41 protein-coding genes and 8 pseudogenes are annotated in these 42,807 nt (G+C 67.0%); 29 read left to right on the top strand and 20 right to left on the bottom strand.

All coding sequences use genetic code 11. From position 1 onward, the window contains the following. Positions 1 to 217: hypothetical protein (locus ACNPQM_RS33540; protein WP_418086917.1), on the bottom strand; the 217-nt coding region annotated here is incomplete at its 3' end. Here ACNPQM_RS33540 and ACNPQM_RS33535 point away from each other — a divergent pair. Continuing rightward, the gene (locus ACNPQM_RS33535; RefSeq protein ID WP_418086916.1) at positions 189 to 485 is read left to right on the top strand and encodes a hypothetical protein; all 297 of its coding nucleotides are present in this window, start codon (positions 189 to 191) and stop codon (positions 483 to 485) included. The two genes, ACNPQM_RS33540 and ACNPQM_RS33535, sit on opposite strands and share 29 nt — an antisense overlap. A 66-nt stretch (positions 486 to 551) precedes the next feature. On the opposite strand, the gene ACNPQM_RS33530 is transcribed toward ACNPQM_RS33535, so the two are convergent. Further along, the gene (locus tag ACNPQM_RS33530; protein ID WP_020578017.1) at positions 552 to 953 is read right to left on the bottom strand and encodes a RidA family protein; all 402 of its coding nucleotides are present in this window, start codon (positions 951 to 953) and stop codon (positions 552 to 554) included. A gap of 110 nt (positions 954 to 1,063) precedes the next feature. Between ACNPQM_RS33530 and ACNPQM_RS33525 the strand changes: the two are divergent. Together ACNPQM_RS33525 and ACNPQM_RS33520 are read left to right on the top strand one after the other, a co-directional pair. After that, a pseudogene (locus ACNPQM_RS33525) lies at positions 1,064 to 1,504 on the top strand (IS1380 family transposase); the annotation flags it as partial. A gap of 322 nt (positions 1,505 to 1,826) precedes the next feature. Then, complete coding sequence (locus ACNPQM_RS33520) at positions 1,827 to 3,278, top strand: FAD-dependent oxidoreductase (protein WP_418086915.1); 1,452 nt, start codon at positions 1,827 to 1,829, stop codon at positions 3,276 to 3,278. A gap of 48 nt (positions 3,279 to 3,326) precedes the next feature. On the opposite strand, the gene ACNPQM_RS33515 is transcribed toward ACNPQM_RS33520, so the two are convergent. Next, positions 3,327 to 4,922, bottom strand: a complete 1,596-nt coding sequence (locus ACNPQM_RS33515; protein ID WP_418086914.1) for an ISKra4 family transposase — start codon at positions 4,920 to 4,922, stop codon at positions 3,327 to 3,329. Next, positions 4,919 to 5,377: a hypothetical protein gene (locus ACNPQM_RS33510; RefSeq protein ID WP_418086913.1), complete on the bottom strand. Its 459-nt coding sequence runs from the start codon at positions 5,375 to 5,377 to the stop codon at positions 4,919 to 4,921. Before ACNPQM_RS33510 ends, ACNPQM_RS33515 begins: the two co-directional genes overlap by 4 nt. Positions 5,378 to 5,881: 504 nt before the next feature. Here ACNPQM_RS33510 and ACNPQM_RS33505 point away from each other — a divergent pair. The 3 genes and pseudogenes from ACNPQM_RS33505 to ACNPQM_RS33495 all read left to right on the top strand — a co-directional run. Beyond that, positions 5,882 to 7,213: pseudogene (locus ACNPQM_RS33505) on the top strand (reverse transcriptase domain-containing protein); the annotation flags it as partial. After that, entirely contained in the window at positions 7,190 to 7,657 is a 468-nt protein-coding gene (locus ACNPQM_RS33500; protein WP_418086920.1) for a group II intron maturase-specific domain-containing protein, read from the top strand. The pseudogene ACNPQM_RS33505 and the gene ACNPQM_RS33500, both read left to right, overlap by 24 nt. Positions 7,658 to 7,877: 220 nt before the next feature. Then, the gene (locus tag ACNPQM_RS33495) at positions 7,878 to 8,039 is read left to right on the top strand and encodes a hypothetical protein (RefSeq protein ID WP_358862145.1); all 162 of its coding nucleotides are present in this window, start codon (positions 7,878 to 7,880) and stop codon (positions 8,037 to 8,039) included. 56 nt (positions 8,040 to 8,095) lie between these two features. On the opposite strand, the gene ACNPQM_RS33490 is transcribed toward ACNPQM_RS33495, so the two are convergent. Next, entirely contained in the window at positions 8,096 to 8,791 is a 696-nt protein-coding gene (locus ACNPQM_RS33490; RefSeq protein WP_418086912.1) for a DUF899 domain-containing protein, read from the bottom strand. Between the two features lie 291 nt (positions 8,792 to 9,082). Beyond that, positions 9,083 to 9,628 carry an erythromycin esterase family protein gene (locus ACNPQM_RS33485; RefSeq protein WP_418086911.1) on the bottom strand — a complete coding sequence of 182 codons (546 nt, stop codon included), beginning with the start codon at positions 9,626 to 9,628 and terminating at the stop codon, positions 9,083 to 9,085. Here ACNPQM_RS33485 and ACNPQM_RS33480 point away from each other — a divergent pair. From ACNPQM_RS33480 to ACNPQM_RS33470, 3 genes are all read left to right on the top strand, one after another. Beyond that, positions 9,621 to 11,129: a hypothetical protein gene (locus ACNPQM_RS33480; RefSeq protein WP_418086910.1), complete on the top strand. Its 1,509-nt coding sequence runs from the start codon at positions 9,621 to 9,623 to the stop codon at positions 11,127 to 11,129. The genes ACNPQM_RS33485 and ACNPQM_RS33480 overlap by 8 nt on opposite strands. A gap of 50 nt (positions 11,130 to 11,179) precedes the next feature. After that, complete coding sequence (locus tag ACNPQM_RS33475) at positions 11,180 to 12,835, top strand: RHS repeat-associated core domain-containing protein (RefSeq protein WP_418086909.1); 1,656 nt, start codon at positions 11,180 to 11,182, stop codon at positions 12,833 to 12,835. A 128-nt stretch (positions 12,836 to 12,963) separates the two neighbouring features. Next, positions 12,964 to 13,494 carry a hypothetical protein gene (locus ACNPQM_RS33470; protein ID WP_418086908.1) on the top strand — a complete coding sequence of 177 codons (531 nt, stop codon included), beginning with the start codon at positions 12,964 to 12,966 and terminating at the stop codon, positions 13,492 to 13,494. Between the two features lie 428 nt (positions 13,495 to 13,922). Here the strand turns inward: ACNPQM_RS33470 and ACNPQM_RS33465 are convergent, their stop codons facing one another. Continuing rightward, on the bottom strand, positions 13,923 to 14,840 hold the full coding sequence (locus ACNPQM_RS33465) for an IS3 family transposase (protein ID WP_418086907.1): 918 nt from the start codon (positions 14,838 to 14,840) through the stop codon (positions 13,923 to 13,925). Continuing rightward, entirely contained in the window at positions 14,837 to 15,145 is a 309-nt protein-coding gene (locus ACNPQM_RS33460) for a transposase (RefSeq protein WP_418086906.1), read from the bottom strand. The genes ACNPQM_RS33465 and ACNPQM_RS33460 overlap by 4 nt, the downstream gene beginning before the upstream one ends. A gap of 413 nt (positions 15,146 to 15,558) precedes the next feature. Between ACNPQM_RS33460 and ACNPQM_RS33455 the strand changes: the two genes are divergently transcribed. Then, entirely contained in the window at positions 15,559 to 16,056 is a 498-nt protein-coding gene (locus tag ACNPQM_RS33455; RefSeq protein ID WP_418086905.1) for an ISL3 family transposase, read from the top strand. Between the two features lie 8 nt (positions 16,057 to 16,064). Here the strand turns inward: ACNPQM_RS33455 and ACNPQM_RS33450 are convergent, their stop codons facing one another. Next, complete coding sequence (locus ACNPQM_RS33450) at positions 16,065 to 16,340, bottom strand: hypothetical protein (protein WP_418086904.1); 276 nt, start codon at positions 16,338 to 16,340, stop codon at positions 16,065 to 16,067. 340 nt (positions 16,341 to 16,680) lie between these two features. On the opposite strand from ACNPQM_RS33450, the gene ACNPQM_RS33445 reads away from it, so the two are divergent. Both ACNPQM_RS33445 and ACNPQM_RS33440 read left to right on the top strand, forming a co-directional pair. Further along, positions 16,681 to 17,271: an ALF repeat-containing protein gene (locus ACNPQM_RS33445; RefSeq protein ID WP_418086903.1), complete on the top strand. Its 591-nt coding sequence runs from the start codon at positions 16,681 to 16,683 to the stop codon at positions 17,269 to 17,271. A gap of 214 nt (positions 17,272 to 17,485) precedes the next feature. Further along, positions 17,486 to 17,818, top strand: coding sequence for a hypothetical protein (locus ACNPQM_RS33440; RefSeq protein ID WP_418086902.1), 333 nt, complete (start codon positions 17,486 to 17,488; stop codon positions 17,816 to 17,818). A 189-nt stretch (positions 17,819 to 18,007) separates the two neighbouring features. Here the strand turns inward: ACNPQM_RS33440 and ACNPQM_RS33435 are convergent, their stop codons facing one another. Next, on the bottom strand, positions 18,008 to 19,036 hold the full coding sequence (locus ACNPQM_RS33435; protein WP_418086901.1) for a hypothetical protein: 1,029 nt from the start codon (positions 19,034 to 19,036) through the stop codon (positions 18,008 to 18,010). 225 nt (positions 19,037 to 19,261) lie between these two features. Between ACNPQM_RS33435 and ACNPQM_RS33430 the strand changes: the two genes are divergently transcribed. The 5 genes and pseudogenes from ACNPQM_RS33430 to ACNPQM_RS33410 all read left to right on the top strand — a co-directional run bounded on the left by ACNPQM_RS33430 (position 19,262) and on the right by ACNPQM_RS33410 (position 23,198). Next, positions 19,262 to 19,801, top strand: a complete 540-nt coding sequence (locus ACNPQM_RS33430; protein ID WP_418086900.1) for a hypothetical protein — start codon at positions 19,262 to 19,264, stop codon at positions 19,799 to 19,801. A 68-nt stretch (positions 19,802 to 19,869) separates the two neighbouring features. Then, a pseudogene (locus ACNPQM_RS33425) lies at positions 19,870 to 20,745 on the top strand (ISAzo13-like element transposase-related protein); the annotation flags it as partial. Between the two features lie 1,126 nt (positions 20,746 to 21,871). Further along, the gene (locus ACNPQM_RS33420; RefSeq protein ID WP_418086899.1) at positions 21,872 to 22,012 is read left to right on the top strand and encodes a hypothetical protein; all 141 of its coding nucleotides are present in this window, start codon (positions 21,872 to 21,874) and stop codon (positions 22,010 to 22,012) included. Positions 22,013 to 22,158: 146 nt separating this feature from the next. Then, positions 22,159 to 22,713 carry a hypothetical protein gene (locus ACNPQM_RS33415; protein ID WP_418086898.1) on the top strand — a complete coding sequence of 185 codons (555 nt, stop codon included), beginning with the start codon at positions 22,159 to 22,161 and terminating at the stop codon, positions 22,711 to 22,713. Continuing rightward, positions 22,713 to 23,198: a hypothetical protein gene (locus ACNPQM_RS33410; RefSeq protein WP_418086897.1), complete on the top strand. Its 486-nt coding sequence runs from the start codon at positions 22,713 to 22,715 to the stop codon at positions 23,196 to 23,198. The genes ACNPQM_RS33415 and ACNPQM_RS33410 overlap by 1 nt, the downstream gene beginning before the upstream one ends. 266 nt (positions 23,199 to 23,464) lie before the next feature. Here ACNPQM_RS33410 and ACNPQM_RS33405 read toward each other — a convergent pair. Next, positions 23,465 to 24,388 (bottom strand): annotated as a pseudogene (locus ACNPQM_RS33405) (transposase); the annotation flags it as partial. 254 nt (positions 24,389 to 24,642) lie between these two features. On the opposite strand from ACNPQM_RS33405, the gene ACNPQM_RS33400 reads away from it, so the two are divergent. Further along, positions 24,643 to 25,224 carry a hypothetical protein gene (locus ACNPQM_RS33400; protein ID WP_418086896.1) on the top strand — a complete coding sequence of 194 codons (582 nt, stop codon included), beginning with the start codon at positions 24,643 to 24,645 and terminating at the stop codon, positions 25,222 to 25,224. Positions 25,225 to 25,276: 52 nt separating this feature from the next. Here ACNPQM_RS33400 and ACNPQM_RS33395 read toward each other — a convergent pair. Next, a pseudogene (locus ACNPQM_RS33395) lies at positions 25,277 to 26,409 on the bottom strand (IS630 family transposase). Between the two features lie 715 nt (positions 26,410 to 27,124). Between ACNPQM_RS33395 and ACNPQM_RS33390 the strand changes: the two are divergent. From ACNPQM_RS33390 to ACNPQM_RS33360, 7 genes and pseudogenes are all read left to right on the top strand, one after another. After that, positions 27,125 to 27,865 (top strand): IS6 family transposase, encoded by a 741-nt coding sequence (locus ACNPQM_RS33390; RefSeq protein ID WP_418086895.1) that lies wholly within the window; start codon positions 27,125 to 27,127, stop codon positions 27,863 to 27,865. A gap of 78 nt (positions 27,866 to 27,943) precedes the next feature. Beyond that, positions 27,944 to 28,273: pseudogene (locus ACNPQM_RS33385) on the top strand (hypothetical protein); the annotation flags it as partial. A gap of 100 nt (positions 28,274 to 28,373) precedes the next feature. Beyond that, positions 28,374 to 29,381, top strand: a complete 1,008-nt coding sequence (locus ACNPQM_RS33380) for a LacI family DNA-binding transcriptional regulator (RefSeq protein WP_418086894.1) — start codon at positions 28,374 to 28,376, stop codon at positions 29,379 to 29,381. Positions 29,382 to 29,655: 274 nt separating this feature from the next. Then, on the top strand, positions 29,656 to 31,071 hold the full coding sequence (locus ACNPQM_RS33375) for an extracellular solute-binding protein (RefSeq protein ID WP_418086893.1): 1,416 nt from the start codon (positions 29,656 to 29,658) through the stop codon (positions 31,069 to 31,071). Positions 31,072 to 31,157: 86 nt separating this feature from the next. Further along, entirely contained in the window at positions 31,158 to 32,120 is a 963-nt protein-coding gene (locus ACNPQM_RS33370; RefSeq protein ID WP_418086892.1) for a carbohydrate ABC transporter permease, read from the top strand. 18 nt (positions 32,121 to 32,138) lie between these two features. Continuing rightward, positions 32,139 to 33,014 carry a carbohydrate ABC transporter permease gene (locus ACNPQM_RS33365; RefSeq protein ID WP_358863048.1) on the top strand — a complete coding sequence of 292 codons (876 nt, stop codon included), beginning with the start codon at positions 32,139 to 32,141 and terminating at the stop codon, positions 33,012 to 33,014. A gap of 148 nt (positions 33,015 to 33,162) precedes the next feature. Then, positions 33,163 to 34,767 (top strand): glycoside hydrolase family 13 protein, encoded by a 1,605-nt coding sequence (locus ACNPQM_RS33360; RefSeq protein ID WP_418086891.1) that lies wholly within the window; start codon positions 33,163 to 33,165, stop codon positions 34,765 to 34,767. Positions 34,768 to 34,994: 227 nt separating this feature from the next. Here ACNPQM_RS33360 and ACNPQM_RS33355 read toward each other — a convergent pair whose 3' ends face one another. Continuing rightward, positions 34,995 to 35,231, bottom strand: a complete 237-nt coding sequence (locus tag ACNPQM_RS33355) for a hypothetical protein (protein WP_418086921.1) — start codon at positions 35,229 to 35,231, stop codon at positions 34,995 to 34,997. 513 nt (positions 35,232 to 35,744) lie between these two features. Between ACNPQM_RS33355 and ACNPQM_RS33350 the strand changes: the two are divergent. Next, a pseudogene (locus ACNPQM_RS33350) lies at positions 35,745 to 36,116 on the top strand (transposase); the annotation flags it as partial. Here ACNPQM_RS33350 and ACNPQM_RS33345 read toward each other — a convergent pair. From ACNPQM_RS33345 to ACNPQM_RS33330, 4 genes and pseudogenes are all read right to left on the bottom strand, one after another. Then, positions 36,108 to 36,440, bottom strand: a complete 333-nt coding sequence (locus ACNPQM_RS33345) for an IS3 family transposase (protein ID WP_418086919.1) — start codon at positions 36,438 to 36,440, stop codon at positions 36,108 to 36,110. The pseudogene ACNPQM_RS33350 and the gene ACNPQM_RS33345 overlap by 9 nt on opposite strands. A gap of 57 nt (positions 36,441 to 36,497) precedes the next feature. After that, a pseudogene (locus ACNPQM_RS33340) lies at positions 36,498 to 36,641 on the bottom strand (IS110 family transposase); the annotation flags it as partial. 47 nt (positions 36,642 to 36,688) lie between these two features. Next, a complete protein-coding gene (locus ACNPQM_RS33335) occupies positions 36,689 to 37,888 on the bottom strand; it encodes an RNA-guided endonuclease InsQ/TnpB family protein (protein WP_418086890.1) in 1,200 nt (399 codons plus the stop codon). 135 nt (positions 37,889 to 38,023) lie between these two features. After that, complete coding sequence (locus tag ACNPQM_RS33330; protein WP_418086918.1) at positions 38,024 to 38,260, bottom strand: IS110 family transposase; 237 nt, start codon at positions 38,258 to 38,260, stop codon at positions 38,024 to 38,026. A 231-nt stretch (positions 38,261 to 38,491) separates the two neighbouring features. Here ACNPQM_RS33330 and ACNPQM_RS33325 point away from each other — a divergent pair, with 231 nt between their 5' ends. Further along, positions 38,492 to 38,662: a hypothetical protein gene (locus ACNPQM_RS33325; RefSeq protein ID WP_418086889.1), complete on the top strand. Its 171-nt coding sequence runs from the start codon at positions 38,492 to 38,494 to the stop codon at positions 38,660 to 38,662. 76 nt (positions 38,663 to 38,738) lie between these two features. On the opposite strand, the gene ACNPQM_RS33320 is transcribed toward ACNPQM_RS33325, so the two are convergent. The 3 genes from ACNPQM_RS33320 to ACNPQM_RS33310 all read right to left on the bottom strand — a co-directional run bounded on the left by ACNPQM_RS33320 (position 38,739) and on the right by ACNPQM_RS33310 (position 41,840). After that, a complete protein-coding gene (locus tag ACNPQM_RS33320) occupies positions 38,739 to 40,517 on the bottom strand; it encodes a S8 family serine peptidase (protein ID WP_418086888.1) in 1,779 nt (592 codons plus the stop codon). Between the two features lie 206 nt (positions 40,518 to 40,723). Then, a complete protein-coding gene (locus ACNPQM_RS33315) occupies positions 40,724 to 41,278 on the bottom strand; it encodes a hypothetical protein (protein ID WP_418086887.1) in 555 nt (184 codons plus the stop codon). A gap of 391 nt (positions 41,279 to 41,669) precedes the next feature. After that, positions 41,670 to 41,840, bottom strand: a complete 171-nt coding sequence (locus tag ACNPQM_RS33310; protein ID WP_418086886.1) for a hypothetical protein — start codon at positions 41,838 to 41,840, stop codon at positions 41,670 to 41,672. A 155-nt stretch (positions 41,841 to 41,995) separates the two neighbouring features. On the opposite strand from ACNPQM_RS33310, the gene ACNPQM_RS33305 reads away from it, so the two are divergent. Next, positions 41,996 to 42,172, top strand: a complete 177-nt coding sequence (locus ACNPQM_RS33305; RefSeq protein ID WP_418086885.1) for a hypothetical protein — start codon at positions 41,996 to 41,998, stop codon at positions 42,170 to 42,172. 300 nt (positions 42,173 to 42,472) lie between these two features. Next, positions 42,473 to 42,694, top strand: coding sequence for a hypothetical protein (locus ACNPQM_RS33300; RefSeq protein ID WP_418086884.1), 222 nt, complete (start codon positions 42,473 to 42,475; stop codon positions 42,692 to 42,694). Positions 42,695 to 42,807: the final 113 nt, after the last annotated feature.

The following is a 42,807-nucleotide window of genomic DNA, read 5'->3' as shown; positions in this document are numbered from 1 at the left end:
CAGGCGAAGCAGCACGACGACCGATCCTGCCGCAGACGGCGATCACCGCCGTCGGCGGGGTGACCTGCACGGACGTAATAATCGGCACACTCAGGCTTTTGCTCTCCAGATAGCCGCAGACCGCCTCGATGGTCTTGAGCTTGTCCTCGCCGAGGACGGCCGTCTTGGCGGCGGTACGGATGTCGGCGATGACCCGTTCGCTGTCGCCGGCCAGCACACTGCGGGCTTGGGCGGCGACCCAGCTCTCGGCGGCGGGGGCCAGGCCCTGCTCGCGCAGCTTCCTGGTCCGGCGCAGGATCTGGGTGCTGTGGCAGGATCTGGGTGCTGTGTATGTGTGGGGCGAGCATGTGCTGCAGATGGGTGGTGGCGACCTGCCGGTGCTGGTAGAGCGCGGCGGCGATCTGGTAGGTCAGGGCACCAGGCTCGGTGTGCTGTCCATGGCGAGGGGGCGTCGGGCCGGCCCGCCCGCACCGCGGCGGCGTTGACGGGGACCAGGGCCTGCACCGTCTGGTTCATGATCGTCGCGCGGCGCGGTCATGTTGTCCCAGCCCTCAGTCCTTCGTGACGGCGATACAGTCGACCTCGATGTCGAACGGGCCCGTCCACTCCGGCACGCAGAAGAAGATGCGGGCAGGCGGGTTGTTCGGAAAAAAGCGCTTGTAGACCTCGTTGAAAGCGTTGAAGTGGTCGGCCGAGATGCACATTGCGTTGCACTTCAGCACATGGTCGAGGTCCGAGCCGGCGGCCTCGAGCGCCTTCTTAATCTGGGTGAGGATGAGCTCGACCTGGCGTTCGAACGGCGCGTTCGGGACGAGTTCCCCGGTGTCGGGGTCGAAAGGCGGCATGCCCGAGATGAACACCATGTTGCCGGCCCGGGTACAGGTCGACACCGGCGCGCCCCACTTCTCGAAATTGCTGTCGATGGGTTCGACCCGGATGATTTCCCGTTCCATGCGTTCGCTCCTTGTCTGTATGGCGTCAGTCAAGCCTGGATTTTTCGCGAAAGTCCGCCGATGAGTGCGTGCGAAATGCGAAAGTGTCTGTCCTGCAAGACAGAAGTAGGATTTCTGAAGGGCTCCACACGCCAGGCTGGGTACGAATCTCTGCTGACGGCCTGGGTGTCGTGTCGCATGCCGGGATGGGAATGGTGCGCGAACTCGCCGACCTGACCACACTTTCGGTGCAGGTCGCGGCCGTGCTCGCGGACACGTACAAGGGTCCGTGGGTGTACGAGCCGGGCGGTGTTCGCCGATCTGGTCGCCACGGCCGCGCGGGCATAGGCGTGGGCGGCCGGTGCCGCACCCGCCGCGGGTGGGTGGCTGCACATTGATGTCGATGCCACCATCACCATGGACCACTCCAACAGAACGCGGCAGCGACCTGGAAGAAAACCTACGGCTACCACCCACTACCGGTGTTCCTGGACCGCCCCGACATCGCCGACAGCGAAGCCCTCGCCAGGCTGCTCTGTGTGGGGAACGCGGGCTTGAATACCGCCACCGACCGACCACATTACCGGGCTCGGGTGGGCGTTGCACGCGCACGTCGAAGGCTCGGCAAGCGATATCGCACGCCGCGGCGCGGATGCACTCTGGCGGAACCTGATCGACAATCGTCGTGGGACGACGGTGCGACAGCCCGCCTGACACGTGTGCGCCACGGCAGCTCTCGGCGACGGACCCACTCTTCAGCGTGGCGTCGACGATCACCGCCACGTGGCGAAACTGCCCGTATCACGGCAATTTGCACCATGTGGTCGACATTTTGGACCTGTGCGCCCGTGATCGCTCGGGAACTCGTCCAACCTGGCCCACGAAGGGTGCGCCATGACGACTATCGAGCTCTACCCCGATGACGTTCACAACCAGCGGACGATCCGCCAGGGGCACCCACCTGACTGGGTCAACCGCGAAGGTGGTGACTACGACCTGGTGGTGCTCGGCGGCGGACCGGGCGGCCTCACCGCCGCCATAACTGCTGCCGCAGGCGGGCACCGCGTCGCTATGACCGAGCAGCGACTGACCGGGGGCACCTGTGTCAACTTCGGCTGCACGCCGAGCAAAGCGCTGATTCGCTGCGCACGCGCGGTGCACGATGCGAGCCGCGGGGCCGAGTTCGGCTTTCGGCTCGACGCCCCACCCCAAACTGATTTCGGCTCGGTCATGGATCGGGTCCGCAAGATGCGTTCCCTCAGCAGCGCAGGCGATGCGGTCGAGGTGGCCGAGCAAGCGGGGGCGGAGGTCTACCTCGGGCACACGCGCTTCACCGCGCCGAATGCCATGGAGGTCGAGGGCAGGCTACTGCGATTTCGGACGGCCGTGATCGCCACCGGATCGGACCCCGTGGTGCCCCCCATCGAGGGACTGCGGACAGGCGAGTACCTGACCAACGAGACCGTCTTCTCACTGACCGAGCTGCCAGCCAGGCTGGTCGTCATCGGCAGCGGTCCGATGGGATGCGAGCTGGCCCAGGCCTTCCGCCGTCTCGGCAGCGAGGTGGACCTGGTCAGCCACTCCAGGACCCTGCTGCCCAATGATGAGCAGGAGGTCAGTGAGCTGATCCGTCGCCGGTTCGAGCAGGAGGGGCTAAGGCTCCATCTGGGGTTCAAGGCAGTACGGGCGGGCGCCGGCCGTTTGCTGGCGCAGGGCACCGGCGAGACGCGCGAGCTGCCCTATGATGCGCTGCTGTTCGGCACCGGCCGCAAGGCGCACGTGGAGCACCTGGGCCTGGGCGCGGCAGGGGTGCACGCCGACGGGGATGGCGTGGAGGTAGATGAATACCTGTGCACCAGCAACCCCAACATCTATGCCATTGGCGATGCAACCTTCCCGCAGAAGTTCACGCACGCGGCCAATGCGACAGCGCGGCTCTGTATCGCGAACGCGCTGGACGGAGCACATCGCCCGGCACGAGAGCTCGTCATTCCCCACTGCACCTACACCGATCCCGAGGTGGCCGAGGTGGGCCTAACTCCGCGCCGAGCCCGCAACGAAGGTGTCGCCATCGACGCTTACCGGCTCGACCTGGACAAGGTGGCGCGGGCGTTCATCGACGGCGAGGAGGAGGGATTCGGGGCGATATACACGCGCAGCGGCAGCAGCGAGATCGCAGGAGCGACGCTTGTGGCGGCGCACGCCGGTGAGATGATCACCGAGCTTACGCTGGCAATCATGAACCAGGTGCCGCTGGAGGTACTGGCCGAAACGGTTCACTGCTACCCGACGCAGGCCCAGGTCTTCCAGGAGATCGCACTGCGGTACGCCAGAGCCCAGATGTAGCTCTTCAGCTTGGGTAGCGGCCTGTTGGACGACGAACGTTCAAGATCGCTAGGCTGCTTGATGTTGAGTCCGAGAGTGAGCCGACGCGCGAGGGGCTGCGAGGCGGAGTCTGTCCTGGTAGCGGGCTTGGTGGACACGACGGTGTTCCTGTTTGAGGTGCCAGGCGTAGTAGGGGTCGAAGTCGCCGTTGCTGATCAGGGCTCGCAGTTTCAGGACGGCTTCGGCTCCGGCGAGTGACCAGCGGGCCCCGGTGATGTCGAGGCGGTCCTTGACCAGGTGGCGGCAGGCGCCCTCGATGATGCCGGTGGCGATCGGCCAGCCACGGGTCAGCGCGGTGTCGTACCGCAGGTAGGGGCTTTTGCTCTCCAGATAGCCGCAGACCGCCTCGATGGTCTTGAGCTTGTCCTCGCCGAGGACGGCCGTCTTGGCGGCGGTACGGATGTCGGCGATGACCTGTTCGCTGTCGCCGGCCAGCACACTGCGGGCTTGGGCGGCGACCCAGCTCTCGGCGGCGGGGTCGTTCGCGGCATGGAAGCACCAGGCGGCTTTCCACAGGTATTCGAGGACGTGGACGAAGTCCACGACGATGTGCACGCTGACGCCGCGCAGTTCGGCCTCGGTGTGGATCTGGTCGATCTGTGCCTTCGCGCCGTCGACCAGGACGATCCAGGTGCGGGCGTGGATCGGGTCGCGCTGCTCGGCCTGGTCGAACACCGCCGAGATCACGCTCTGGGTGTTGTCGGTGACGCTGCCGGTCAGCCACTTGTTGAACGCCTCGGGTCCGCGATTGCGCCCGGCCGGGCCGTCGCTGTCGGGGTCCGGGGGTGGAGTGATGACGTCGTCGACGGCCCGAGGCGCGGGGCCGACGTCGTAGACGGCGCCGAGCATGGCCATGCGCTTGCGGCCGTTCTTCTCCCCGCCTGACAGCCGGGTGCGCATCTTGTTGCCGCCCTTGGCCTCAGCCGCCTTGCGCGTGGCGTCGGTCAGCGCTTCGGGGCGCATGACGACGCCCTTGCCGTCGACCGAGAGCACCAGCAGCGTGTCCGCCGTGCACGGCTCTGGGGCCCGGGCGCGGTAGAACGCCTCGACATCGACGGCGGCCCGCACCGTGAGCTGTTCGATCTGCCGTTTGCCGATCCTGGTGCCGCAGCCGCGCTCGATCGCCCGCTGGGCATCGTCGAAGCTGCCGCGCACCGCCTCCAGGGCGGCCAGCTGCCGTAGTCCGTGGCTGGACCGCTCGGCGGGCAGGTTCAAGACGGCGTCCATCGGATGGAGGTTGGAGGCACCCAGCGCGCGGTAGGCGGTCCGGGCCACGGTCACCGTGCCGAACACCGTGGCCAGCAGCCGCTCATGCCCCGGCTCGATCCTGCGGCGCGTCACCTGGTCCGTGCCCGTCACTCGAGTCAGTCGCGGCTCGCACGTGAACCGCAGGTCCAGATGGTCCTGCAGCAGTCGTCGCATCACCTCCCGCCCGCGCGAAGCGATCAGGCCCTCCAACTGCGCGTGCGTCAGCCGGTCCGCGGACTCGTCGTGCAAGTCCTCCACCAGCGCACCGAACAGGTTCCACGATGCCGCGAAGGACCTGATCACCTGCTCCAGGCCGGCCGCCGAGTCCGACTCGTCCCCACCACGGCCCGCGTTCACGCGGCGGTCTCCACGGTGGTGCGAGCGAACAGCCCCGGCTCCACCTCGACCAGCGTCCCGTCGGCCACCAGACGCTTGAGCTTGGAACGCATCGCCTCGGTGTACCGCGCCTCCACCCCGATGCCCAGGGCATCGCACACGTCCCGCGACCGCAACGGCCCCGAGGCCGTCACGAACACGGATACGATCCGCTGATAGACCGTCACATCGCGCAGTGACCCGCGCGCTCCGAGCGCAGGACCACTCGGCGGCGCGACGTCCTCACCGGCAGCCTCCCCGCCCGGTTCACCGGCCAGTACCTCGGCCACCGTCCGTCGCGCGATCTCCAGCCTCGACAGCTCATCGCGGGCCGCATCCAGCCGATTGGCCACGTCCTGCGCCTTCGCCCGCAGCTCCTCCACCCGAGCCAGCGCCGCCGCCTCCCGGCGCTTCAACTGTTCCAACACTGATCCCACCCAAGGCTCCTTCGCACCCATACCCGGGCCGCCACCCCGACGGCCCCGACACCAGCACGCTAGGAACCCAACCCGCCCGAGACGGCAGATACCTATGCCAAACCACCCAAAAGGTCACTCATTCCGAACCGCACCCAACCCCGAACCCACAGCATCACAATCGCCACATGACCACCCCAAACAGCCTCAAACCCCGCACCACGTCCTTGACGAAGGACATAGGTGCGCCGTGAAGCGCGAGTTGTTCGAGTGGCGATGAAAGGACGCCACCGCCGTCCTGTCGCAGCAGGGCGGTTGAAGCTGAGGGCAGCCTGACCCGGGAGGTGCCGGGGAGGGTGGCAAGCGGCCCTGACAAAGCCGGGACGTATCAGCACTGCCAGATGGTGCGGGTCCGGCAAGCGAGACGGAAAGGAGTACGCGAGGAACCGGCGTTGACGCCTCCTTACTCGTCACCAGCTCGAACCTGGCGGATCTGGGCTGGATGCGGTGCGTCCCTGCCTTGCTATGGGGGCGGGGAACTTCTCGGGCGATTGCTATGTGTCGTCCGGGGAGGCCACGACGAAGTGCTGCGGGGTAGTCGTGGCGATGCCGCGGGGGTATAGCCGGGCTCCTAATCCATCGATCGAACAACACGTGAACACGGGAACCGTTCCGGTCCTGACCTGCGGCAACGCTGCCAGCGCGGTCACAGGCTGGGCCCACCGTCGGCCGACCGGGCCGGAACGGGGCGGAGCCGCCGTAGTACTCCGAGCCGGGGAGAGCCCGGCACATGGGGAAGGGCGGCAGCGGAATCGAGAAGGAAGGGAGACTGCAATGCCGAAAGACGCACCGCTGAACAGCGGTGCACCGGATGCCCCGATGGGGTCTCACCAGCGGGTATCGGGGATGCAGGCCAAACTTCGCCGTTGGGCGGCGGCCGACGAAGGCCGCAGGTTCGACGATCTGTTCAACCTCGTGTGCGACCCGGCGACGCTCCTGGCAGCGTTCGAACGGGTCGCGGGAAACAAGGGGGCCAAAACGCCCGGAGTGGACGGCATAACCGCCGTCAATGTCCAGCGAGAGATTGGCCCTTACGGGTTCCTGGAGGACCTTCGGAACGTACTTAAATCGGGTGAGTTCCGCCCGCTGCCGGTGCGCGAACGGAAGATCCCCAAGCCGGGCGGCTCGGGCAAGGTCAGAAGCCTAGGCATTCCGACCATCACCGACCGCGTGGTCCAGGCAGCCCTCAAGCTGGTGCTGGAGCCGATCTTCGAGGCCGACTTCAAGCCGGTCTCCTACGGGTTCCGGCCCCTGCGACGGGCACACGACGCGATCGCCGAGATCCACTTCTACGGCACCCACGGCTACCGATGGGTCCTGGACGCGGACATCGAGGCGTGCTTCGACTCGATCGACCACGCGGCCCTGATGGACCGAGTGCGAGGCCGGGTCAAGGACAAGCGCGTGCTGCGGCTGGTCAAGGCGTTCCTCAAGGCCGGCGTCCTCACCGAGGACAACAACCGCGAGGACACCATCACCGGCACCCCGCAGGGCGGCATCCTCTCCCCACTCCTGGCGAACATCGCCCTGTCAGCGCTCGACAAGCACCTGACCTGACCGTGGGAGCCCGGCGGGGAGATGGCCACCAGCCACCTGCGCAGGCGCCGCCGTGCCACCGGACGTCCGAACTATCGAGTCGTCCGCTACGCGGACGACTTCGTCGTCCTGACCGACGGTGGACGCGACGATGTCGAGGCGTTGCGCGAGGACATTGCCGATGTGCTGCAACCGCTCGGTCTTCGTCTCTCCGAAGCGAAGACGCAGGTGGTGCACATGTCGGAAGGGTTCGACTTCCTTGGGTTCCGCATCCAGTGGCGACGCAAGCGAGGAACGGACAAGTGGCACGTCTACACCTTCATCGCCGACCGGCCCATCCGGCAGTTGAAGGACAAGATCCGTGCCCTGACGAACAGAACATCGCAGCAGAACCCCAGGGACGTGCTGATCAGGCTCAACCAGATCATGCGCGGCTGGGCCAACTACTTCAAGCACGCGGTCTGCAAAGCCGCCCTGAGCTCCCTGGCCAGCTTCACATGGCACCGGGTGATCAGCTGGTGGATGGCGCTGCATCGCTGGAAGTGGAAGGACGTCCGTCGGCGCCTCACCGACCACAACGGACGGTGGCAAAGGCCCTCGGCAGACGGGATCGAACTGTTCGACCTCCAAGCGGTGACGGTCACCCGCTACCGCTATAGAGGCAACACGATCCCCACCCCCTGGACCCACCTCAACCACGCCTGAACGGCAGAGTCCGTGGAGAGCCCGGTACTCGGAAACGGGTACGCCGGGTTCGGCGAGCGGCACGGAGAAACGGACGGTGGCAACACCGGCACCGCGCTCCGTGCCGACTCAACAGACACCCCCCCACTGCCGTCGCTGCCACCCACCACATCTCGCTGCGCGCCTCGCACTACCCGTTCCGGACCGCACGGCGAGCACGCGCCCGTCCAGGCCCTGGGACGTGCCCCACGCAAGTTTCCACTGCTTCGTCACGGTTGACGGGCCGGCGGCGTTCGCCGGTGCTGTAGGAGTCGCCGGCGTGGACCTGGACGGACGGGCCGTCGTTTCCGACGCCGAGTTCGACGAGATGCGGTGGGGTGCCACCATGCGCTTCAGCGACTGAAGCGCATGGTGCGTCTGCTCCGAGTTCAACGTTCGTCGGTCGTGATGCAAGTTCGTTCAGTCGCCGCCAGAGCCCGAGCCATAGAGCCCAGCGATGTCTTTGGACGTCGTCCACCGGCTGTAGGTGGGCGACTGAGGCCAGCCCTCGGGCGAGTCCTGCCATTCCTCCTGCCGTCCGTACGGCAGGACATCGATCAGCGCGAAGGTGTGACTGAGTTGCTCGGCCCCCCGCCCGTTGGTCTGCCAGGTGCGATAGACGGTGTCGCCGTCGCGCAGGAACACGTTGACCGCGAATCCTCCGTCGGGCGGTGCACCGACGTCGGCCCCGAATGAACTGTTGGCAGTCGAGTACCACGCCATCTGGTTGCCGACCCGCTGCTTGTAGGCGAGTGCCTCTTTGATCGGGCCTTGGGTGACGACGACGAATCGAGCATCGTAGTTGTCCAGGAACTCCAGGCGGGTGTATTGCGAGGTGAACCCCGTGCAGCCCGGGCACTGCCATTCCTTGCCCGCGAACCACATGTGGTTGTAGACGATTAGTTGCCTCTTGCCTTCGAAGACGTCCACCAGTCGAACAAGGCCGTCCTCCCCTTCGAGGGTGTAATCGGGCATCTCGACCATCGGCAGACGACGGCGCTCGGCCGCGATCGCGTCAAGTTCCCGCGTCGCGGCCTTCTCCCTGGCACGCAGTGCCTCGAGTTGGCGCTCCCAAGTCGCGGCGTCGACGACGGGTGGTAGTGCGTGCGTGGTCATGGTTCCCTCACAGAGCTCGTGTGCGGCTTTCGCCTGTGCAGAGGCAGACTCCACCAGCCCCCGGAACTCGTCGGTGGCCGGCGTTGCCGACTATGGTGCCGACGGCATTTGGGCGGGCAAGCCGAGGCGGTCGAGTAGTCGGGTCGGAGCGCCAGCCCAGGGCAGGTCCGCGCGCCGCAGCAGCGCGCGTAGCAATTGGCACACAGATCCGCGGACACCCCGCTGTGCCCTCCGGTTCGTGCAAGGGCGTGCGCCACGGCATTCTGCCGGACCGCAAGGACGGTTCGACCTTCAGAGAAGGTCAGCAGCGGTGATGCGGTGGAGGTGGAAGAGCACGTCGAATGAAGGTGCGAGGCGCACGGGCAGGGGTTCTGTGGGCCAGGCGGTTCCGATGAACCGGGTCGGCCGCGGCTCGGCCAGCCAGGCGCGGGCGGGCGCGGGTGTCGTACGCAGGTCGAGGTAGTAGTCGCCGGGGGACACCGCGTTCAGTGTGTGCTCGTTGCTTCCCGGTTCCAACGGTCCCACCGAGAAGACCCGGACCGGCTCGGCGGGGTCGGTCATGTCGTTCGCGTTGAACGAGCCCTGCCCGAAGGTGAAGCCGGCGGTGAGGTAGTCGTCGCCGACCATGTCGCGCAGGAACGCGCCCTGTGAGGTGGGGTAGTTCGCCGGATCGCCGGACTCGTAGGCGACATGTCCGTCGTGGGCGGAGAGCAGCATCCGGTGACCGGTCTGCCGCTGCCACCACACGGTGTTCTCGGCCATGACCCGGTCGCGGTAGCGCATGGCCTGGGGGATCTCAGCCGGGTCGAAGAGGTCGTAGCCGAACTCGGTGCCCACCTGGGCGATGACCCGGGAGTGCTGGAGGACCCAGGCGTGCTCCTCCCGGTCGCAGCGGGTCCCCTACTCGGGCAGCACCCTTCGCATCACGAAGTTCGAGTACGACCACATGGGCAACCCCACCAAGGTGATCAGCCCGCGCGGCACCGCCACCGCGACCGTGGACGACTTCACCAGCCGCACCGAGTACGACAAGCTCAACCGCCCGGTCAAGCAGTTCCAGCCCTACGACCCGGCGGACGCGCGCTACAACGACCCCAACGTCTACACCCAGACGACCTACGACGCGGTCGGCCACACCTCGCGGGTCTCCGCGCCGCCGTCGGCGGGTCAGACGGTCCGCAACGACACCGACTACACCTACTTCGACAACGGTTGGACCAAGACGTCCACCGACCCGTGGGACATCGTCACCTCCTACGGCTACAACCAAACCGGCCAGCAGGTCTCGCGCACCCTCACCTCCGCCGGCGGCTCCAGCTCGCGGACCCAGGGCTGGGCGTACTACCCCGACGGCAGCCTCCAGGCCCGCTCCGACGACGGCGTGCCGGTCGGCGCCCACGTGGTGGTGGCCGACAACTCCGACACCCAGACCACCTCGGCGACCGGCACCTGGGCCACGGCATCGGCCACCGGCCAGCAGGCCTACGACCACCGCACCCACGCGGCGGGGACGTCGACGGACACGTTCACCTGGACCCTGAACGTCCCGCAGGACGGCAGCTACACCGCCTACGCGAAGTACCCGACAACCTCGGGCGCCTCCACGGCGGCGAAGTACACCGTCACCCACGACGCCGGCACCACCGCCAAGACGGTCAACCAGACCACCGGCGGCGGCACCTGGGTCTCGCTGGGCGCGTTCACCTTCAAGCAGGGGAACACGTCCAAGATCACCCTGGCGACCGACGCCTCCGGCAAGGTCGTCGCCGACGCGGTGAAGATCGTCCGCACTGCCACCGAGACGGACAACGAGAAGAAGAACTTCACCTACTCGTACGACCTCAACGGCAACCTCACCACGATCGCGGACACCTCCTCGGGCGCCAAGATCGACACGTACTCGATGACCTACACCGGGCTGAACCAGGTCCAGAAGGTCAGCGAGTCGCTGTCCGGCATCGAGAAGAAGGCCACGTCGTTCACCTACGACGCCAACGGCCAGAAGGAGACGACGACCCACCCGGACCAGTACGCGCAGTACATCTACGACCTGCGTGAGCTGGTCAAGACGGTGAAGGTCGGCAAGTCCGCCTCGGACGCCTCGCCGAAGACCACCGAATACACCTACACCGACCGCGGCCTGCGGCTGAAGGAGACCAAGGCCAACAGCAACACGGTCGACTACACCTACTACCTGAACGCGGCGCTGAAGACCCAGACCGAGAAGAAGCCCAACGGCACCCTGGTCTCCTCGCACACCTACGCCTACGACGCCAACGGCAACCAGGCGCAGGACGTCGCGTCCAAGATGAACGCCGACAACACGGCGCGTACCTGAATTCCACCACGGACTACACCTACGACCCGGTCAACCGGCTCGCCCAGTCCGTGAAGACGGGAACCGGCGCGGGCACCGAGACCTACGTCCACGACAACAACGCCAACGTCGTCACCCAGACGATCAAGAACGTCACGACCAACTACACCTACGACCGCAACCGGCTCCTCAGCTCGAGCATCGGCGCCGCGAGCAACAGCTACAACTACGACCCGTACGGCCGACTGGACACGGTCGTCGCGGCCGGCAAGGTGGTCGAGGACCGGGACTACGACGGCTTCGACCATGTGGTCAAGAACGCCAAGCTGCAGACCGACGGGATCACGACGAAGACCACCACCTACCTCTTCGACCCCCTGGACCGCACGGCGTCCAAGACGGAGGCCGGCAAAACCACCGACTTCAACTACCTCGGTACCTCCAGCGAGGTTCTCAACGAGGCCGTTGCCGGCGAGGTCACCAAGTCCTACCAGTACAGCCCCTGGGGCGAACGCCTGACGCAGCTGAAGCGCAACACCGACGGCACCGAGGAACTCGGCGTCTACGGCTACAACGGCCACACCGACGTCGAAACCCTCACCGACACGAGCGGTGACACCAAGTCCACCTACGGCTACACCGCCTACGGCACCAACAACGACGCCGAGTTCACCGGCATCGACAAGCCCGACACCGTCCAGCCCGACAAGGAGGCCTACAACCCCTACCGCTTCAACGCCAAGCGCTGGGACGCCTCCAGCGGCACCTACGACATGGGCTTCCGTGACTACAGCCCCGGCCTGAACCGCTTCACCAGCCGGGACATGTACAACGGCGCCCTGTCCGACATGCGGCTGGGATCGGATCCCTTCACAGGGAACCGCTACGCCTTCACCGGCGGCAACCCGATCAGCGGCGTCGAGATCGACGGGCACAACTGGTGCGAAGGAGGCTCCTTCTGCCCCTGGGACGACAACTTCGCCTCTGCTTGGGTCGGCACCGTCACGACTGCCGCGGACGCGCTTGCGAGCCCCGTGATGTCCGCGGAGCCGATCCTTCGGGACCAGTGCCCTGGATGCTTCGGAACTCCCGGTAATCCCAACGCAGTGGATCTGGGATTCGAATGGGTCTCGGGCACCGGCCCCAAGAAGCGGGACTTCGGCGGGAACGACGCCTTCACGCAGACGCTCATGGACCACTACCACGTCCAGCGCGTGCGGGAGATCGCGGCCGACAACATCAACAACGGCAACTACAATCTGGGTGCGAACGTGACCCAGACGTACAACAAGGAAACGAAGGTGATGGAGAATAACGGTCTGAAGCACTCGCTGAACTCCAAGACCGTCTTCATGGACTTCACGTCGAACATGTCCGCGGCGTTCCTCGGTTCCTACAACATGGACTACACGGTCAAGTCCGTCGACAAGGAGGCAGGGACGGCGACCATTCAGTTCCATGTGGACAACGACAGCACCATGAACTCTGGAACGCATATTGCCCCGGAGCTCGGCGGGTACAGCGACTGGTGGAAAGAGAACATCGCCAAACCCCTCAATTCGTATTACAAGTCGGGGCGTTTCAGTACGAAGTCGCAGGACATCACGTGGACGGAGACGGTCGACCTCAACGATCCCAAGGCTCCGTCGCAGTCCTCGTCCTCGTCGTCGGAGGAATCGAGTAGCTTCCTGGACACCGTGACGAGTTTCCTGGGCAGCCTCTTCTGACGGCAGGCCGACGCGCGCTCGTTCCCGCCGGTTGACCGGTCGGGACGCGCCTTGAAAAACGGCGGGGCTGCTCCCCAGGGATCCCTGAGGGGCAGCCCCGCCACCCGGAACGACTGGAAGTAGATGGCGTGAAGCTCGACGTATTTCGCATCGGTGCGGGCCTTGCGACTGCCGCTTTGACGGTAATCGCCTCGACCGCTTGTGGGCCAGGCCGGCCCGCCCCTGTCTTTCCGAAGGCCGTACAGCATTCCCAATTGGTCGGTCGGTGGGACGGGGGCGGGGCGTCGGAATGCGGCTCGCCCGTCATTCGACTGCGTGACGACTACACCTTTTCCGCCAAGGGTGTCCCGGTCGCGTGGGACGGCCCCGTGCCGGACGCGAAGGTGACGCACCGTTCGGCCGACGGAAAATGGCATGCGATCAACAAAGATCCTGGCCTGCCGCCCTACCTGGTGCTTCGTTTCGACCATCAGAACGACCATCAGCTTCTGCCGTTCACCTTGGAGCAGGGGAAGCTGCAGATGAATGGGAGTGTCGAGGCGGACGGGGGGATCCCTATTCCTTTTCATGTCGCTACAAGCGCACTTCTGGCGACCCCGACTTCGGTCGATAGCAGGCCTGTCCGAAGACATGACGCTGATCACGGCGCGAACCCGTGATGATCTGGCACCCGGTTCCGCTGGCTTGTTGGGAGGACGTGGAAGACCTGCGGTCCTCCCGAGGAACCAGGGGATCGGGGGAACGGCACCGGTTCACACGCGAGGGGTGGGACCGATGGACCGAGTCAGCCGCACGCTGCGGGCCGCCGACCTGAGCGGGTATGCCTCCGCGTTTGCATCCCGCACGACGGCGCTGTCACGTTGTTGGATGTGGGGGTGTCTGCCGGTGTGTCGGGGCATGGTGGGCTTGCGGTCCGGGCCTGTGTTCAGGCCGTGGTGGGCTGGCCGACAGCGCCGGTGATCTGGTCCCAGATGGCGAAGCGGATGGTCATCTCGGCTTGGTGGTCGGGGGCGGTCCGCGCAATGCCCGCACCGAACCGTAGACCAACTTCGCCCCTGAGGTTCCCCCGGCGTGCGGGAGGTGCTGATCATCTGGTCATGGCGGGTTGACGGGGTTTCAGGTTCGTTCGTTCGGCCGTTGCCTGGTCGGCGTAGTGCTTCTCCTCGAACTCGATCGGACTGAGGTAGCCGAGCCGTTTCTGGATGCGCCGGGAGTTATAGAAGCCATCGATGTACTCGAACAGCGCCAGGTTCGTCTCGGCCCGGGTGGCGAAGACGCGGCCGCGGATGCACTCCGTCTTGGTGATCATCCACAGGTTCTCCGCGAGGGCGTTGTCGTACGAGTCTCCGACCGAGCCCATGGATGCCTGAACTCCCGATCGCAGCAGGCGAGTTGTGAGCTTGATCGACGTATATTGACAGCCGTGATCCGCGTGATGAATGAGCTTTCCGGGCTCGACCTCGCGGGAAGCGAGGGCGTACTCGAGCGTGGACAGCACCGGGTCGGCGTCCGCGCGGGCGGAGGTCTCCCAGGCCACCACCCGGCGGGAGAACGCGTCCCGGATCGCGGACAGCCACAACGGGCCCTCGCCGGTCGCGATCATCGTCAGGTCGGTGACCCACAGCCGGTTCGGTGCACTCGCGGTGAAGTCGCGCTGGACAAGGTCCGGGGCCAGGGTGGCCTTGCGGTCCCGGCGCGTGAAACCCTTGCGACGCGGGCTGATCCCAGCGAGGTCGGCCTCGCGCATCAGGCGCTCGACCCGCTTGCGGCCCACGTGAACGCCCTCACGCTTGAGCACGGCATGCACGCGCGGCGAGCCGTAGATCCCGCCCGAGTCGGCGTGGATCTCCTTGATCTGCTCGGTGAGTTCCGCGTCCCGGCGCACGCGTTCGCACGGCTCGCGTTCGGCACGGCGCCAGCGGTAGTAGGTCGAGGAGGGGACGGACAGTTCCCGGAGTACGGGCTCGACCCCCAGGTGCGGGTGCTCGTCGAGGAGCGCCGTCACCTGGACCGGGTCGGGTCGAGCTGGGCCGCGAAAAAAGCCGAGGCCGTCCGCAGGACCTCGTTCGCCCGCTTGAGCTGGGCGTTCTCCTTGCGCAGCGCGGTGAGCTCGGCGCGTTCTTCGGTGGTCAGCCGGTCATCGCGCTCGCCGGCGTCGGCCTCGGCCTGCCGGATCCAACCGCGCAGGGCCTCCGGATGCACGCCGAGATCGACGGCCAGTTTCTTGATCTGCGGCTTCGGGCCGGCGGTGCGGTACATCCGTACCGCACGCTCACGCAACTCGAGCGAGTATTTCCTGGGGGCAGCCATGGTCGATGTTCCTCTCATGAGAACCATCTGACCCTCTGTCACCACACTCCGCATCTCGGGGGAACCTCACCCCGACTCACCCATCCGCACCTGGACGCATTACCCGGCCAAGGCTGCCTGACGAGCCACTAGCCGACCAGAGATCGAGATGTCGGATGAAGGAACCATCGCAGGTCAATACCCATACCAGGTGTCGATCTCATGTTGTCCTTCTACTTCAAATACTGCAGCTCAGAGCCTTGCTGATGTCGTAACTACATGGAAGACGGACACGCACCGTCAAGCTCCTCGCCGACGCAGCCACCCCGGAGGACCTGTTCCACGGGCAGTGGCAGGGCCGGCCCTCCAAACTCGACGCCTTCAAGCCCTACCTGGATGACCGCTGGAACCAAGACTGCACGAACGCCTGGAGGATGTGGGAGGAGATCGTGCCGCTCGGCTATCGGGGCAGCTACCAGCAGGTTCGCGCCTATTTCCGGGAGAAACGGCTCTCGCCGGGCCCCGTCACCGCTCGGCCACCGTCACCCCGCGTCGTCGCCGGATGGATCCTCCGCCGACCGGAAACCCTCACCGAGACGGAGCACCTTCGGCTCAAGGCCGTTCGGGTCCACTGCCCTGAAATGGACGCCCTCACCAGCCACGTCCGCTCCTTCGGCCAGATGCTCACCGAGCGCCAGGGCGAACGGCTGCCGCAGTGGCTCGACGCCGTCCGGCAAGACGACCTCCCCGGCCTCCACACCCTCGCCGCATGCATCGACCGCGACCTCGATGCCGTCATCGCCGGCCTCACCCTGCCCTGGAGCTCGGGCATCGTCGAAGGCCACGTCAACCGAATCAAGATGCTCCAACGCCAGATGTTCGGCCGGGCCGGCTTCGCCCTCCTCCGCAAACGCGTCCTGCTCTACTCGTAAGACACAGGTCAGACCACATCATCAAGGAGCCCGAAGCCCTCCGGGAACCCTTCCAGGAACTCACGCCGCGCAGGGTCGGACTCCGCTTCGGCCATCGTCCCGAGCAGGTCGATCAATTCGCTCCGCTGGTCGCTCGACAACTTGCTGACCAGGTAGGCGACACCCTCCAGGACCTTGACGGCATCGTCCGGATCCATCTGCTCGCCCTCACTGCCCTCGATGAACCACAGGACATCAACCAAGGCCTCAGCCAGGGCGTGGGTCAGAGACGAGTACACGGGCATCAAGGCAGACTCCCAGCAGGTCACGGCAACAGAGTCCGGCCATCCCACCACACCACTGACATCACACTCAGTCAGCCCTCCACGGAAAGTGAGCCAGAACCCGATAGTGACAGCAACCGGTCCCACTCGATGACTTACCAGAGGCTCCACGATGCGTATGTTCGGAATCGGCTTCGCAGGCGAGGGTCGCGTTGGCAGCTGACCGGCCCGGCCCGCGACTGACTGGGGACTTGGACGGCAACGACAGTCGACGAAGACTGCCCACTCCCGGCAATGACATCGGTGGCCCACAACGGCGAGGATCTTCGCATCGACAGCTCGACCACGGAGGCACACACCCATGAGCCCGTCCCGCGCTGCCCTGCTCGTCGCGGCCGCCTCCCTGACGCCGGCCCTCCTCTTCACTACCCCGGCGTTCGCCACCGGCTCGACGGCCACGTCGACGACCGCGACGGCCACGTCCGAGACGCCGGTGGACGAGTCGGAGGAAGACCTCCGTATCGCGATCCTGCGCATCCTGGCGAACAAGGACAGCGGCAAGGCGGTCGTCCGAGAGGCCAACAAGGTCCTCGACGGCACCGTGGAGGACATGCGGAAATTCCTGGAGACCGGCTACCGCCTCGCCCGTGCCGAGGACGACCGCGTCGCCATCTTCCGCATCCTGTACCTGGCGAACAAGAACGGTGACAAGGCGGTCATCCGGGAGGTCAACAAGGCCCTCGACGACGGCAGCCCGGAGGCCCTGCGCGCCTTCCTGGAGACCGGCTACCGCCTCGCCCAGGCCGAGGACGACCGCGTCGCCATCGCCCGCATCCTTGCCGACCCGGCCATCAGCGACGCCCTCCGCGCCGCTGCCGAGGAGGCCATCGACGGGACGCCGGAGGAGCTGCGGTACTTCCTGGAGGTCGGGCAGTACAAGGTGGACAGCTAGATCCGCAGCCCAAGCTGGAACCGCACCGGAAAGGCCAACCCCCGCGCCGACCACAACAGGTCGGCTGGGTCACCTGGTAAGAAGCCTGCACAGACGGCTGGGTGGGGCGAGCCGACAGTTCGTCCCACCCAGCCAAGCCTTGCCCTACCGAACAAGAGGACCCTTCGTGCTGACATCTACATTTTCCACTGCCGATTGGTGGATAGCCGCCGTTGTGTCCGGTCTCGTGTTCGGTCTGGTCCTGCAGTCCTGGGCCAGCACGAGACGACAGAAGCTGGGCCTCGCCACGGTGCCTGCCCTGGCCGCAGGCGCCGCGGTCACCCTGCAATCAATGGCACGGGGGGATGAGGGGCTGACTCCGCTGATGCTCTACACGGCCACCATGCTGGGCTTGACCCTCACGATGGCCATCTTCACCAGATACATCAAGCGTCAGCTCGCTCTGGTGCGATCAGGGAAACCGATGGAACGAGCGACAGGCAAGCAGGTTTCGCTCTTCCTTCTCACCTGCTTCGCCGTCACGCTGTCCATGGCCGCCATCTTGTGAACCCGCAGCGCAGTTGAAGCACCGCCTTGGAACGCTGCAACAAGAACGTCGCTGTCACGTTGAGGGGCTGGCTTTTTAACGGGGTTGGGCAGCAGCTGCTCAATGGTTTGGGAGGCGCCCGGACTGTGCCACGTTCGATGTTCACGAGCGGACTCCCTTCAGCAGGTGCACTGGTCATGACCGAGTGGCCTACTGGATGCTCCAGCGGTGCGGGTGGCCGGGCTCTTCAGGGCAGGCGAAGATGTTGAGTTCGCCCCAGCGGCCCACGGTGACCTCGGTCGGTGTAGCGGACCGGTGCGTGGGAAGGTCCTGCTCTTCCAGTGGCTTCCAGCTGCCGCTGCCGCCGTCCCATTCCGAGCTGTCGATGGTCAGCAGCAGGTGCATCGGTGTCGAGCAGGTCCGGCAGTTCATGGGGGACGGGTCTGTGGTGTGCCAGGAGGCGAAACCGCCGACGCGCCAGCCCGGTGGGATAGACAGGTCGTACTGGTAGCCGACCACCGCTGCGTCGTCGTCCGCCGGCTCCTCGGCCTCCTCCTCCAGCGCTTCTTCCCAGGCGTCGATCCGGGCGCACAGGTCCTCCGGGAGAAGGCCGGCGAACGGGTAGGTGGCCACTTGCTCCGGGTGCAGCACGCACGGTTCGGGCACGTACCCCTCGAAGCCGACGACCTGCGGCTGCGGCGGTGAAGTCTGCACCTCGGTGACCTCCCACGACCGGCGCCAGCGCAGGTCGAGCAGCATGCCGTAGCCGCTCGGGCCGTGCGCGTCGAAGGGGCACCAGAACACCTGGAGCAGATCGCAGTCGTCCGGCCCGGCCAGCAGATCGGGGACGTCCCTCCGGTACAGCTGCGCAAGGCCGATCAGCGGCAGCGGATCGGTCGCAGCAGCCACTTGAATGCGATGTTTCTGGTCCAGTTCCTCCAGCAGCTGCTGTTCCCCTTCTGTAGGGCCGGGGTTCGCTTCGCGGAGCCATGCGGAAACCAGGATCTGCCGCTGCCGACGGATGTCCGCCGGGCGTCGGCCACGCGCGTGGCTGTGGGACTCGGTGCACATCGGCCACGGTTCATCCATCGGCCACAGCAGCGGACCGCCCACGGAACTGGCCGCCACGTCCGGTCGGCCCGGGCGCGGGTGGAGCCGGGTGGTGGTGCCCCGGTAGGTCGCCAGTTCCGGGAAGAGCGCCTCGACATCGAGCGGGCGCGGCGGTGTGTTCCTCGACATTCACGCGACCTTAAACAGCCGCCAACCGCCATGATGCAGCGCCCCCGAAGGCACCCCTCGACGTCAGTGCTGTCGGAACCCGTGAACATTCCGATTCGCACGCGGGCGTTGGCTGCCTCCCAAACCGGTGCACAACTGCTGCCCGCTCTTGTGAACAGAGCCAGGCGGGCGCAGCGCGCACGACGGCGACACCGGCGGCCTGTACTGCGCCAGCACCACTGCCTGATGCTCACCCGAACCGGTTCCCTGATGGCGGCCGCTGCGGTGCCTCTGGCGCTCGCCGCGGCCGCCGCAGTCCTCAAGGCCGGCCACTGGGAGCTGTACGCCGACCGGCACCGCATCGAGCTGGCCCCCAGGCCCCGCCGGTCCTGCCCCGACTGCCGGGGCGCGGGCGGCTGGTGGACCAGCGGCCCGTTCCCGGACATGGAGGCGTGCGCCTGCTGGTCCGACCGGCGCACGCTGCGCCTCCCGCTCCTGCCCGTCCCGGGGGCCGCGGCCGCGCTCGCCCTGTCCTTCGGCACGCACTACATCGCGGACCGCCGGGTGCCGGGCCACGGCCTCCTGGAGAAGCTCGCCGACAAGACCGGCAAGACCAACTTCTACAAGCTGACCGACTTCGGCATGAAGGTGCTTTCCACCTCGACATTCTCTGCACCAACGGCAGGAGCCAGGGGCGGCAGGTTCTATGGGGCGGGCGTGGCCGTAGGCCCTGGACTTCCAGGACGACAGCCGTGCCACCGATGGTCCGGTCTTCGTGCATCGTGATCGTTTGGCCGGGCTGGAGGTGTCGCCACTACGACGGGTCGAGGGGGCAAGCCGCACCGTGGAACGCTGACCAGGTCACTGAGTTCACCACCGCAGGACAGCCTGTCATCAGCGTCGACACCAAGAAGAAGGAGGTCCTGGGCAACTACGCAGTCGCCGGGACCGAGTGGCACCGCGCCGGGCAGCCAGTGCAGGTGCACGCGCACGACTTTCCTGAGAAGGATGCGCAGAAGGCAGTCCCGTACGGGGTCTACGACCTGCATGCCGATGCCAACTAAATGTCGACGGGCTGTGACGGGGATACCGCCGCGCTCGCGGTCTCCACCATGCGCCGCTGGTGGCACGGTGAGGGACGGCACCGCTACCCCGGCGCGACCCGGCTGCTGATCACCGTTGACGCCCGCGGCTCCAACGGCTATCGGGTCCGCGCCTGAGGTCATTGCGGCCCTGCCTCTGACCGCGCACGACTGGCACGGCACGTGGAACTACACCTGCGGCCCGAAGCTCCGGCCCCCACGCCCCTCCCGCGCCGCGACGACCACACCCAGCCCAACGACCGGGCCCCGACTGGCTGCATCACCCCACTCTCACCGGCCTGGAGCACGCCGCGTTCACCGACCTGCTGGCCGTGGTCGAGCAGTACCTCCTTGGCCACCCGCCGATCAGCCTGCACCACAAGCGAGCCCGGCACCGCACCCTGCGACGCGGGCCCCTGTCGCTGTCCGACCGGCTGCTGGTCATCGTCATCCGCCACCGCTGGAAGACCCCAGATCCGCGTCCTCAGCTCCCTGCTCGGCTCCCCTGCAGCCGCCGTTGGCGACGCCCTCCAGGAGATGACCCCCATCCTGGAGGCCCTCGACCGCCGCGTCCGCCCAGCACCGATCACCACACCCACCGCGAAAGGCCTCGCCAACCTCATCAGTAAGACCACTACGAAACCGTAGAGTTATTGATCGACAGCTCCCTGGCACACGATCGCCGCCGGCCTTGGGAATGTCCGGCCCCTTGTTGCCATCATCTTCGTCGGAGAACCAGCCACCAATCGTCTCAAGAAAGCCTTGCCATCGCCCGTCGATGACGAACTCGGAGCCGCATAAGCAACCTACGGAAGCAGCGTTCCCGCCACCGCCGAGACCACCAGACAGAGACATATCTCATGTCCAATCCGATTCAGTCATGGCGCCCCTTTTTTGGGCATGCCGGACAGGTCGCATCGAGTCGATAGGCCCTTGCCGGAGGTTCTAATGAGGCAGCCGATTGAGCGTCAACCAGTAGACTCACTTAATTAATTGGGCAGTCGGCCTGAAATCGGACACCCGGGTTTCCCTTTTTGTCCAAAAACTTGCCTTCAGTAAATGGTCTGCAGTATGGCCGGAGAGTTACCTGGCGACCTGTCACCGTTCGCCCGCTTTGGCCACGTCAATGTGCGACAGCCAGCCACTGAGTTCGGAATGAAGGAAGAGCATCCGACACCGGCGATCCACTACGTCTCAATTAGATAAGCCCGATGCCCGAATCACGACATCACCGGGCAACGTGCTGGTCTGTCGCGGTGGCCACGGCACGGCCCCACGGCCTGGCCGACCACCTCGCCTCCCGTGCCTCTGCACAGCCCTGCTGACCAGGCCTACTGAATCCACGTTGCCCCGAGTGCTCCATCCACCCCCGCAGCGGACCTCAGCGACCTCAAACTCACACCCAAGCCGTGGACCTCCGCCAGGAGGGGTGCCACCCGTTGGAGAGCCTGCACATCAGATCGCCGGAGAAATTTCGCCATTCTGGAGACTGCGAAGCGCACCGATCGACGCAAGAGCACATTTCTGTGTTGATGCAGGCCGGCGATGGGTTTACCCGCTCAGGTCGCCTCGACGCAGAGGCGGTAATCAGCCATGGCTGTCTCTGTGGCAATGCCGAGGAGCTTCTACATAATCGGACGCTCATCTATCGTCATCTCCCGCTACCATGATCACGTCACGCGTGGCCCGTTCCAGCTGGCAGTGATGTCCACTCAGGGAAGCTGCGTCACAACAGCAGTCACCGATTCACGCATCACCAAAGGGGAAAGTCGGCGTGACCAAGAAGTTCATACGAAGCATCGTTGTAGCTGCGCTCCCCGCCAGCACCCTCGGCGCCCCGCAGGTAGTCGCTGCCGACAAGCCAGAAGTCCGCCTCGACCAGAATGCCGATGCCAAGACCAGAGCCTTCGCCTAGGTCCACCCTCAGGTAGTGGAGGCGACCTCCATCCTGTGCGGCGTTGGCTCCGTACTCAGCAGCGCCACCCCGCTTCCCGTGGGCACCGACCCGAGCATGCGTCTTTGTGCGTCAGGAGTGCCTGATTATCACGTTAAGGAGAGAAAGTGAATACTAAGATACGCTTGAGTGTCGCCTGCGCCGCCCTGTTTGCTGCGATGGTGGTCGCCCCCGCCGCGTCGGCGGCCGACCGGCCCGACCTGAAGGGCAGTACGCCGATCGAGGTGATGGACGTCAAGGGCGTCAAGGTCGACAAGCGGGCATCAGCCGAAACCAAGCGGATCATCGAGTCCAACGCGGAGGTTGCCGCAGCCGCTGCCAACGTGTGCGGCTCCGGCTACACCATCTCCACCGGGGCTGCCCGCTACGGCACCTACGGCAGCGTCTACACCTGGACCAACGGCACTACCACAGGCGGCAGCATCAACGACAAGCCGATCTGCGCCGTGTTCTTCAACGACACCGGCTCCGCGCACTACATGGGCATCCGGCTGAAGGACAACTACACCGCCACCCCTGACGTCGAGGACTTCGGCACGTTCAGCTCTTACGCCGGGCCCGTCTACCAGAATCGCGGCTACTGCGGCCAGGTGTACTCCTACATGAAGGTTGGAAGCAAGGTCGTCGTCGACAACTACCTCGGCGTAGGATCCTGCAACTGATGCCACCCCGCAGCGGGCCGCGCGCCGCGTCATTGGGCGCGGCACTGCTCGTCACCGTACTGCTCACTGGATGCTCGAACAGCGAAAACCCTCCTCCGGATTCCTCGCTCAATCCTCCTGCCACGCAGAACAGCACCCCCAGCACTTCGGCATCACCCGAAGCTAGCCCGGAACCGTCACCGGTCATCAGCTACCTGGGGAAGACAAAGATCGTCACGCTCGGCAATACGGAGATCCGAGCCACCCGCAATGAAATCGGCATCAATGTCGCCTGTAACGTCACCAACACCGCTGATCAGACTCGCAACATAAAGGTCACTGTCAGTGTCGGCAACGGAAAGGACTGGGTGACGACCAACAACTTCGACTTCCAGCAAGTGCCCGCAGGTCAGACAGCTTCGGAAACCGCCGTCATGGGCGCGTCCTTCGAAGGTGACCTGCCGGACGACCCGAAAATCTTCATCGACTCGGACATTTCCTACTGACTGAAGGCTTCTCATCCGTGGTTCGCGGGTGATGGTGGCTGGTGGGCGGGGTCCGTAACGCGGCAGGACTCCTGGTCGTTTCGCTGGTGAGATCAGTCGCCAACGTCTCGACATAGGAGTCCTGTTGGCCCCGTACCATGCCACGCTCGACGTCCCGTATGAGGTCGTTGAGCGTGTTTCCTGGCTACCACATGTTTGGGCCGCGCGACGGTAGTGAACCGCCGACCTGTATGGGGGTAGCGGGACGCGGTCGGGTTGGCCGCTCGGGTGGTCTTTGCGGGCAGGGTGGCCGGGTCTGCGGTCGCCACGACCAGGCGGACGTTTCCGTCGGGTCCCCACCAACCGAGTTGGGCGTCGGCGGCCCACCACGTCTCGGTGTGCCCGTCGCGGAAGGTCCGCTCTACTGGGGTCCAGTCGCCGGGATGCTCGGGGTCCGTCCAGGTCAGGGCGCGGGCGGCGTCAACAGGGGTGTAGGCGTCCTTGCCGTAGGACCAGGTGCCGTGGCTCGGTTTGAGGGCCATCACGAACGGCAGCCCCGCCTCGCCAAGTTGTCTACGGAAGCCGTCCTGGTCGCCGTAGGCGCAGTCGGCGGCCACCGCCCGGAAGACCACCCCGGTAGCTTTCGCGGTGCGGGCGAGTTCGGCGGCGATCTGCAACTTCGTGCGGAAGCCAGGGTCGCTCTTGCCCTTGGGGAAGTGATGGGCGGGGCTGTAGGGCACAGAGTGCAGCGGGTAGTAGAGGTTCTCATCAGCCCAGCAGGTGGTCACTGTCACGATGCCGTTGTCAGTCTTGCCAAGTCTGCCAAGCCACTGCCGGCCGATGTGCGCCGTCGCCTTCCCGTCCATGCGGTCCCCAGAGTCGTCGATCACCAACACCCCGCCCGCGTGCGGCGCGGTCGCGGGATCCGCCAGCAGCAACTCCACCCTGCGGGCGTTGACCCGCTCGTGGTCCCACGTCGACTCCGACAGGAAGAACTGCAGCCGTTGCACCGAGGGGTGCTGGGCGCCGACCACCGGCTCCGTGCCGGCCAGGCAGGTCAGCGTCTTGTTCCGGTCCCGCGGCAGCAGCAGCCCCGCGAGGTACTCCCGGAACCCACGACGCTGTGCCAGTGTGGAGAACAGATCATCGAAGCGTGCGGCGTAAGCTTCCAGCGGGCCCGGTGCGGGCGGACACGGCAGACGACGGGTCATCACAAGCCTCCAGACGGCGAGGCAACGTTCCTCTGCTACCGGCCTACTACGGCCCTGACCCGCCGTCAACAAACCACCGCTAGTGCCGCGTCAGGAAAAGTTCGCCCTGTTCTGATGGCTGAGTTGTCGCCTGGTAGCGTCGCTCTCTTCGGCTGGGGCAGCCTGCTGAAGTCTTGACGGGATGCATGGTGACTTCTCCGGATGGCAGTGTTCTTGTCGCTGCGATAGCGAGGGTCGCGAAGACCTTCGGCGGCATGACGGCCCAAGCTGACGAGGCCGGCTGCGGCCGGTGCTTCGATGAGGGCGAGGTCGAGCTGCTGCGGACTCCTGACGTCCCGCTCCCGGCAGACCTCGTCCGCCGGGTCGCGCAGAAAGATCCTTTCCACTGGGACGATCAGCCCGCGATCATCCGTCGGGTTCTGCCGCAGCTCGTCGTGGTGCTCGCCGAGGGCGAGGCCGAGTCCGATCTCATGGCCCGTGGACTGGCCGCGGCAGGCTGGTCGCGGTGGCCCCGCGAGCAGGCTGGGGCAGTGACCGGATTCCTGGACGCATGGTGGACGCAGACCCTGAGGACGAAGTCGCCGCCCATTTCGGCGTGTGCGGTGTTCGAGAGCTGCGTGACCGCGAGTTCCTCGGTCGCCCCGTGGCTCGCCCGCTGGGAGGCGGAGACCGGACCGGTCGCCCGCCGTCACCTGGCCGACAGCCTCGACTGGTGGCGGGAGGAGTTGACGTCCGACGACTCGCCTTTCACCTGGTGGTGGGGCACCGAGGCGGAAGAGCGGGCCGCCTGGCACGAAGTGAAGCGGTGGCTGGCCGGTCAGGCCCGGGCAACGTGATGCCAGAAGGGCTGGTGCCTGACCGCAGTCGTGAACGCCGACACGGCCCGATTCAGGCAATGTTCGCCCCGGTCACGACCTTGCGAAGCCGCTGGTCAGAGGAGTGCTTGTTCCGCCAGATGATGTAGCGGCGGATCATGCTGCCCTGCTCCTTGTGGCTGGCGTGGTCGGTGCGGTCCAGCGCGAAGTAGCGCAGGGCGGTGAACTGGGCCTCGATGCGGTTGAGCCAGGAGCTGTTGGTTGGGGTGTAGGCCAGTTCCACGTTGTTTGCCGCGGCCCAGTCGCCGACCCGGCTGTCCTTCTTCGTGGTCAGGTGCGGGGAGAAGTTGTCGAGCACGATCGCGATGCGCATCTTGGGCGAGTAGAGGCTGCGCAGGTAGCGGCAGAACTCCAAGAACCTCGTCCGGTTCTTCTTCGGCTTGATGTGACCGTAAAGCTTGTCCTTGCCCAGGTCGTAGGCGGCGAACAGGTGGCGCACCCCGTGCGGGCGGGTGTAGGTCGCCCGGCGGTGGGGCCGGGGCTCCCGGTCCGGGTCCTTGTGCCGTCCGCTGCGTTCGGCCCACTGCCGCCCGGGGTGGGGCTGGAGGTTGAGCGGGCCGAACTCGTCCAGGCAGAAGACGACTTCGGGCTCGCCGTCCTCGGGTATGACCTCGCCGTCGGCGAGCGCGTAGAGATGCTCGACGCGGGCCTTCTTGGCGGCATAGTCCGGGTCACGGGAGGTCTTCCAGGTCTTTATGCGTTGAAATGACACGCCCTCCTTGCGGAGCATGATGCGCAAGCCCTCGTGGCTGATGTCGTCGACCACCCCCTCGGCGACCTGGAAGTCGGCCAGCTTGGCCAGGCTCCAGGTCGAAAACGGCAGGCCGTGCTCGGCCGGTTTGGACTTGGCGATCTTCTTGATCTCGCGCCGTTCGGGGAGGGTGAAGGTCTTCGGCCGGCCGCCCTTGTACTTGGGGTAGAGCGAATCGAAGCCGTCGGCGTTGAAGTTATGGATCACGTCCCGGACCCGGTCCGCGCTGGTGAACGTCACCTCGGCGATCTTCGCCACGGGCATACCTTGCGCGGAAGCAGCACCATCTGGGCCCGCCGCCAGGTCACCACCGATCCCGTGCCCCTGCGGATGATCCGCAGCAGCCGTCTGCCCTCGTCATCATCGATTTCCCGAACCGGTACTCGTTCTGCCACCCGGACAGCCTGGCAACACCGCGCCGTCCGGACCAGCACCCGAACGGCGCGTCACGTCACAACAGGGCGAACCTTGTCTGATGCGGCACTAGTCGAGCCCGCACAGGACGGCAGTCGGACGTAACTTCAAGCAAGCCGCGCGCAAGCAGGACCGCACAGCGGTCAAGCAGGCACTGCGCACCGGCAGCGAGCCGCCCGCCCCGGCGCCGCCACATCGACCGCGACGCACACTGGCGCCTCCTCAGCACCACGAAACGGCTTCGCCCCATCGCGTACCGTGCCCGCCACGGTCGGCCGGCGGGCAGCGGGCAGCGGGCAGCGGGCAGCGGGCAAGCAAGAGCCTCGCCGACGGGGGACGGCGAGGCCGCATCCAGTGTGGCGGGAACACGCCGCAGATGTGCCCGCTCCCCCGTACCGAGCGCGACAGCAGCGACATGTGGCCGTCGACCGCCGCCGAACGACACCAAGACGCGCCGCGCATTCGGTCGGCGGAGGTGAGGCCGGGAAGGAAGCAGGAAGGGGAGGGCAAGGAGAGGAGGTGAAGCGAGGGAGGAAAGGCAGAGCGAGCAGGCCGCGCCGGGCCGTCGGAACATAAAGCCTCTTCCTCCGACTATCGCGGAGAAGAAGGTGTCGTCGTCTGAAAAGGGGCTTGCCCAGGGGGCTGACCAGGCAAAACGGCCCTGTCAGGTTGCCGAAGGGGCGTGGGAGGCTCTTGATGGTGGTCGTTGCGGGAGGGGCCGTCGTGGAGTCCGAGGTGTCGCCGTCGTACAAGGGGTATCGGTTCCCGGCCGAGGTGATCGGTCACGCGGTGTGGCTGTATCACCGTTTCCCACTCTCGTATCGGGAGGTCGAGGAGCTCCTGTTCGAGCGGGGCATCACGGTCTCGTACGAGACGGTGCGTGCCTGGTGCTCGACGTTCGGCCCCGCCTACGCCCGGAACCTGCGTCGCCGCCGGCTCCGCCCGGGCGACAAGTGGCACATGGATGAGGTGTTCATCAAAGTCAACGGGAAGAGGCGGTATCTCTGGCGGGCCGTCGTCCAGGACGGCAACGTCCTGGACATTTGGGTGCAGAGCAAGCGTGATGGCCGGGCTGCGAAACGCTTCTTCCGTAAGTTGCTGAAGGATCTTGAGTGCGTACCCCGTGTACTCGTCACGGACAAGCTCCGCAGCTACGGCGTCGCCCACCGCGAGGTCATGCCCTCGGTGGAGCACCGCAGCTCGAAGTACTTGAACAACCGTGCAGAGAACAGCCATCAACCCACGAGGCAGCGCGAGAGGGCTATGAAGAACTTCCGCTCAACGGGTGCGGTGCAGAGATTCCTCGCCGCGTTCTCAAGGATCTCGACACTCTTCCGGCCCCGCCGGCATCTGATCACAGCGAGTGACTACCGTGCCGAGATGACCGAACGATTCCGCCTCTGGAAGACCGTCACCGGCGCGGCCGCGCACGCCTGAGCACCGTGCACGGCACGGCACCCGAGCGCCATCAGTACGCCACAACTCACCTGCCACACACGCAACTTGACAAGGCCATCCAAAATCTTCCAGGGCATCAGGGTCGATCACGTCGACATCGTCGATCCGACCTACAGCGGAGTCATGTTCCAGACGAACTACGTCGGCGGGCAGCCTCAGTTCCCGATCAAGGACACGGTCTTCACCGACATCTCGATCTCGGGTGCCCGTAGGAGCGGGGACGCGTTCGACGCCAAGTCCGGGTTCGGCCTGTGGGCGAACGAGCTGCCGGAATCAGGTCAGGGGCCGGCGGTCGGTGAGGTGACCTTCAACGGTCTGCGGTTCTCCGGCAACGCGGTGGACACCCGGAACACCACCTCCACCTTCAAGATCAACGTCAACCCGTAGAAGGGAGACGGGAACCCGTAGCAGGTGGACGGGGAACCCCTCCGGCTGAAATGCAGAACTAACGCAAGCCGCTTGCGGGGCTTGCGTTAGTCTTGCGTGTATGACGCGACGACTTGCTCAGGTAGCGAAGAAGGTGGGTGTCAGTGAGGCCACGGTCAGCCGGGTCCTCAATGGCAAGCCCGGGGTCTCCCAGGCGACCCGGCAGTCCGTGCTCACCGCGCTGGACGTGCTCGGGTACGAACGGCCGACCCAGCTGCGAGGCGAGCGCGCGCGCCTCGTGGGCCTGGTCCTGCCCGAGCTGCAGAACCCCATCTTCCCGGCTTTCGCCGAGGTGATCGGCGGTGCGCTGGCGCAGCAGGGTCTCACTCCGGTCCTGTGCACCCAGACCAAGGGTGGCGTCTCCGAGGCCGACTACGTCGACCTGCTCCTCCAGCAGCAGGTCTCCGGGGTCGTCTTCGCCGGTGGGCTGTTCGCCCAGGCGAACGCCCCGCACGAGCACTACCGGCGGCTCGCCGAGCGCAGGATCCCGGTCGTCCTCATCAACGCCCCGATCGAGAACCTCGACTTCCCCTGCATCTCGTGCGACGACGCCGTCGCCGTCGAGCAGGCCTGGCGCCACCTGGTCTCGCTGGGGCACGAGTCCATCGGTCTGGTGCTGGGCCCCGCCGACCACATTCCCTCGCGGCGCAAGCTGGGGGCCGCTCGGGACGTCGCACGGGCCAACGGCGGGGAACTGCCCGACGTGTGCGTGGAGCGGACGATGTTCTCCCTGGAAGGCGGCCAGGCGGCCGCGTCGCGCCTTCTCGACCGGGGTGTCACCGGCATCATCTGTGCGAGCGACCCGCTGGCCCTGGGGGCCGTACGGGCGGCTCGTCGGCGCGGTCTCGCCGTACCGGGCGACGTCTCCGTGGTCGGATATGACGACTCCGCCTTCATGAACTGCACGGAGCCCCCGCTCACCACCGTGCGTCAGCCCATCGAGGCGATGGGGCGCGCGGCCGTCGAGTTGCTGTGCACCCAGATCCAGGGCGGTGAGGTGCACCCCGGTGAACTGCTCTTCGAGCCCGAACTGGTGGTGCGCGGTTCGACGGCTCAGGCTCCGCGGTAGCCCCGGCCGTCGGCCCGCTTCTGCGCGTCGCGATGCCGCAGGGCCCTGTCCACTCCTCCCGGACAGGGCCCTGCGGCGTTTCCGGGTCCGCGTAGCCGGGGTTGTTCGATGGCGGGTCCCGTGCTCCCGGGCGTCCCATGCGGCCATCTGTCGAACAATTACGAAATCAGCGCGAGATATTGCGTCAATCTATCGGCGATGGTTGAGTGTGCGACGCCCCGCAACGCATCGGCGGTGGGGCGACCTCCACGTTCATGCCCGAAGGGGACCACCCATGAGAAGTGCCCGGTTCCGCCGTACCCGCCGCGCCAGCGCGGTCACCCTCGTCTCCGCGCTCACGCTGACCGCTCTCGCCGCCTGCGGCACGAGCAGCAGCAACAACGGCAGCGGTGGATCCGACGGTGGCGGGTCGACCGACCCCGCCGCCCCCCTGGATCCGAAGACCAAGGTGACGCTCACCATCGACTGCATGCCCCCTGCGGCGAAGGCGGCCGAGCTCAAGGAGTGGAAGGAGGACGTCGTCGAGTTCAACAAGACGTACCCGAATGTCACCATCGAAGGACGCTCCACACCCGGCCAGTGTCTGGAGCCGCCACGCTTCACGGCGATGCTCAAGGCCAAGTCCCAGCCGGACGTGTTCTACACCTACTTCACCGACCTGCCCCAGGTACTCGACAACGACGGTGCCGCGGACATCACCGCCTACGTCAACGACAAGAGCGTTCCCCTGCTGAAGGACATCGACCCGAACGTCCTCAACTCGCTCAAGCATGACGGCAAGCTCCACGGCCTGCCCACCAGCAACTACACCATGGGCCTGCTCATCAACCGCAAGCTCTTCCAGCAGGCGGGCCTCGACCCCGACGCCCCGCCGCGCACCTGGGCGGAGGTCCGCGCGGCTGCGAAGAAGATCGCGGGCCTGGGCAAGGGCATCGCAGGCTTCGGCGAGTACAGTGCCGGCAACACAGGCGGCTGGCACTTCACCGCGCAGATGTACAGCCTCGGCGGTGCAGTCGTCGACGCGAGCGGCAAGAAGGCCGCCTTCAACAATGAACTCGGCAAGCAGGTCGCCGAGAACCTGCACGCCATGCGCTGGCAGGACGACAGCATGGGCAAGACGCAACTGCTCAAGTGGGGCGACCTGCAGAAGCAGATAGCCACCGACAAGCTGGGCATGTTCCTGGCCGCACCCGACGACATCGCGTACATGGTCCAGCAACTCGGCGCCAGATACGAGAACTTCGGGATGGGACCGATCCCGGGCGAGAGGAACACTCTGGCCGGCGGCAACAACTACATGGTCAAGAAGGGGATCTCCGGCGACAAGATCAAGGCCGCCGTCGCCTGGCTGAACTTCAAGAACCTCACCGTCGGCAAGGGGCAGTTCGACTGGGCCCGCACCAAGGCCGACAAGCTGCCCGTGGGCGTTCCCCAGCCCAACTTCTGGCTGAACGAGTCCAAGACCAAGGACGACGCGGCCCGTATCCAGTACGCCACCATGCCGGTCGCCAACTTCAAGACGTTCATGGACAACCCCGTCGCGGGCAAGGCGGAGCCGCCGAAGGCCCAGGAGGTCTACAAGGTCCTCGACAACGTGATGTCGGGCATCCTCACCAACAAGGACGCCGACATCGACAAGCTGCTCGCCACCGCCGAGGCGCAGGTCAACCAGGTCCTGGCCAACCAGTGACCGGCACCGGGGGCCGGCCGGCCGGCCCCCGCGCCCCGACCGCTCCCCTACCGCACTCCGGCACATCCGCACCGAGGAGGCGACAGATGTCGGCCCCCACCATCTCCACCACGAACATGGCGAACAAGCCCCACCGCTCCCGGCACCACGGTGGCGGGCCTGGGCCGTCCGGCAGCACCTTCGCCAAGCACCTGCGCCGCAACCTCACGGCCCACGGCTTCCTGATCGGTGCCGTGATGTGCTTCTCGCTGTTCTCCTGGTACCCGATGGTGAGGGAGTTCCTCCTCGCCTTCCAGAAGACCGAGAGCGGGCGGACCACATGGGTCGGCCTCGCCAATCTGAGCACCGTCTACAACGACCCGGCCTTCTGGCAGGCCTGGCGCAACACACTGCTGTTCACCGTCCTCGCGCTGGTCCTCGGCTTCGCCGTCCCGTTCGTCGTCGCGGTGGTCCTCAATGAGTTCCGGCACGCGCGGGGGTATCTGCGTCTGTTGGTCTACCTGCCGGTCATGCTGCCGCCGGTCGCCTCCGTGCTGCTCTTCAAGTACCTCTACGACCCGGGGTACGGCCTGCTCAACGAGATCCTCGGATTCTTCGGCCTGCCCGCGCAGCAGTGGCTCCAGGACCCGGACACCTCCATGCTCTCCGTGGTCATCGCGGCGACGTGGATGAACATGGGCGGCGCGACCCTGATCTACCTCGCCGCACTGCAAGGAATCCCCGGCGAGCTGTACGAGGCCGCGGAACTGGACGGCGCCGGTCTGTTCCGCAAGGTCTGGCACGTCACCATCCCACAGACCCGGCTCATCCTCTCGCTGCTGCTGCTCATGCAGGTCATCGCGACCATGCAGGTGTTCGTCGAACCGTTCCTGCTCACCGGCGGCGCGGGCCCCGAGGGATCCACCACCACGGTTGTCTACCTCATCTACCAATACGCCTTCAATTTCAACAACTACGGCGCCGCGGCGGCGCTCGGTCTGGTCCTCCTCGTACTGCTCGCCGGTGTCTCGGCGGCATACGTGAAGCTCAGCCGCGCCGAGGACGAGTAGGACCGGGGGATACGACAGATGTCCACACGCACACTCATCTCACCGGCCCAACTGGCCAGGCCCCGGGGCAAGGCTGTGTACTGGGTGACCTTCGTCCTCGTCGTCGGTCTGTTCACTCTGGTGTTTCTCGGACCGCTCTACTGGATGGCGTCGAGCGGCCTCAAGTCCACTCAGGAGGCCGTCCAGATACCGCCGACCCTCGTCCCCGGGTCCTTGAACTCCGGGAACTACTCCCGTGCCTGGGAGGTGATGGACCTCTCCCGGCTTCTCTTCAACACGCTGTACTACGCCTTCGGCGCCCTGGCCTTCCAGCTGATCTTCGACGTGGCGGCGGCCTATTCGCTCTCCAAGCTGCGGCCGCTCTTCGGCAAGGCGATCCTCGGCATGATGCTCGCCACCCTGATGATCCCGGCGACCGTGCTCGTCGTCCCGCAGTACCTCACAGTCCTGGACGTGCCGTTCGTGGAGCGCAATCTGCTGAACTCACCGTGGGTGATCTGGCTGCCCTCGGTGACGAACGCCTTCAACATCTTCCTGCTGAAAAGGTTCTTCGACTCCATCCCGAAGGAACTGCTGGACGCCGCCTCCATGGACGGAGCCTCACCGATGCGCACACTGTGGTCGATCGTGCTGCCCATCTCACGGCCGATCCTGGGCGTCGTCTCCATCTTCGCCGTGGTCGGGGTCTGGAAGGACTTCCTCTGGCCCATGCTCACCCTGCCCGACCCGGCCATGCAGACACTCAACGTCGGCATCTACTCGCTCTCCAACGGCGTCCCCGAGAACGTGCTGATCGCCGCGCTCACGATCGCTTCCCTGCCGACGCTGCTCATCTTCCTGATCTTCCAGCGCAACATCATGAGCGGCCTCACCGCCGGTGGTCTCAAGGGCTGACAGCCCGCGCGGACCCGCACCGAGCATTCCGCCCCGCACACGTCCCACCCCTCTCGCACCTCCATGAAGCCTCCGCCGCCGGCCCGTTCCCCGTCGCCCCGCTGTCCGGGCCGACGGTGGAGAACCCCCTGCCCGAAAGGACCCTCACGTGGCAGCCCCTCACTCGGAACACACCGACGACTGGTGGCGCGACGCCGTCATCTACCAGGTGTATCCACGCAGCTTCGCCGACGGCGACGGCGACGGCACCGGGGACCTCGCGGGCATCCGGGCGAGACTGCCCTACCTCGTCGAACTCGGCGTCAGCGCCCTGTGGTTCACGCCCTGGTACGTCTCACCACTCGTCGACGGCGGCTACGACGTCGCCGACTACCGCACCATCGACCCCGCCTTCGGAACACTCGCCGAGGCCGAGAAACTCATCGCGGAAGCCCGCGAGTCCGGCCTGCGGGTGATCGTCGACATCGTCCCCAACCACGTGTCCGATCAGCACGTCTGGTTCCAGGCGGCCCTGGACGCCGGGCCCGGCAGCCCCGAGCGCGAGCTGTTCCACTTCCGGCCCGGCCGGGGTGAGAACGGCGAACTCCCGCCCAACGACTGGCCCTCCCAGTTCTCCGGACGCACCTGGACCCGCGTGCCCGACGGTGAGTGGTACCTCCACCTCTTCGCCCCCGAGCAGCCCGACCTCAATTGGGCCCACCCGACGGTCCGTCAAGAGCACGAGGAGATACTGCGCTTCTGGTTCGAGCGGGGCGTCGCGGGCGTACGGATCGACTCCGCGGCACTGCTCGCCAAGGACCCGGAACTCGCCGACTTCGTCGAAGGCGTCGACCCCCACCCCTACATCGACCAGGACGAACTCCACGACATCTACCGGTCCTGGCGCGCCATAGCCGACGAATACCAGGGGATCTACGTCGGCGAGGTCTGGCTGCCCGATTCCGAGCGCTTCGCCCGTTACCTCCGCCCCGACGAACTGCATACCGCCTTCAACTTCAACTTCCTCGCCTGCCCATGGCAACCGGACCGCCTGCGGCGCACCATCGACAACACCCTGGCTGAGCACGCCCCGGTCGGCGCCCCCGCGACCTGGGTCCTCTGCAACCACGACGTGACCCGGACCGTGACACGGTACGGCCGCGAGGACACCGGATTCGACTTCGCCGAGAAGGCCTTCGGGACGCCCACGGACCTGGACCTCGGTACGCGGCGCGCCCGGGCCGCCGCCCTGTTGACCCTGGCGCTTCCTGGCGCCGTCTACGTGTACCAGGGCGAGGAACTGGGCCTGCCCGAGGCCGACGTGCCCCTGGATCGCATCCAGGACCCGATGCACTTCCGCTCCGGTGGCACCGACCCGGGACGCGACGGCTGCAGAGTGCCGCTCCCATGGGTCGCCGAAGCGCCGAACAGCGGTTTCGGCTCGCGGGGCGAACCCTGGCTGCCTCAGCCGGAAGACTGGCCGGCCTACGCCGCCGACCGGCAGAGCACCGACCCCGCCTCGATGCTGACGCTGTACCGCGAGGCGCTGCGGCTACGACGTACCGTCCCCGGCTTCGGGGACGAGTCGCTGACCTGGCTGCCGTCCACGCCAGGGGTCATCGCCTTCGGCCGGGGTCATGGCCTGACCTGCGTCGTCAACCTCGCCGCGGAGCCCGCAGAGCTCCCGGCCCACACGGACGTCCTGCTCACCAGCGGCCCCCTGGACGACCGGGGCCGCCTCCCGCAGGACACGGCGGTGTGGCTGCTGGCCTGACCCCCACCGCCGAACCGCCCCGCCGCACCGGTTCGGGCTGGTGACGGCCTCCGGCCGCAGCCAGTTGCTGACATCGACGGCCAGAACGGAAGACTCCGGCAACTCCTCGACCGCGTACCGGAAGCCGCGCGCATCGTTTGCCTGCTCCCGGCCGCGACCGGCGTCGTGGCCGAGCTCGGACTGGCCGGACACCTGGTCGGGCGGACGCACGAATGCGACTGGCCGGCTCAGGACGTACGGTCCGTTCCGGTGGTCACCGGAACGGACCTCGTGCAGGACGAGATGAGCAGCGGGGAGATCCCCGCGAGCCGGCGGTGTCCGAGCCCCGCGCTATCGGCGATCCAGGTCCCCCGGTCGTCGGGGCCCCGGCAGGCCATGGTCTCCGTCATCGCGTCCAGCGTCGCGACGTCCGCGGCTGCCCGCAGGTCGTGGTCGAAGGAGACCCAGCCGGCGATGCCACACATACGCGTCCTCCCGATTCGGGCCCGACCGGGTGAGCGGTCGACGCACGGTGCCGCCCCATGGGCGGCATGCCGAGGGCGAGGGCCCCGCAGAACCAGTTGTATCTAGCAGCTATGTATCGAGCCTGTGCCTGCGATCGCGGACGATCAACATGGTCGTTTACGTGGGTGGAGGCCGGCTGCTCATACTTTCGGCCGACGCTTTCTCCTTCGTATACGGGACCACCGTGCTTCGCAACCCGTACGGAAAGGGCCCGTGGGCCGGGAAGGGTGTCCGAATCAGCCACGGGCAAAGACTTCCCCCAATCCGGGGTGGGCCGGTGGAGTGCACCCGGCGGGTCTGCCGACGGCCCGGCACGGCCGACCCGGGTGGCCCGTCCGGCGGACCTGCTCGCCAGGCTGGTCAGAACCTTGTCCACACCGGTGGCCTGAGGTGTCCCCGGGCGGTTCGCCGCCGGAACGCCCGGTCGGCCCGCTGATCCGGAGTGCCGCGTGCCCGTGCCGCTCACTGTCGCCGTCGCCCAGCTCCTGCTGCTCCTGGACGCAATCCCACCGATCCGGGGCCTGCGCGGACGCCCGCGACGACGGCCCCGCAGGCTCTTCGCCGACCGAGGCTACGACTACGACAAGTACCGTCGGATCCTCCGCCGCCGCGGCATCACCCCCAAGATTGCCCGCCGCGGCATCACCCCCAAGATTGCCCGCCGCGGCGTCGCCCACGGCTCCAGCCTGGGCAAGACACGCTGGGTCGTCGAGCGGACCTTCGCCTGGCTCCACCAGTTCAAGCGTCTCCGCATCCGCTACGAGATACGCGCCGACCTCCACCAAAGCCTGCTCCAACTCGCATGCAGCACCATCTGCCTGCGACGACTCAGAACCTCATTCTGAAATGATCAGGTGCGACAGGAGGTCGCTCCAAGTAAGTAAGGACAGCCAGGTGAAGGAGGTATCGATCGGCTGAACTTCGGGCCAGTGTCCAAGGCCCGTCCCCGCGCTCACATGTGTCAAGCCCTGGGTTTCGTGGAGACTGAGATAGGTGGTCTTCTGGAGTGACGCATGAGGTTCGGCCGCGAGGTAGTGGGCTGCCTCGTGCTCGGCAGGGGTGACGTGGCCGAGTTCGCCGTGGAGGCGGCGCTGGTTGAACCAGTCGACGTACTCGGCGACGCCGACCCCGACCTCGTTGATGCCGGTCCAGGGTCCCTTGTTGCGGATCAGCTCGGCCTTGAACGGGCTGTTGAACGCCTCGGCCAGGGCGTTGACGCTCCTATGTCAACTCGTTGCGGGGGTCGTCTGTGGAGCGGGTCGAATCAGGTGGTAGAGCTCGCGGATGACGTAGCGCTTGAGGCAGCGGATGATCTCGCGTTTCGTCTTGCCTTCGGCGGTGCGGCAGGCGCGACGACGTAGACGTAGTCGATCGTAGGTTGGTGACTCCTCCCCCTCGTAAACGAGGGGGCTTCTCGCTATGCCGGTTGGGCTTCGCGACGGACCAGCCCGGCCCGTAGGACGTTCAGGGCGCCCACTGTGTCCGCATGCGCGTGGTGGCCGCACGAGACGCAGTGGAACTTCTCCTGGGTGGGCCGGTTCTCCTTGGCGGTGTGCCCGCACCGAGGGCACCGCCGGGAGGTGTTGCGGGGGTCCACGGCCATCACTTCCCGTCCGGCGCATTCTGCCTTGGCGGTGAGGATCGTCAGGAACACCCCCCATCCGGCATCAGCGATCGAACGGTTGAGTCCGGCCTTGGCGGCGGCCCCGTTGGGCAGGAAGCCGCCCGGCGTGGCGGGGTCCGGCTTCGGGGCCGGGGCCTTGCTCATGTTGCGGATCCTTAAGGCTTCGTGCGCGATGAAATCGTGGTCACGCACCAGGTTCAGCGCGGTCTTGTGCGCGTGGTCGAGTCGTTGGCGGCGGACCTTGCGGTGCAGCCGGGCCACCACCTCTACGGCCTTGCGGCGACGCTTGCTGCCGCGCTTGCACCGGGCGAGGGCCCGCTGTGCGGCATCGAGGTTCGCGGCGGCCTTCGCCCCGTGACGGGGGTTGGGCACGAACTCGCCGCCCGAGTCGGCGAGGAAGTTCGCGATGCCCATGTCGATGCCGACCACGGAACCGGTCGCGGGAAGCGGCTCAGGCGCAGTCTGCCCGGCGGTGAGGATGACGAACCAGCGCCGCCCTTCACGCTTGACGCTGACCGTCTTGACCTTGCCGACCACCGGCCGGTGCCGGTGCACCTTGACGTGCCCGACGCCCTGGAGGCGGACGCGGGTGACGGGATCATGCGGAGTCGAGTCCCAGCGGCAGCCGTCGCCGTCCTTCGGGAAGTCCACGGTGTCGAACCGCTTGCCCGAACGAAAACGCGGATAGCCCGGCGCCTCCCCGGCCTTCACCCGGCGGAAGAACGCCGCGAACGCCTTGTCCAGCCGCCGCAACGTCGCCTGCTGAGAAGAGAACGACCAACGGCCCTGACGCTCCAGGTCGAACGCCCGGATGTCCTTGAGCTGCGCGGACTGCTGCCCGTACCGAACCGTCGTCCTCGAGCCGTGCCGGTAGGCGTCCCGGCGCTCCTGCAACGCTCCGTTGTAGAGCGAGCAGTGATCACGCAGCATCTCGGCGAGCGCGCCCTGCTGGCCCGCAGTGGGCCGCATGAGGAACTTGTACGCACGGATCATCCGGCCCACCCCCCTTCGGCTGTCGTGATCAACATAGTGCAGGCCACTGACAACGCAGCGAACTCCGGCGCTTCGCGCCTCCGGGCCGAGGATGCGTTTCCCTCCCCGGCTGAAGCCGGGGATACCCACGCAAGATCACGGATGGAACCGCATGCGGACGATGACGGTGCGATAGATCGCAGCGTTGAGCTGCCGGTGGCCGCCGTGGTTGATGCGGTGCCTGCCGCTGGTCATGCCGGAGCCGGTGGGTACGGGAGCGATGCCTGCGAGCTTGGCGAGGGCGGCTTCGGATTTGATGCCTTCGGGGTTGTCGCCGGCCACGACGAGGATCTCCGCGGCTGTGTCCACGCCGATGCCGAAGGGTTCGAGCAGTTGCGGGGCGGCGCGGTGAACCAGCGGACCGGACCGCTGAGCTGTCGTCGCAGCACCGCGTTCTCGTGCCGCACCACCAACAGTTCGGCGTCCTTGGCCACGTCCCGGCGCAGCAGCACCGCAGGCACGGACAGCAACGCCCGGATGGCCCGGTACAGGACCGAGATGATCACGCGGTGCAGCATCCCAGCCACCACCGAGGGCCCTGCACGCGGGCTTCCATCAGCAGCGATGACTTTACGAGCCCCACAGGATGCCTGGCTGGACTTCTGGAAGGCCACCCGCGCCGAGGCGCTGCCGCCGAAGGACGTCTCGTTCGCCGCAGCGAGCGGGCGGTTGCCGGCGCGCCGGGCCCGATGGCTGAAGGTGCGCACGATCCGGGTGCGCGACCTGTTCGGTTGACAGTGGGCCCGGCGGCCGCGTTCCACCCCTTGGGTATGGCGGCAAGGAGGACGGAGTCTGTGACGGCGTCGCGCCGTCAGCCTCGCTGGTGCGCCGCCGCGTATCCCTCGGCCCGGTAGTCCTGCTGCCAACTGGCGGGGATACCGAGGGCGGTGGGGGCGTCGGCGATCCCGGCCCCCAGGCGGGGGTCGGCTCCGGGCAGGGGCTGGCAGGCGGTGCGCAGCAGCAGGTACAGCAGGTCGGCGCGGGCCGCGGTGCGGGGCACCGCCTGGGTGCGCAGGTGGTCGTGGTGGGCCAGCAGCAGCGCCGCCAGGCCGGTGACGTGCGCGGCGGCGATCGCCGTGCCGTCGACGGCGGCATAGCCGTCGCCGAGCGCGGTGGTAATGACTGCCGCGCCGGGAGCGACCAGGTCCACGCCGGGGCCGGTGGGGGTGAACGGTGCCGGGTAGGGGCCGGGCCACGGCGGCTGCACCGCGGTGAGCGGGCTGCTCACGGGATAGGTGCCGGTGTGCGCGATTGCCCCCACCGCCAGGACCCCCGGCAGCGCGGCCGGGTGGGTGAGAGGCCCGGCGGTGTCCCCGGCCGGGGCGATGACGCTGATGCCGGCGGCGCGCGCGTCGGCGAGTTTCCAGGCGGCCAGCTGGGATGGTAGGGGGTAGGCGAGGCTGATCTGGGCGATGTCGATGTCGTGGGTGATGCAGTAGTCGACCGCCTCGAGCAGGTCGCTGAGGTGCCCGCCGGGGAACAGTTTCAGGGCATGCACCTCGGCCTCCGCCGCGATCCCGGCGATGCCGGCGTTGCTGTCCGCCGCGGCGACGATGCCAGCACACCAGGTGCCGTGCCCGGTCACATCGAGGCCCCAGGTGCCGTTTCCGGCGCCGGTGAAGTCGTGACCGTGCTGAACGGTGCTCTTGAGGTCCGGGTGGGCGGTGTTCACCCCCGAATCGAGCAGCGCGATCTTAATTCCGTCGCCGCGGTAGGTCGGCGGGATCTGGTTGAGCCGCATCGCCTGGCTGCCCCAGCCGGTGAGCGCCTTGCCGGGGAAGCCCTCGAAGGTGTCCGCCAGGGCCTGCACCGTAACTACCGCCTCCCCGTTGCCCGCGGGTTGGGGGGTGCCGGTGCGGCCTGGCCAGTAGCCGGCCACCGGGCGGATGTAGAGGGCCTGCAGGGTGTCTGGGGTGTCCGCGGCCAGGGTCAGCGTCAGCCGCCCGTCCGGGCCGGTGATGCCGTGCACGGGGCCGCCGGTGCCGATCGCCCACACATGCGCTCCGGCCACCGCATCCCCGTCACCGCCCACCACGCGCAGCGTGAACTGTTCGGGCTCCTCCAGCGTGACCGCCAGCATGGGGTCGATCACCGGCACCGGCCCCACACCCACGGAGGGGATGGGGGTGTAGGACAGCGGCTGGTCGATCTCCACGACCACCTGCGGGTTCCCGGCCAGGGCGCGGGCCCGCTCTTGGGGCATCTTCACCACCGCGACCGGGGGGCAGGCCGGATGCGGCTCCGCGATCGCCCCCAACCCGCGCGACCGCGACGGGCGCACCTGCGCCACCGGTTCCACATCGGGGTCTTCCTCCAGCAGCTTGAACAGCGCCGAGGCCTCGATCGGCGGCACCCCACCGCCCAGCAGCCCCAGGGGTCGGGGCGCGACCAGGTAGCGGCCCCACCCCGCCCGCACCCCCCGACCAGGCACACCGGCCTCCGGCCGCTCGCGGCGTTCCCCGCCCGTGCCGCCCGGCCCGCCCGCGGCCGGCGGCTGCTGTTCGGCCTCGCCCACCGCGCCCTGCGCACGCGAGCTCTTCCCGCCCTTGCCGTTGCCCGGCTTCACACCGTTGCCGCCCTGCTCACTCATTCAGCCAACCGCCATCTCAACGTAAAGCGTCGTCGTACGCCCCGGATCTTCAGTGGCCGGCCGGGAAGCGGGCGTTCATGAGCTCCCCGGCCAGCGTCCCGCCGTGCCTGAGGCCCTCGCGTGCCACGGCGCGGCGGGGTATCCGGCCGGGCAGGCCCGCTCCCCCACAGGGAGAAAAGGGAACGGGTGCTGCCCGACCTGGGTGCTCACATGCTCATTGGCGACAGCTGCCCGTACTGCGGCTGCTGCCCGAACATCCCCTGGCCCGGGAACTGTCCGAGCTGACCCTGCGGCTGCATGCCCGGGAACTGGCCGAACTGCTGCTGGCCGTAACCACCGCCCGACGGCTGCTGGCCCTGCTGGCTCTGCTGCACCAGCGTCAGGATCGCGATAGGCAGCGCCTGCTGCACGGACTGTTCCACAGCGCTGCGCACGCCCTGGTGCAGGGTGTGGTGCAGCGCGACAGCCAGGTACGGGTGCGCCTGGTGGGCCAAGCCCTGCTGCTGCAGCTGCTGCTGGACCTGCTGGATCTGCTGCAGCGACTGCTGCAGGCGCTGCGCCACCTGCTGGCTCGCCTGCTGGCACGCCTGTTGGATCGATTGCTGGACCACCTGCGCGATCTGCTGCTGGCCGATCTGGCCCCAGGGCTGCTGTTGGCCGTACTGCGGCTGCGTGATCGGGGGCTGGCCGAACAGCTGCTGCTGGTTGTGCGGCTGCTGGGTCTGCGGCTGGCTGATCTGCTGGGGGGTGTAGACGGACATGCGGGACTCCTCCTTGAGCCTTGCCGTTTCGAAAGCACAGACGAGCGGCACGCCAAGAAAGCCAGCCTGCCGCCACCGAGCAGCAAAGCACCAACCGACCAAGAACACATTCCGGGACATACCGCCAAGCGATGGAGCCGCGTAACGAACGCGTTGACGATGCCCACGGCCGCAGCACCCGCCCTGCTCCACGTGATCGTCCAGGCAGGCTGCAACACCAGTTCCCCACTTCCCGGTCGGGCGGCGCCGCGGTGACGCTGACTGGATGCGACAGGTAAGTGATCGTGCCCTGGGTGGTCGATGCCGCTGCGGCCCGGCAGATGCTGCAGGCCCGACTGCTGCGCCGCCCGGACTGCCGGGGTGTCCTGCACCCCTGAGCGACGGGGCTCGCTCATACGCAGGGCGCCGACCATGCAGCCATGCCTTCCGTGACGTGCCGTGCCGTGCCGTGCCGGGCCGGGAGGTTGCCCACCGCCGCGGCGAAGGCCGGCTGGGCCTGTACAGGGATCGTGCCGCCGGAGAGGGGGATGCCGAACATGGTCACCATAAGCAGCGCGATCACCTGACCCGCCATGCCGGGTAATTGCCGTAGGGCGGAGTTGAGAGTGGGCTGTCAGTGCGCCTGGCGATAGTCGCGGGCGCCAAGAAGGCGGGGCGCCCGCTGCCGAAACGTGCAGGGCCAGCCACCGCCGACCCACACGAGACTTGGAGATCCCCATGCCCTACCGCAAGGGACAGCACGTGGAGTACCGGGACCAGCAGGACGAGCTTCAGCGGGGCGAGATCCGCAGTGCCGAGGGCAGCGGGGCACAGACTCGCTACGCCGTCCAGAACGAGACGACCATGCGCGAAGACAAGGTCAGCGAGAACCAGATCGAGCGGGAGCTGTCGTAACGCTGTAGCTGCGCAGCACCGCGTTCTCGTGCCGCAGGACAAGAAGTTCGGCGCCCTTGGCCACCTGTCGACAGCAGCAACACCGGGACCGACAACAGCTTCCTCGTCACCCGATAGACCAGCGAGACAATCACCCGCGGCATCCTCCCACGCGACCCTGAGCGCCACCAGACCCCCTACGACCTGCAGCGACGCATTTCCGAACGGCACAGGATCGACGCCTCCCCAGCCAACCGCGACCGCGACCCGGAGGCCCGAACCTGGGGCCGGATCGCCAAGGTCGCCGAGGAAACTGGCGAGGTGATCACCGCGCTCATCGGAGCCCTGGGCCACAACCCCCGCAAGGGTCCACACGGCTCAATGCAGGACGTTCAGCGCGAGTTGCTGGACGTGGCGGCCGGCGCGCTGCTCGCCGTCGCGCACCTGCACGCGCAGGACGCCCGCCCGCCCGACATCACAGTCCTGCTCGCTGAGCACATCGAGCAGGTGGCCGAGCGCTCAGGAATCAAGGCACCCCAATAGACGCACCACATGGCGGCGGGGCCCCACGTGAAACCCCCGGGCCCGCCGGCACGCGCCACTCAACCGACACCCCCGCCCCCCCCGCCGGGTAGAGAAACCCCCCAAGAAGAAAC

The organism is Streptomyces sp. NPDC056231 (assembly GCF_048270745.1).
Lineage (GTDB): Bacteria > Actinomycetota > Actinomycetes > Streptomycetales > Streptomycetaceae > Streptomyces.
The sequence above is the reverse complement of the archived record's forward strand: the minus strand, read 5'-3'. Positions and strand labels throughout refer to the sequence as shown.

Coding starts and splice junctions, on each gene's coding strand:
- ACNPQM_RS33535 (WP_418086916.1), top strand. CDS start 189: ATGACCCGTTCGCTGTCGCCGGCCAGCACACTGCGGGCTTGGGCGGCG.
- ACNPQM_RS33530 (WP_020578017.1), bottom strand. CDS start 953: ATGGAACGGGAAATCATCCGGGTCGAACCCATCGACAGCAATTTCGAG.
- ACNPQM_RS33520 (WP_418086915.1), top strand. CDS start 1,827: ATGACGACTATCGAGCTCTACCCCGATGACGTTCACAACCAGCGGACG.
- ACNPQM_RS33500 (WP_418086920.1), top strand. CDS start 7,190: ATGTCGGAAGGGTTCGACTTCCTTGGGTTCCGCATCCAGTGGCGACGC.
- ACNPQM_RS33490 (WP_418086912.1), bottom strand. CDS start 8,791: ATGACCACGCACGCACTACCACCCGTCGTCGACGCCGCGACTTGGGAG.
- ACNPQM_RS33460 (WP_418086906.1), bottom strand. CDS start 15,145: ATGGCTGCCCCCAGGAAATACTCGCTCGAGTTGCGTGAGCGTGCGGTA.
- ACNPQM_RS33455 (WP_418086905.1), top strand. CDS start 15,559: ATGTGGGAGGAGATCGTGCCGCTCGGCTATCGGGGCAGCTACCAGCAG.
- ACNPQM_RS33450 (WP_418086904.1), bottom strand. CDS start 16,340: ATGCCCGTGTACTCGTCTCTGACCCACGCCCTGGCTGAGGCCTTGGTT.
- ACNPQM_RS33445 (WP_418086903.1), top strand. CDS start 16,681: ATGAGCCCGTCCCGCGCTGCCCTGCTCGTCGCGGCCGCCTCCCTGACG.
- ACNPQM_RS33435 (WP_418086901.1), bottom strand. CDS start 19,036: ATGTCGAGGAACACACCGCCGCGCCCGCTCGATGTCGAGGCGCTCTTC.
- ACNPQM_RS33430 (WP_418086900.1), top strand. CDS start 19,262: ATGCTCACCCGAACCGGTTCCCTGATGGCGGCCGCTGCGGTGCCTCTG.
- ACNPQM_RS33410 (WP_418086897.1), top strand. CDS start 22,713: ATGCCACCCCGCAGCGGGCCGCGCGCCGCGTCATTGGGCGCGGCACTG.
- ACNPQM_RS33400 (WP_418086896.1), top strand. CDS start 24,643: ATGACGGCCCAAGCTGACGAGGCCGGCTGCGGCCGGTGCTTCGATGAG.
- ACNPQM_RS33390 (WP_418086895.1), top strand. CDS start 27,125: ATGGTGGTCGTTGCGGGAGGGGCCGTCGTGGAGTCCGAGGTGTCGCCG.
- ACNPQM_RS33380 (WP_418086894.1), top strand. CDS start 28,374: ATGACGCGACGACTTGCTCAGGTAGCGAAGAAGGTGGGTGTCAGTGAG.
- ACNPQM_RS33375 (WP_418086893.1), top strand. CDS start 29,656: ATGAGAAGTGCCCGGTTCCGCCGTACCCGCCGCGCCAGCGCGGTCACC.
- ACNPQM_RS33370 (WP_418086892.1), top strand. CDS start 31,158: ATGTCGGCCCCCACCATCTCCACCACGAACATGGCGAACAAGCCCCAC.
- ACNPQM_RS33365 (WP_358863048.1), top strand. CDS start 32,139: ATGTCCACACGCACACTCATCTCACCGGCCCAACTGGCCAGGCCCCGG.
- ACNPQM_RS33355 (WP_418086921.1), bottom strand. CDS start 35,231: ATGTGTGGCATCGCCGGCTGGGTCTCCTTCGACCACGACCTGCGGGCA.
- ACNPQM_RS33335 (WP_418086890.1), bottom strand. CDS start 37,888: ATGATCCGTGCGTACAAGTTCCTCATGCGGCCCACTGCGGGCCAGCAG.
- ACNPQM_RS33325 (WP_418086889.1), top strand. CDS start 38,492: ATGACTTTACGAGCCCCACAGGATGCCTGGCTGGACTTCTGGAAGGCC.
- ACNPQM_RS33320 (WP_418086888.1), bottom strand. CDS start 40,517: ATGAGTGAGCAGGGCGGCAACGGTGTGAAGCCGGGCAACGGCAAGGGC.
- ACNPQM_RS33315 (WP_418086887.1), bottom strand. CDS start 41,278: ATGTCCGTCTACACCCCCCAGCAGATCAGCCAGCCGCAGACCCAGCAG.
- ACNPQM_RS33305 (WP_418086885.1), top strand. CDS start 41,996: ATGCCCTACCGCAAGGGACAGCACGTGGAGTACCGGGACCAGCAGGAC.